The organism is Streptomyces sp. NPDC047061 (assembly GCF_040643955.1).
In the GTDB taxonomy this organism is placed as follows: domain Bacteria; phylum Actinomycetota; class Actinomycetes; order Streptomycetales; family Streptomycetaceae; genus Streptomyces.
Genome location: NZ_JBEYVI010000015.1, coordinates 168531 through 213216, shown reverse-complemented (window position 1 = coordinate 213216; position 44686 = coordinate 168531). Strand labels below are relative to the sequence as shown.

The following is a 44686-nucleotide window of genomic DNA, read 5'->3' as shown; positions in this document are numbered from 1 at the left end:
CGCCCTTCCAGCCCGCCCGGCACCACGATCCAGCCCGTCCGGCGTTTGAGGACGAGGCCGTCCAGGCCGAAGCGGGGGTCCGGGGGCGCAGCCCCCGGGAACGGGGGTCGAAGGGGGCCCGGCCCCCTGGAGGACGGGACGGGTAGGGGCGGCGGGGGCGAGAAACCCCCCTCAGATCCGCCGCCGCGCCTTCCGAGCCCGCCGCACCACGGCCGCCGCACCCAGCAACGCCACCGTCGCCCCCGCAGCCCCCGCAGCCGTCGCGTCCTTGCGCCCCAGCCGCCGCCCCACAACCGTGTGCCGCCCAGCCACCTCCTCCAGCAACTCGGCCAGCACCTCCTCGTTCGTCCACCCCGGCCGCCACCCGGCGTCATGCAGCCGGCTCCCGCTCACCACCCACGGATACATCGTGTACGCGAGATCCCCGGCCGGCGACGGCGTCAGCCCGATCCGGTGCAGCCGGGCCGCCGCCCCCAGCGCGACCGCGGACGGCAGCTCCATCCGCCGGACCCCGCTGAGCTCCTCGACCTCCTCCTGCTCCAGCCACCCGTCGCACCCGACGGCGAGTTCCCCGTCGACCTTCTCCAGAACGGCGTACTCCAGCGCACTGCACAGATCCTCGACATGACAGAACTGCCAGGCAGGCCGCGACCCCGCGACGACAAGCAGCCGAGGCGACTCGAAGTACCTGGTCAGCGCGGTGTCCGTGCCGCCGACCAGCACCGCGGGGCGCACGACGGTGACATTGAGCCCGGGATGCGCGCGGGGCGCCCGGCGTGCGAGCCGCTCGATCTCCAGCAGGTCGCCGACGCCGGTGGCCTCCGCGGTGGCGCGCAACTCCGCGTCCTCGGCCAGCGGCAGCTCGTTGTCCGGCAACGCGCCGTAGACCATCGAGGAGGTGCACAGCACCACCCGGTGCACCCCGGCCGCGGCCGCCGCGGTCAGCACGGTCTGCGTCCCGCGCACGTTGTAGGCGGTGCGCGCCGCCGGATCGGTCTCCAGGTCCAGGTCGAGCGCGAGGTGCACCACCACATCGGCCCCGCGCAGCTTGTCGGCGATGGCCGGATCCCGTACGTCGAGGATGTGCCACTGGGCGCCCGCGCACTCGCCGCGCCGCTCGTCGATGGCGATGACCTGCTTGATCTCCTCGGAGGCGGCCAGCCGCTCGGTGAGCAGCGCGCCGACCCCGGTCGCGGCGCCGGTCACGGCGACGACGGGCCCGCGCACCGCGGGAGGGGTTGAGTGGTTTCGCGCTGCGCGAACCTGCGGATCTGGGGAACTCACCGGGCGTCTCCAGCGGTTGTCTTCAGTACGAGCGTGCGTGACGCGTACGTACCAGGTGGCATCCATCCTGCCGCAGGCCGACTGTCGGCGAAGCACCGAGGCCCGATCGGGTCGGGGTGTCTACGCTGGGTGGTGTTGTCGGGCAGCCGCGCCGCCGGAGAGAACCGGTGGCCTTACCAGCCGAGGATTCCCGTGAGTGACACCCCATTCGGTTTCGGCCTTCCGCCGGAGGAGCCGGAAGACGGCGACGAGGGCAAGAAGAAGGACCAGCAGAGCGGTGGTGGGCAGGGACCGGCCAACCCGTTCGGTTTCGGCGCGCCCGGAGCCGGCGGCTTCGGCGGCCCCGGCGCCGACAATCCGTTCGCTGCCATGTTCGGTTCGCTGAACCCCACCGACCTGGGCGCGGCCTTCCAGCAGCTCGGCCAGATGCTCTCGTACGAGGGCGGCCCGGTGAACTGGGACATGGCCAAGCAGATCGCCCGCCAGACGGTCTCCCAGGGCACCTCGGACGGCGTAAAGGACGCGAGCGTCGGTCCCGCCGAGCACACCGCGGTCCAGGAGGCCGTCCGGCTGGCCGACCTGTGGCTGGACGACGCGACGTCGCTGCCGTCCGGTTCCGGTTCGGCCGTCGCGTGGTCGCGCGCGGAGTGGGTCGAGGCGACGCTGCCCGCCTGGCAGGAGCTGGTCGACCCGGTCGCCGAGCGGGTCGGCGCCGCGATGGGCGACGTCCTGCCGGAGGAGATGCAGGCCATGGCGGGCCCGCTGATCGGCATGATGCGCTCGATGGGCGGCGCCATGTTCGGCACCCAGATCGGGCAGGCCGTGGGCGTGCTCGCGGGCGAGGTCGTCGGTTCGACCGACATCGGCCTGCCGCTGACCCCGGCCGGCAAGGCCGCGCTGCTGCCGGTGAACATCGAGGCGTTCGGCAAGGACCTCGGCGTGCCGAAGGAGGAGGTGCGGCTGTACCTCGCGCTGCGCGAGGCGGCCCACCAGCGCCTGTTCGCGCACGTGCCGTGGCTGCGCTCGCACCTGTTCGGCGCGGTCGACGGGTACGCGCGCGGCATCAAGGTCGACACGGCCAAGCTGGAGGACGTGGTCGGCCAGTTCGACCCGCAGAACCCCGAGCAGCTCCAGGACGCCCTCCAGCAGGGCATGTTCCAGCCGGAGGACACGCCCGAGCAGAAGGCCGCGCTGGCCCGTCTGGAGACGGCTCTGGCGCTCGTCGAGGGCTGGGTGGACGCGGTGGTCCACGCGGCCGCGAAGCCGCGCCTGTCGTCCGCAGACGCGCTCCGCGAGACCCTGCGCCGCCGCCGTGCCACGGGCGGCCCCGCGGAGCAGACCTTCGCCACGCTGATCGGCCTGGAGCTGCGCCCGCGTCGGCTGCGCGACGCCTCCCGCCTGTGGGCCTCGCTCACGGACGCGCGCGGTGTCGACGGCCGGGACGCGCTGTGGGCGCACCCGGACATGCTGCCGACGGCGAGCGACCTGGACGACCCGGACGGCTTCGTCCACCGCGAGCAGCTGGACTTCTCCGAGCTGGACAAGATGCTCGGCGAGGCCGCCCAGAAGCCCGACCTGCACAAGAAGGACAGCCAGGGAGACAAGGCAGAGGGCGACGACACCGAGTGAGCCTGTACGACGACGCGGTCCTCGTCCTCAAGGGGTACGAGGGCCAGGCCGAGCTGCGCCAGGACTACCTCGACCACCTCTCGGCGCACCCGGACGGCATGTGGAAGGCCTGTCACGCCGGGCATGTCACCGCGAGCGCGCTGGTCGTCGATCCCGAGCACGGCCGGGTGCTGCTGACCCTGCACAAGAAGCTGCGGATGTGGCTGCAGATGGGCGGTCACTGCGAGCCGGGTGACGCCACGCTGGCGGCGGCGGCCCTGCGGGAGGCGGCCGAGGAGTCCGGGATCCCCGGGCTGACGCTGCTGCCCGGGGGCCCGGTCCGGCTGGACCGGCACCCGATCCCGGCGCCGTGCCACTGGCACTTCGACGTCCAGTACGCGGCCCTCGCCCCGCGGGGCGCCGCCCACGCCATCAGCGACGAGTCCCTCGACCTGCGCTGGTTCTCCTACGAAGAGGTGCCGGAGGTCGCCGACGACTCGGTCGTACGGCTGCTGGAAGGGACCCGTGCGCGGCTCTGAGTCGGACACCTGTGCGACTCGGAACCGGCTCAGCGTCGGACACATGTAAGGGGCGCCCATCCTGGCGGGCGCCCCTTACCTTTTGCAGCTCTCGGACGGTCAGCTCCAGGCGTTGCCCTGGTTCATCCCGCGCGCGCCCTGCTGGCCCATGCCGAACTGGGCGGCGACGCCCTGGCCGATCTGGGCGTGCTGCGGCGGCAGCAGTTCACTCGGCTGGACCAACGCGAAGCCACTTCCCATGAAGCTCAGCTCCCAGCCCTCCCCGGTGCTGCCCCGGCGCCGCCACACGCCCGAGGAGTGCGTCTGGGCCTGCATCTGGACGCGCAGCCCGGTGGACCAGGCGACGATCGCGTCGGCGTCGCAGTTCACGTACTTGTCGGGCGTGACCTGCATCAGCAGCGGCGCGCCCGAGGTCATCAGGGCGACCTGGCCGCGTCCGGTGATGTTGAGCTGGTACTTCCCGGACCCGGAGATGCCGTCGAGGCTGTCGACGGCGACAACCTCGTAGTGCAGCGAGGAGTCCATGGCGAGGACGTAGCCGCTGTCCACGGTCAGACCGTCCTGCTCGACGTCCAGGACGTGGATGTGCTGGGCGAGGTTGGCGAAGTAGACCGTGCCCTGCCCGTGGCAGCGCATCAGGTCCAGGCCCTCCCCGGTGTACGCACGCGCGCGTGCCTGGTTGTGGCCCTGGTACTCGGCGTCGAACTCGACGAGCCCCTGGTAGGCGACCATGGTGCCCTTGCGGGCGAGGATGTCGTCGTGGCCCTCCAGGACGACCCGCAGCATCTGCTTGTTCTGCAGGCTGTAGCGGTCCCGGGCCTGGGAGTCGTTGAAGGCGAAAAGCGGGCTCTGCATGGTTTCCTGACTCCCCCTCAGCCCCGGAACCGGAGGCGGTCGGTGCTGTCCTCGCTGGGCTGGACGACGACGATGCCCTGACCGGAGAACGCCATCTGGTAGGCCTCGCCACTGCCCCGGCCGATCAGCGACTGCGCCTTGAAGCTGCGCTTGCCCTTGACCTTGAGGTTCGGGGACCAGGCGACCAGCGCGTCCGGGTCGACGTACGTCTCGTCCTCGCCGCCGCCGCAGTCGACGACGATCGGCTTGCCCCGGGAGGTCAGCGCGACCCAGCCCTGCCCGGAGATCTTGGTGTTCCACAGGCCCTGGCCGGCGAACTTCGCCAGCCCCTTGACCCGCTCCACGCCCCACGTCAGGTGCGCGTCGAAGGCGAGCAGGTTGGTGGCGTTGACCGAGATGCCGTCGCCGTTGAGGTTGATGACGACGACGTTCGCGCCGTAGTCGGCGAGATAGAGCAGACCGTCGCCGGAGCACTTCATCAGCGGCGCGCCCTCGCCGGTCATCCAGTCCCGGGCGATCTGGCGCACGGCCGGCGGGTTGGGCTCGTACTGCACGAAGCCCTCGTAGGCGACCATCGAGCCCACGCGTGCGAGGAGGTCGTTCCCGGTCTGCATGGCGACCTTCAGCATGTGGTCGCCATGGTTCTCCATACGGGCGGTGACGGGTGCGGGGGCGTAGCCCGCGAGCGGCTGGTTCATGACGGGCTCCCTCAGACCTCGTACGGCTGGACGACGATGAAGTTGCCGGGCGCGCCCCGGAACTGCAGGTTGACGCTCTCGCCGGTGTCACCCGGGTAGGCGTTGCGGCGCATCCGCACCTGGCTGGAGACGATCACCTGGGAGGCGGCCGACCAGGCGACGATCGCGTTGCAGTCGGCGAAGGTCGTCGGCGTCACCGGCAGCACGACCGGCGTGCCGTGTGTCTTGACGACGATGGTGCCGGTGCCCTGGAACTGCATCGTGAACAGCGCGCCGCCGGGGATGCCGTGCCCCTCCACCCGGCGGACCTCGTACTGCAGGCTCTCGTCGAAGGCGAGGACGCTCTCGGCGGAGACGCAGATCGCGTCGCCCTGCAGCTCGATGGGGTGCAGATGGGCGGAGTTCTCGGCGAGGAACACCTGGCCGTGGCCGGTGCAGCGCATCAGCTGCATCTCCTGGCCGGTGGCGCTGCCGACGATCCGGCCGGCGAATCCGGCGCCCTTGTAGCTGAAGTCGACCTTGCCCTGGTAGAGCACCATGCTGCCCTGCCGGGCCAGCACCGGCTGACCGCCCATCCCGAGGTCGACGCGGATGAGCTTGCTGTTCTGCGGGGTCCAGCGCTGCCCGGTCGGCGTCTCCTTGAACTTCTGGAGCGCGGCACCCACCCCGGCACCGCCCTGGGGAGCGCCCTGCGGGACGGCGTAGCTCTGCTGCCCCTGCCCGGGGACCTGTCCGAACGGCGGCTGCTGGCCGTAGCCCGGCGGCGGGGCCGGGGCCTGGGGTGCCTGCGGGTAGCCGGGCGGCGGGCCCGGAGCCTGTGGAGGCGCCGGGGGCTGGCCGTAGCCGGGCGGCGGCATCGGTGCGCCCGGGGCGGGCGGCTGACCGTAGAGCGCGGGCGCCGGGGCCGGGGGCGGCACGGTGCCGGGCGCGAGCGGGGCGATGACGGTGGGCGCCGCGTGCACGTTCGGGGCCGACCCGGGAGACGGGGGCGGGGTGAACCCCTGAAGTACGGGGGCCGGCACGGGGACGGGAGCCGGGGCGGGCGCGGGGGCCGGCGCGGGCGGGGCGGCGAATCCGGGCGGCGCGAAGCCGGGCGCGGATCCGGTCTGCGGCTGCTGCGGCTCCGGCGCGGCGGGCGCCTCCTCCTCCGCCACCTCGCCGCCGAAGTTCTTCAGCAGCGCCTCCAGACCACCGTCGAAGCCCTGGCCGACGGCGGCGAAGCGCCACACGTCCTTCAGGTAGAAGTCGCCGAGCATCACGGCGCGCTCGGTGGAGAACTCCGAGCCGTTGAAGGAGTACCGGGCCACCTCCTCGCCGCCCGCGACGATCCGGATGTACCCGGGCGCGACCTGCGACATCTGCCCGGGGCCGTCGATGGTCGCCGTGAACGCCAGCTTATGGATCTGCGACGGGATCCGGTCGAGCGTCACCCGGAAGGACTCCGTGTCGCCCGCCTGCGTACCCAGCAGCTGGATGGACTCCTCGGGCGACTTCGGCTGGTTGAAGAAGACGAAGTACCGGTCGTCCGACAGCCGTTCGTCGGCGTCGAGGCCGAAGCAGCTGATGTCGAAGGTCAGTCCGGGGCCGGTGATCTGCACGCCTACGTACAGATCCGTGCCCGCCGTGAGGTCACTGATCCTGGCCTTGTGGCCGCGTTGGAATTCCCTGGCCATGCGTTACGACCGTCCCCCATCCCGAATGTGAGTGCGTCGCGCCAGGCTAACGGCTAACTCGGACATCGGAAGAAGTCGGTACAGAGCCGGTACACAACCGCGCTCAGCGACCCCGGAGGGAGCGCTCCCGAGGTGTGTCACTCATCGCGCGCACCGGGCACGTGGGGCAGCCGGTCGGCCGCGACCACCCCTTCGAGGTAGCCCCGGGCCCGCTCGGTCCGCGGATACGCCTCCAGCAGCCGCCAGAACCCGGGGCCGTGCCCCGGCACCAGCAGGTGCGCCAGTTCATGGCAGAGCACGTAGTCGACGACGTACTCGGGCATGCCCTGGAGCCGGTGCGAGAGGCGGATGCTGCCCTCGGACGGGGTGCACGAGCCCCAGCGGGTGTTCTGGTTGGTGACCCAGCGCACCGAGACGGGGCGGGCCCGGCCGCCGAAGTACTGGGCCGACAGCCGCTCGGCACGCTCGGCCAGTTCGGCGTCGCCCAGCACTCGCTTGCTCTCCTGGGCAGCGAGTTTGTTGAGCATGACGGTCACCCAGCGTTTCTCCTCCGCCTCGGACATCCGGGCGGGGATCAGCACGACGGTGCGATCGCCCTCGCGGTACGCAGAAACGGTCCGGCGGCGGCGGGCGCTTCGGCGAACCTCGATCGCGCTCGCCACCGAGCCGCTGGGCGGCTGGCTCGTCGTGCTGCGCTGTGGCTTTCCGGCGCGGTGCAGTGGGTCGGCGGGCACGCCCCGACGTTACCCGCTGCACATGCGGGAAGTCCCGGGTCCGGGACGGTTCGGTGCCGATCCCCCACCATGCGTTTGATTTGTACGACGAATACCCATCGCCTGTGGACAACTTTCGGCGCCCACAGGGCGGCCCGGGCATGCTGGCACTCGTCGGCGGAGCGTGACCGGCTCCATCGGCACACGGGGATGTTCTGTGACCTTTCGACAGATACGGGGGCCTGTCATGCATCCGTTGGTGAAGCCCGCGCTGCGGCGCGGCTGGCGCGATCTCAACACCGTGCAGTTCGGGATGACTCCCGCGCACGCGATGACCCTGGGGCCGATGGACACGGCGACCGGAAGCTTCCTGGACCTGCTCGACGGCGCCCGGGGGCTCGCGCTGCTGCGCGAGGAGGGGCGCCGCATGGACCTGCCGGACGGGCATGTCGACGCCCTGGTGGAACGGCTGTCCGGCGCCGGGCTCGTAGACGACGCGCACGGCGGCGGGCCGGCGGCGCAGGCGCTGCGCGAAAAGAAAGAGGTGCTGGAGCGGCTGCGCCCGGATCTGGCCTCGCTCGCCCTGATCACCGCGGAGCCCGGCGGCGCGATCGACCGGCTGGCGGCCCGGCGGGCGCTGCGGGTGCGGGTGCAGGGCACGGGCCGGGTCGGTGTCACGCTGGCCGCGCTGCTGTCGGGCGCGGGCGTCGGCGAGGTCGACGTACGGGACGTGGGCCGCGTCCAGCCGTGGGACGTGGCGCCGGGCGGGCTGCCCGCGGAGGCGATCGGCGAGCGTCGCGACGAGGCCGCGCGCAGGGTCGTCCGCCGGGCGGCCCCGGACCGCCCGCCCCGCCGCCCGGACTCTTCGGCGGAGGAGCCGGGCCTCGCACTGGTGATCGTCGCCCCGCGCGACGACGTGCTGGTGCACGCCCCGGACGCACGCGCCGCCGAACCGCTGATGGCCTCGGGGACCCCTCATCTCTACACGGGTGTCGTGGAGGGCACGGGTGTGGTCGGCCCCCTGGTCCTGCCCGGTGGGACCGGGTGCGCCCGCTGCCTGCACGAGCACCGCACGGACCGGGATCCGGCCTGGCCGCGCCTGATCGCCCAGTGGCGGTCCGGACAGGCCCGCCGCGTGGCCGCCTGCGATCTGACGCTGGCGGCGGCCGTGGCCGGGCTGGCCGCCGCGCACGCCCTGGCCTTCCTCGACGGGGAATCGCCGAGCGGCGCGGGGGCGCGCTGGGAGGCGTCCGTGCCGGCTCTGCACTGGCACGCGCGGCCGGTCTGGCCGCACCCCGCATGCCCGTGCGGTGCGGCGGAGAAAGCTATGAGGGAACACTCCTCAACCAACGGGGATCCACACGCGACAATGGTGGTGCAACGGCCGTCGGCGGAGCGAGGACAGCACGCGGACGCTCCACGGCCGACTGGGACTTGGAGGGCGCATGTCTGATCTTCCCCGGAAGGCGGTCACCCGGACCGCCAAGCTCGCCGCGCTCCCGCTCGGCTTCGCCGGCCGGGCGACCTGGGGTCTGGGCAAGCGCATCGTGGGCGAGTCCGCGGAGATCGTCGGCCGGGAGCTGCAACAGCGCACCGCGGAGCAACTGTTCAAGGTCCTGGGCGAGTTGAAGGGAGGGGCGATGAAGTTCGGGCAGGCCCTGTCCGTCTTCGAGTCGGCCCTCCCGGAAGAGATCGCCGGCCCCTACCGGGCGGCTCTCACCAAACTCCAGGACGCCGCGCCGCCGATGCCCACCCGCACCGTGCACGCGGTGCTCACCGAGCGTCTCGGGGAGGACTGGCGGGAGCTGTTCCTGGAGTTCGAGGACAAGCCGTCGGCGGCTGCCTCGATCGGCCAGGTGCACCGCGCGGTGTGGCAGGACGGCCGGACGGTGGCGGTCAAGGTGCAGTACCCGGGAGCCGGCGAGGCCCTGCTCTCCGACCTGGGGCAACTGAGCCGCTTCGCCCGCCTGTTGGGGCCGCTGATCCCCGGTATGGACATCAAACCGCTGATCGCGGAGCTGCGCGACCGGGTCTCCGAGGAGCTGGACTACTCCCTGGAGGCGCAGTCCCAGGCGGCGCACGCGGAGGAGTTCGAGGGCGACCCCGATGTGGTGGTCCCCGCGGTGGTGCACCAGGTCGACCAGGTCCTGGTCACGGAGTGGATCGACGGGATACCGCTCTCCGAGATCATCTCGGGGGGTACGCAGGAGCAGCGCGACCGGGCCGGTCAGCTCCTGGCCCGGTTCCTGTTCTCGGGCCCGGCCCGCACCGGCCTGCTGCACGCCGACCCGCACCCCGGCAATTTCCGTCTGCTGCCCGGTGCACCGGAGGACGAGGAGGAGTGGCGCCTGGGTGTGCTGGACTTCGGCACCGTCGACCGTCTCTCCGGCGGCCTGCCCAGCCCGATCGGCGACTCCCTGCGGATGACACTGGACGGGGACGCCGAGGCGGTCTACGAGCTGCTGTGCGCGGAGGGGTTCGTCAAGGAGTCCATAGAGCTGGACCCCGACGCCGTCCTGGACTACCTGCTGCCGATCATCGAACCGGCCCAGGTCGACGAGTTCACCTTCACCCGCAACTGGATGCGCAGCCAGGCGGCCCGCATCGCCGACCCCCGCAACCCCGCCCACCAGCTGGGCAAGCAGCTCAACCTGCCGCCGGCCTACCTCCTCATACACCGGGTGACCCTGAGCACCATCGGCGTGCTGTGCCAGCTGGGGGCGACGGTACGGCTGCGGGAGGAGCTGGAGGCGTGGCTGCCCGGGTTCGTGCTCGAAGAGTTCGAGGAACTCGACGAACCCGAAGGAGCCGGCGAGGCCCTGGAAGCCGGAGAAGCCGGGGAAACGGAAGAGACCGAGGCGGCCGTGGAGGCGAAGTAGGGGCGGTGTTCACCACCAGGACGAATCGAGCCGGCCCTCGATCGCTCTGAGGTTCTCCCTGGAGCAGGTGTCGCAGAAGAACTGGCGGACGCCGTTCTCCACGGAGCAGGTCCAGGTGGTGGGCGGGGGGCCGTCGGCCGGGGTGCCGCAGCGGGCGCACACGAGCGGGTGGGGCTCCATGGCGGAGCCGCCGTGATCACTGCCTCCGGAAAGACTCGTCACCCGGTGACGATAACTCCGCGGCGCGGATCCCCCGGGACAACGCACCGCGGGGACCGGTCCGTTCGGCCGGACCGGCCCCCGCGGGGAGCTTTCGCCTCCCGGGATCGGGAGGCCACCGCTTCAGGTGTGCTGGGTTACTGCATCACGGCCATGGCGAGCGCACGGCGGGCGCGCATCGAAGCGCGCTCGGCCCGGCGCTGCATCCGGCGAGCGGACGCCAGGCGCACGGCCCGGCGTTCCCGCTCGGCCTCGTGCAGTCGCTCGTGCATATGCGCACGAGCCAAGGCTTCTGGGATGAGTTGCATCTCTCGGGTCCTGTTCTGACGCGAGCCGGTGGCGGTACCGGCGGTGGTGAAGTCTGGGATCGCGGAGCCGGCGGGCTCGCTGGTTGACGGCTTCATCGGGGCCTGCTTCTTGGGATCGTGCGTGAGGGGGCGGTCGATCGTTCCGTGGATGTTCATGCCGTGACCGGGTTCTTGCGCGGACGGCCACGCGGCCGCTTCCGGGCGACGACGACACCCTGGACGAAGAGCTCGCCACCCCAGACGCCCCAGGGCTCGCGCCGCTCCTTGGCCCCCGCGAGGCAGGCCTCCATCAGCGGGCAGGTGCGGCAGAGGGACTTGGCGTACTCGACGTCCGCCGGCGACTCGGCGAAGAAGACCTCCGGGTCGTAGGAACGGCAGGGGACGGGTACGCCGAGGTTCTCGATGGCGTCGTCGAGCGCGGTGAGCGCGGTGAGCGGGATCAAGGTGGAGTCCTCCGTGAGGCCGGGCGGGGGGATCGTTTCGGAAGGCGGTACGGACGGGGCGTGCGCTTCGAGTTGCACGGTTGTTCTTCCTCGTCTGGTCGTGCCGGTCGGGTTGGACCGGTTGGCGGCTGGTACCGGGTTCTGCTCTTGTCCCGAGGCCCCTTCGCTCCGCTCTCCCCGTTCGGGGAAAACAGAAGGGCCGCGGATCCCGGATGGGGTTCCGCGGCCCTGAAGGCGCCGGCCTGATCGATCAGGCTGGATCACTCCAGGGTTCTGGCCCACGGAAGGCCCACATCAGGTGGTGCTGCGTCGTCTGCTGCCGGCTTCCGGCACCGGGCGCCGTAAAGGCATAGGCCTTCGCCTGTGCCGCTACTGCTTCCAGTGCCTCGGTCGGTCGCTCATTGCGCTCACGGACAGGAAGACCCGCGAGAGAAACGGAGGACGCCGGACGCACGGCAGAAATGCCGGACAGACCGGTGCCCAGGTTCGAGACGCCGAGCATGCACACGGAGACGGCCGAGAGATCGGTCATTTTGGCCGCGCTGATGTTGCTGCTGGTCTTGATGCTGATCACTGGACTCGCCTCCTCTCGGCGTCTGGGGGACCGGTGTTGAGCCGATCCGCTCGGATATGCAAGTACAACACGGAATCGGGCCTTCGAGAAGGCCGCCGCTTCCGTGCCTAGAACCTATGGGGATTGCTGGGGCATGCGCAAACTATTTTTTCGACGAGTTCGCATCAGCCCCCGACTTCTTCTCCGTCGGGGTCCTGGCCTGCGCAGATGGCCAGAACATCGGCACCGTAACGGTTGAGCTTGCGCGCGCCGACACCGGGGATGCGAGCCAGCTCGCGGTCGTCGTCCGGGGCGCTCTCGGCGATGGCCATCAGCGTCCTGTCGGTGAAGACGCAGAAGGCCGGCTGACCGCTGAGCCGGGCCTGGTCCGCACGCCACTCGCGCAGCCGCTCGTAGAGTCCCTCGTCCATGTCGGACGGGCAGCCGTCGCAGCGCATCAGCTTCATCTCGCCGGCGTCGGTCAGCGTGCGTCCGCAGACCCGGCAGCGGGCGGGGGTGCGCTGGGTGCGCCGGGGTGCGGCCACGGGGCCGCCGGTGAAGCCGCGTTCGACACCTCCGCCGCCGGCGCCGCCGCTCCTGCCGACGGTGCCGGTGGAGCCGGGGCGCAGACCGTCCAGGAAGTGGCTGGGCCTGCGGCCGGGTCTGCCGCCGGGGGTACGGGAGAGGGACCAGGAGACATGGAGCCGTTCCCTGGCGCGGGTCACGCCGACGTAGAGGAGCCGGCGCTCCTCCTCGATCTGCTCGTCGGTCTTCGCATAGGTGATCGGCATCATGCCCTCGGCGACACCGACCAGGAAGACGACGTCCCACTCCAGGCCCTTCGCCGAGTGCAGGGAGGCGAGGGTGACGCCCTGGACAGTCGGGGCGTGCTGGGCACCCGCGCGCTCGTCGAGTTCGGCGACGAAGTCGGCGAGGGTCGCGGCGGGCCGGGCGGCGGCGACGTCCTGGGCGAGGTTGACCAGAGCGGCAAGCGACTCCCAGCGCTCCCGGACCGCGCCGGAGCCGGCCGGGGGCGAGGTGGTCCAGCCCTCCCCGGAGAGGACCGCGCGCACCTGCGAGGGCAGGTCCACGGTGTCGTCGAGCAGCGCGTCATTGCCCCCGAAGCGGGCCGCGGCGCGCAGGGCGACGCCCGCCTTGCGCACCTCGGGCCGGTCGAAGAACCGCTCGGCGCCGCGCAGCTGGTAGGGCACCCCGGCGTCCGCGAGGGCCTGTTCGTACGTCTCGGACTGCGCGTTGGTGCGAAACAGCACGGCGATCTCGGCGGCCGGCACCCCTGCACCGATCAGCTCCCGGATCCGGCGGGCGGCGCCCTCGGCTTCCGCGGGCTCGTCGGTGTACTCGGTGTAGACGGGCTCGGGGCCGGCGGGGCGCTGGGAGACCAGCTCCAGGCGGTGGTCGGCGGCCCGGCCGCGGGCCTGGGCCAGGAGACCGTTGGCGAGGTGGACTACCTGGGGTGTGGAGCGGTAGTCGCGGACCAGCTTGACGACGGTGGCCCCGGGGTGGCGGGTGCGGAAGTCGAGCAGATGGTCGGGGGTTGCTCCTGTGAACGAGTAGATGGTCTGGCTCGCGTCGCCGACGACGCAGAGGCTGTCGCGCTCGCCGAGCCAGAGTTCCAGCAGCCGCTGCTGGAGCGGGCTGACGTCCTGGTACTCGTCGACGACGAAGTGCTGGTACTGGGCGCGGACCTGTTCGGCGATGTCGTGCCGGTCCTGCAGGATGCCGACGGTCAGCAGCAGGACGTCCTCGAAGTCGATGACCGCGCGGTCGCGCTTGAGGTCCTCGTAGACGGAGTAGATCTGGGCGATCTCGGCGGGGTCGCGGGGGGCCTCCCGGCCGGCCTTCACGGTCGCAAGGGGGTAGTCGGCGGGGACGGTCCGGGTGACCTTGGACCATTCGATCTCGGCGGTGACGTCGCGCAGCTCGCCCCGGTCGAGGCGGATGCGGCAGGCGGCGGCCGCGTCGGCGACGAGCTGGATCTTGCGGTCGACGAGCCGGGGCAGGGAACCACCGATCGCTTTCGGCCAGAAGAACTGGAGCTGGCGCAGCGCGGCCGAGTGGAAGGTGCGGGCCTGCACCCCCTGGGCGCCGAGCTGGCGCAGCCGGCCGCGCATCTCCCCGGCGGCGCGGTTGGTGAAGGTGACGGCGAGCACGCTGGACGGCTGGAGGATGCCGGCCCGCACCCCGTAGGCGATCCGGTGGGTGATCGCCCGGGTCTTGCCGGTACCGGCTCCGGCCAGCACGCACACGGGACCGTGCAGGGCGGTCGCCACCGCGCGCTGCTCGGGGTCGAGCCCTTCGAGCACCGCGTCGGCAGAGTCCGGTACCGGCGGGAAGAGGGAGGAGTGCGTTGCTGCTGTCACATGGCCATGCTGCCAGGTCGCCGGAGACGGCCGTGCCGGTTGTCCACAGGCAACCCCGCGCAGTCGTACTAATGCGGCAGGCGTCACTCGGGGCCCGTGCTGCGGGAATGGCGGAAGGGCCGCGTACGTTGCTCTCCTGGACGAGCTTCCCCGACCCGCCGAAGGAGTGCGAGCGAGATGCAGGGCACTGTGACGATGTACAGCACCACGTGGTGCGGCTACTGCCGCCGGCTGAAGAGCCAGATGGACCGCGAGGGCATCGCTTACACCGAGATCAACATCGAGCAGGACCCGGATTCGGCCGCATTCGTGGAGAAGGCGAACGGCGGAAACCAGACGGTCCCCACGGTGCTCTTCGCCGACGGCTCGACGCTGACGAACCCGTCGCTGGCCCAGGTGAAGCAGAAGATCAGCGCGTAGGTCTCCCGGCGCGCGGCGGCTCCTGACTCATGTCAGGGGCCGCTTTCGCATGTTCACTCCGGCTTGTCCCACACCAGCGTGTAGCGCCGCAGCAGGCGGCGCCGGTAGCGGCGGCCGGGGAGCCGGTGCGCGGTCGACTGCCGGACCTCTCCCCAGGTCATGATCGGGTCCTCGACCGGCATGTCGGCAGGCCCCCGCTCGCCACCTCGCCGGAGCGCGGTCAGCAGCCTCGCGGGAACCCCGCAGCCACTGATCACCCGGTCCAGCAGGGTGTGGTCGTGGGCCAGGCCGACGACGACCAGCCGGCCGCCGGGCGCGAGCAGCCCCACCAGGCGGTCGATCGCGTCGTCGAAGGGGGCGTGGTGGATGACGGCGACCGCGCTGACGAAGTCGTAGCCCTCCTTGTCGAGGCCGGCGCCGTCGAGGTAGTCGCCCTCCAGGAAGGTGACGTTCCCGGCCTCCCGCTTGCGCGCCTGCCTGATCATCTCCGCCGACCGGTCGACGCCGGTGACCGACTCCGCCCTGGCCGCGAGCTTGGCGGCGAGCAGGCCGTCGCCGCAGCCGACGTCCAGGGCGGTGCGGCAGCCTTCGGGTACCGCGTCCAGCACCACGGGGTGGTGGTGGACGTTGTGGTTCCAGTACTCCTCTGCGGTCATGACGGCCGTCTCAGACGAAGCTCCTCGTCGGCAGCGGCTTGCCGTACCACATCTCGATCAGGCGGGCCGCGATCGAGATGCCGTAGGGCGGCAGGACGTCGCCGGAGTCGAAGGCGGCGCCGAGTTCGTCGCGGGAGAACCAGCGGGCCTCGTGGATCTCGTCGCCGTCGACGTCGATCTCGGTGGTGGTGGCGCGGGCCATGAAGCCGAGCATGAGGCTGGACGGGAACGGCCAGGGCTGGCTGGCGACGTACTCGACCGGGCCTACGGTGATCCCGGCCTCCTCGAAGACCTCGCGGCGCACCGCCTGCTCGATGGACTCGCCGGGCTCGACGAAACCGGCGAGGGTGGAGAAGCGGCCCTCGGGCCAGTGGACCTGGCGGCCGAGCAGGATGCGGTCGTCCTCGTCGGTGACGGCCATGATCACGGCGGGGTCGGTGCGGGGGTAGTGCTCGGCGCCGCAGGCGGGGCAGCGGCGGATGTGGCCGGCGGCGGCGATGACCGTGCGCTCGCCGCAGCGGGAGCAGAAACGGTGGGTGCGCTGCCAGTTCTCCAGGCCGACCGCGTGCACCATCAGGCCGGTGTCCCGAGGTGACAGCAGCAGTCCGGCCTCCCGCAGGCCCGCGGGGCGCGCGGACTGGTCGATGCGGCCGGGCAGGGCGTCCTTCTGGAGGGCGAAGTAGCTGACGCCGTCCTCGTCGGTGCCCAGGAAGTAGCGGTGCGCCTCGGTGAGGGGTGCCTCGAAGGAGGGCGTCATGACGAGTTCGGTGCGGCCGTCGGGCGTCTCGTCGATGAGGACCTGGCCGCCGGAGACCACGAAACAGCGGGTGTCAGGGTGGCTCCACGCCGCCGCGAGCCAGGCCTCGTCGAGCCGGTGGTGGGCAGCGCGGTCGATGCCGCTCGGGGCGGTGAGCGAGATGGGTCGATCGGCTGTGTGGTCGGTCCAGGTGGTCACGGGTGCTTCCAACTCCCCCAGTGCAACGGATGTTTCAACGGGCGGTTCAGCGGGACGAAGGGCGGGAGGAGACCGGGTCGGGCGGGGGCGGGCGGTGCGGCCCTTCCAGTGTGCCCCGCCCGCGGTGCCGCTCCGGACGGCATCGGCGGGTCAGGGGGCATGGCGCCAGTTCTCGGCGAGGTCGCCCCACAGGTGGGCGCTGGTCTCGACGCCTTTGAGGAGGAGGTCCAGCTCGACCTTCTCGTTCGGGGCGTGCCAGCCGTCGGAGGGGACGGAGATGCCCAGGAAGAGAACGGGTGCGCCGAGGACGTCCTGAAGGTCGGCGGCGGGCCCCGAGCCACCCGAACGGGTGAACCGGACCGGTCCGTCGAAGGCCCGGCCCATGGCGCGGGCCAGCGACTGGAGGCCGGGGTGGTCGAGCGGGGTCAGGCACGGGCGCGTGGCCGGCAGGAAGGTGATCTCGGCGCGGATCCCGGCGGGGATCCGCTCGTCGGCCCAGGCGCGGACGATTTTCTCGATGTGGTCGGGGTCCTGCCCGGCGACCAGGCGGAACGACAGCTTCAGCAGGGCCGAGGACGGGATGATCGTCTTGCTGCCGGGGCCCTGGTAGCCGCCGCCGATGCCGTTGACCTCGGCGGTGGGGCGGGCCCAGACGCGCTCCAGGGTGGTGTGCCCGGCCTCGCCCTCGGTGGCGTGCGAATGCGCTTCGCGCAGCCAGCTCTCCTCGTCGAAGGGCAGCTCGGCCCACAGCTGCCGCTCGCGGTCGCTCAGCTCCACGATGCCGTCGTAGAAGCCGGGGATCGCCACGCGCGCGTGCTCGTCGTGCAGGGCGGCGACCAGGCGGGCCGCGACGGTGGCCGGGTTGGGGACGGCGCCACCGAAGGCACCGGAGTGGATGTCCTGGTCGGGGCCGTGCAAGACGATCTGGCACTCGGCGAGCCCGCGCATGCCCGTGCACACCGTGGGTGTGTCCTCGGACCACATGCCGGTGTCGGAGATGATCACGGCGTCGGCGGCGAGCCGCTCGGCGTACTCCTCGACGAGGGCACGGAAGTGCGGGGAGCCGGACTCCTCCTCGCCCTCGATCAGCAGTTTCAGGCTGACCGCGGGGGCGGTGCGGCCGGTGGCGGCGAGGTGGGCGCGGACGCCGAGTGTGTGGAAGAACACCTGGCCCTTGTCGTCGGCCGCCCCGCGCGCGTAGAGGCGGTTGTCGCGGACGACGGGCTCGAAGGGGTCGCTGTCCCAGCCGTCCTCGCGGGCGGCGGGCTGCACGTCGTGGTGGCCGTAGACGAGGACCGTGGGCGCCTCGGGGTCGCCCGCGGGCCACTCGGCGAAGACGGCCGGGGCGCCCGCCGTCTCCCAGACCTCGGCGGTCGGGAAGCCGGTCTCCGTCAGTCTGGCGGCGAGCCAGTCGGCGCTGCGGCGTACATCGGGAGCGTGGTCGGGCTGGGCCGACACGGAGGGGATGCGCAGCCATTCGGCGAGGTCGGCGAGGAAGGCGGCGCGGTGCTGCTCGATGTACGTACGGACGGCGCTGTCCAGGGTCTGGCTCATGGTCACGAGCCTATCGGCCCGGACCGACATCCTCGGCGGGCGGTTCGTCACACTCGGCCTGTCCGACGATCAGTCTTTCCAGGGCGGCCCGGTCCGGCAGGCCGTCCGGTCGTTCGACCTCGCCGGTGCGCACGTGCACGAACGCGGCCGTGACCGACTCGGGCGGCACGCCCTGCTGCTCGGCCCAGCCGATCCGGTAGATCGCCAGCTGGAGCGGGTCGGCGAGGCGGGTGCGGCTGGTCTTCCAGTCGACGATCTCGTACGTCGTCGCGTACGTCGCCCCGTCGCCGTGGTCGGTCCGGTAGACGGCGTCGATACGGCCCCTGACGACCCGGCCCGCGAGGGAGAGCTGGAAAGCGGCCTCGACGCGGTAGGGCGTGCGGTGGGCGTACTCGGTGCGTTCGAAGGCCTCCTTGAGGGCTTCGAGATCGCGTTCGTCGGCGATCTCGGCGTCGCTGCCGGGCAGCTCGTCGGGCTCCAGCATGGGCAGCGTGAGTTCCTCGAAGCGTGCCTCGACCCAGGCGTGGAAGCGGGTGCCCCGGCGCGCGGCGGGCTGCGGAGGGCGTGGCATGGGGCGCGCGAGTTCCTGCGCGAGCCCGTCCGGGTCCTCGGCCAGCCGCATCAGCTGGGTCGCGGACAGCGTGGCGGGGAGGGGGACGTCGGTGGTGTTCCGGCGGGCGCGCAGCAGCTCTCCGGTGAGCGCGTCGAGGTCGCGGTCCCAGGAGGCGATGGTGCGGGCTTCCTCGGGGGTGAGGAAGGCCTCCTCGGGAGTGCGGAGAGCTTCCTCGGGAGCGGGGAGGATGCGCTCGGGTTCCGGGGCGCGCTCGTGCACCGGCGTGCGCTCGGCGGGCGTGGCCTGGTGCGGGACCGCGGGGCGGTCGGTGCTCCAGGAGTCCCAGTCGGAGGGGTCGGCGGCGTCCGTGTCCGGGAAGGCGTCCTCGTAGGGGTCGGGTTCGTCGTCCTCGGGCGGCGGGGGCCAGTCCGGGTCCTCGACGGCGGCCGGGTCGTGGCCGGCGGGAGTGACTCCGGCACCTCCGGCACCTCCGGCGGCTTCGGCGGTGAGGGCGTCCAGGTGAGCCAGGACGGTCTCGGCGGCCTGTCGGCGGCGGGCCAGGGCTGCCTCGTCCAGGGGCAGCGGCCACACCTGGTCGGCGCTCGCCGCGTGCAGGGCCGGGTTCTCCTCGTCCTCCTCCGGTTCGTCGGCCCAGGCCTCGATCTCGCCGTGGCCGTCGGCGCAGTGGTCGTACAGGGACCGGAGGAAGTCGGAGGGGCCGCGCGGCTTCTTCTGGCTGGGGCCCCACCAGTGGCCGGAGCCGAGGAGCAGGGAGCGGGGGCGGGTGAAGGTGACATAGCCGAGGCGGAGCTCCTCGGTGTGCTGGTGGTCCTTCATGGCCTCGTGGAAGGCCTTCAGGCCACGCGAGTCCCAGGCCTCGACGTCGGGCAGGGTGGCGGAGTCGCCGCGCAGGGCGTGCGGGAGCACCTTGGCCTGGGCGGTCCACTTCTCGCGCCCCTGGCTGCTCGGGAAGGTGCCCTTGACCAGTCCGGGGACGGCGACGACGTCCCACTCCAGGCCCTTGGACTTGTGCGCGGTGAGCACCTTGACGGTGTTCTCGCCGCCGGGCAGGGCGTTGTCGAGGCCCTTCTCGTACTGGGCGGCGGTGCGCAGGAACCCGAGGAAGGCGAGCAGGGTCGCCTCCTGGTCGCCGGCCGCGAAGGAGGCGGCGACGTCCAGGAAGTTGGACAGGGTCTCGCGGCGACGGGCGGCCAGCGCGTGCGGGGACGCGGACAGCTCCACCTCCAGGCCGGTGACCGCGAGGACGCGGTGCAGGACGTCCATCAGCGGGTCGGACAGGGAGCGGCGCAGCTCGCGCAGCTCGGTGGCGAGGCGGGCGAAGCGCACGCGCGCGTCCGACGAGAACGGCAGCCCGTCGTCGCCCTGTCCGGGCCGGTCTCCGTCGAACGGCAGCTCCAGGAACGTGTCCAGGGCGTCCGCGAGGGATATCACCTCGGCGGGGTCGACCCCTTCGACGGCCTCGGCGAGCCTGCGGTCCGGGTCGTCGGCGTCGCCCACGCGCGCGTGGGACACCAGCCGCCGGGCGCGGCGGCCGAGGAGGGCGAGGTCGCGTGGGCCGATGCGCCAGCGCGGGCCGGTCAGCAGCCGGACCAGGGAGGCGTTGGCGCCCGGGTCCTGGAGCACCTCGCAGACGGCGACGAGGTCGGCGACCTCGGGCAGGTGCAGCAGTCCGGAGAGGCCGACCACCTCGACGGGGACGTCACGGGCGACGAGGGCGCCCTGGATCTCCGCGAAGTCGGTCGCCGTGCGGCACAGGACCGCGATCTCGCCGGGTGCGGTGCCGGTGCGGACGAGGTGGGCGACCGAGTCGGCGATCCAGTCCATCTCCTCGGCGTGGGTGCGCAGCAGGGCGCAGCGGACCGTGCCGTCCCGCTCGGCGCCGGGGGCGGGGCGGAGGGCTTCCACGCCCGCGTGCATGGCGCGCAGCGGCTCGGCGAGGCCGTTGGCGAGGTCGAGGAGGCGGCCGCCGCTGCGGCGGTTCTCGCTGAGCGCCTGGCGGGTGGCGGGGCGCCCGTCCGCGTGCGCGAAGTGCTCGGGGAAGTCGTCCAGGTTGGCGACGGAGGCGCCGCGCCAGCCGTAGATGGCCTGGCAGGGGTCGCCGACCGCGGTCACGGGGTGGCCGGTCCCGTCGCCGAACAGGCCCGCCAGGAGCACGCGCTGCGCGACCGAGGTGTCCTGGTACTCGTCGAGGAGGACGACCCGGAACTCCTCGCGCAGCAGCCGGCCCACCTCGGCGATGCCGGCCAGCGCCGCGGACAGCGCGATCTGGTCGCCGAAGTCGAGCAGGTCCCGCTCGCGCTTGGCGGCCCGGTAACGCAGCACCAGCTCGGCCAGTTCGCGGCGTGCGGCGGCGGTCTCGGGGACCTTGCGCAGGTCGGCGTTGCCGAGCCTGACGCCCGCGAGGGTGTTCAGCAGACCGGCGTCCCAGGCCCGCAGGTCCTCGGGGCGGACCAGGTGTTCGGCGAGCTCGGAGTCGAGGGTGAGCAGGTCGCTGACCAGGTCGGCGAAGGACCGGGTGAGGGCCGGGTAGGGGCCGGGGGCCTCGCGCAGCACGCGCGCGGCGAGCTGGTAACGGGTGGCGTCGGCGAGCAGCCGGGAGGCCGGCTCCAGGCCGATGCGCAGGCCGTGGTCGGTGAGCAGCCGGCCCGCGAAGGCGTGGTACGTGGAGATGACCGGCTCGCCGGGCGGATTGTCCGGGTCGATGACGTCGGGGTCGGTGACGCCGGCTCTGAGGAGCGCCTTGCGGACGCGTTCGGCGAGCTCGCCGGCCGCCTTGTTGGTGAACGTCAGGCCGAGGACCTGCTCCGGGGCCACCTGTCCGGTGCCGACCAGCCACACCACGCGGGCCGCCATCACCGTCGTCTTGCCCGACCCGGCCCCGGCCACGATCACCTGCGGGGCGGGCGGCGCGGTGATGCAGGCCGTCTGCTCCGGGGTGAACGGGATGCCGAGGAGCTCCTTGAGCTGCTCGGGGTCGGTGATACGGGCGGGCATGAGGAAAGAGGCTAGCGGCGGGCACTGACAATCGATAAAACGGCACAATCGGCGGACCGGCGCCCCCGTGTGCTCGCTCACTCCACCACGTGCCGCCCCTCCGGCCGCGCGCTGCACGAGGCGCGGAACGCGCAGTGGGTGCAGTGCTGGCCGGTGGTCGGCGCGAACCGCTCGTCGAGGACCTTGCCGGCGGCGGTGGCCAGCAGTTCGCCGACCCACTCCCCCTCCAGCGGCTCCTGCGCCTGCACCTTGGGCAGGGTCTCGCCGCCGTCGCGCTGGGCCGCGCCCTGCCGGAGGTGCACCAGTTCGGCGCCGCCGGGCTCGGGCCGGGCGCCGTCGAAGGCCTCGTCGACGGCGCCCTCGCGGACCGCGAGCTGGTAGACGGCGAGCTGCGGATGCCGGGCCACCTCGGCCGAGCTGGGCGCCTGTTTGCCGGTCTTGAAGTCGACGACGTACGCGCGGCCCTCGCCGTCCGTCTCGACGCGGTCCATCTGGCCGCGGATGCGCACCTCGTAGTCGCCCGCTCCGAGGGTGACGTCGAAGTCCTGCTCGCTGGCGACCGGGGTGCGTGCGGTGCGGTCCAGGACGTGCCACTTCAGGAAGCGTTCGAGCGCCACGCGCGCGTTGTCCTTCTCCTGCGCCGACTTCCAGGGCGCGTCGAAGGCGAGCGCGTTCCACACCGAGTCCAGCCGCTCCATGAGGACGGCGAGGTCGGCGGGGGTGCGTCCGGAGGCGACCTCGTCGGCGAGGACGTGCACGACGTTGCCGAAGCCCTGGGCGGTGGTGGCGGGGGCGTCGGCCTTCACCTCGCGGCCCAGGAACCACTGCAGGCTGCAGGTGTTGGCGAGTTGGTCGAGGGCGCTGCCGGAGAGCACCACGGGCTGGTCGCGGTCGCGCAGCGGCACCTTGCTCTCGGTCGGCTCGAACATGCCCCACCAGCGGTAGGGGTGGGCGGACGGCACCAGAGGGCGGCCGTCCTCGTCGGCGAGTGCGGCCAGCCGGGCCAGGCGGCGGGCGGCCGCCTCCCGCAGGACGTCGGACACGCGCGGGTCGACGGTGGTCGCGCGCAGTTCGGCGACCAGAGCGGCCACCGCGAGCGGACGGCGGGGCCGTCCGGTGACGTCCTGGGGTTCGACGCCCAGTTCGGTGAGGAACCGGGAGGGCTGGTCGCCGTCGTCCGCGGGGGCCTTCACGGCGGTGACGACGAGGCGTTCACGCGCGCGCGTGGCGGCGACGTAGAACAGACGGCGCTCCTCGGCGAGCAGCGCGCCCGGGGTGAGCGGCTCGGCGAGCCCGTCACGGCCGATGCGGTCGGCCTCCAGGAGCGAGCCGCGGCGGCGCAGGTCCGGCCACAGGCCCTCCTGGACGCCGGCCACCACGACCAGGCGCCACTCCAGGCCCTTGGCGCGGTGCGCGGTCATCAGGCGTACGGCGTCGGGCCGTACCGCGCGGCCGGCGAGGGTGTCGGCGGCGATGTCCTCGGCCTCGATCTCCGCCAGGAAGTTCAGCGTGCCCCGGCCGCCGCTGCGCTCCTCCGCGCGGGCGGCGGTGGCGAACAGGGCGCACACGGCGTCCAGGTCCCGGTCGGCGTTGCGGCCGGCGGCGCCGCCGCGGCGGGCGGCACGCTCCAGGCGCGAGGGCCAGGGTGTGCCGTTCCACAGGACCCACAGCGCCTCCTCGGCCGTACCGCCGCCCGTGAGGCGTTCCCGGGCCCGGGCGAGCAGCGCCCCCAGCCGCTGCGCCCCGCGCGCGTACCCGGGGTCGTGGACGGCCAGGCGCTCGGGCTCGGCGAGCGCCCGCGCGAGCAGCTCGTCGGACGGGGGCGGGAACGCGTTGCCGGCCGCCCGCTCCTCGTCGCGCAGGGCACGGCCGAGGCGGCGCAGGTCGGCCGCGTCCATGCCGGCGAGGGGGGAAGTGAGCAGGGTGAGCGCGGTCTCGGTGTCGAGCCAGCAGGCGGCCTCTTCGGTCTCCTCGGCGCCCTCGTCCGCACCGGAGTGCGCGGCTTCCGCCTCCGCCACCGCCCGCAGCGCCGTCAGCAGGGGCGCCACCGCCGGTTCGTGGCGCAGCGGCAGGTCGTCGCCGTCGATGTCCAGGGGCACGCCGGCCGCGGTGAGGGCGCGACGGACCGTCGGGATGGTGTGGGAGCCGGCGCGCACCAGGACGGCCATGTCGCTCCAGCGGACGCCGTCCTCCAGATGCGCGCGGCGCAGGATGTCGGCGACGTTGTCCAGTTCGGTGCCGGACGTCGGGTACGTGTAGACCTCGACGCGGCCGTCGTCCCGCGCGGCGGTCAGTTCGCGGTGCGCGCGCACCTTCTCGGCGGGCAGCCGGGTCAGCGGCATCCGCCGGGTCAGCAGGCGGGTCGCGGCCAGCAGACCGGTACCGGCCCGGCGGGACGTGCGCAGCACCTCCACCGGCGCCGGGCGGCCGTCCACGCGCGCGAAGGCCGACGGGAAGTCCAGGATGCCGTTCACGTCGGCGCCCCGGAACGTGTAGATCGACTGGTCCGGGTCGCCGAACGCGACCAGGGTGCGGCCGCCGCCGGCCAGGGCGTGCAGCAGGCGCACCTGGGCCGGGTCGGTGTCCTGGTACTCGTCGACGTACACGGCGTCGTAGCGGCCGGCGAGATCCAGGGCGACCTCGGGACGGTGGGCGAGCAGCACCGCGCGGTGGACGAGTTCGGCGTAGTCGAGGACGCCCTGGAGGTCGAGGACGTCGAGGTACTCGGCGAGGAAGGCGGCGGCGGCCCGCCAGTCGGGGCGGCCGATACGGCGGGCGAAGGCGTCCAGGGCGGCCGGGTCCAGGCCCAGCTCGCGGCTGCGGGCGAGGACCGCGCGGACCTCGTCGGCGAAGCCCCGGGTGGTGAGGCAGGCGCGCAGGTCGTCGGGCCAGCGCACGTGGTGCAGCCCGAGCCGCTCCAGGTCGGGCTGACCGGCGAGCAGGTCACGGACGGCGACGTCCTGCTCGGGGCCGGACAGCAGCCGCAGCGGGTCCACGAACAGACCGCTGTCCTGGTGGGCGCGGACCAGGGCGTAGCAGTACGAGTGGAAGGTGGTCGCCCGCGGCGCGCGGGCCGCGCCCACGCGCAGGGCCATGCGGTCGCGGAGTTCGACGGCGGCCTGGCGGCTGAACGTCAGCACCAGGATCCGCTCCGGGTCCGCGCCACGGGCGATCCGCGCGGCCACCGACTCCACCAGGGTGGTGGTCTTGCCGGTGCCGGGACCCGCGAGAACGAGCAGCGGGCCGGCCCCGTGGTCAACCACGGCGCGCTGTGGCGCGTCCAGACGAGGGGGATCCACGTCGGCCGGCGGGGTACGGACCAGTCGGTAAGCGCCACGGTTCCCCTGCCGCACCGGGGGGTGCGGCAGGCGCCTGGTGGAGGAAGAGGAGCTCACGTGGTTCGCCGGTCCTGGTGGGTGTGCTGGTCGGTTCGCGGTCGCGCGTGCGCAGGGGTGGCCGCGGGGTGAGCGGGACACGCGCAGCCGACGCTACGCCGACGAACCGGACGGAAGCAGAGCTTCCGCTTCTTCCCGTCCGACCCGACCGACCCGGGCGCCACTCGCGGCACGCGCGCCGCACATCTCACGAACGTACGTCATGCCACGGACGTCCCCGGTGTCCCTCGTACGGGCCACCGGTTCCCACCGAGGGCCTCCGATGGCGGAAGCTGTCAGGTGTGAGCCCCCGCGTCCGCGCCGCCGTCCCACCGCGCCCGCCTCATGTCGAGCCGCGGCAGATGGCCCTCCGCGGCCCTGCTCGCCTCCCTGAGCGGGGTGCCTTCGGCGCGGTAGTGGTCCAGCGCGCCCAGCTCGTGCCCCGGGAGCAGCACCCCGTCTGCGCGCACCACCCGCCACCACGGGACGGCACCGCCGTAGAGGGCCATCACCCGCCCCACCTGACGCGGACCTCCCTCCTCCAGCCACTCCGCGACGTCGCCGTACGTCATCACGCGCCCGGGCGGGATCCGCTCGGCGACCTCCAGGACCCGCTCGGCGTACTCGGGCAGCTCGTCCGCGTACCCCTCTCGGGTGTCCTCGGGAAGGCTCTGCTCGCTCATTCGCCCCATCCTGCCGCACCCCACCGACAACCCGCGCGGTCCGCGGCAGGCCTGCGCCTCGCCCTCTCGCGGCGCTTGGGGCAGACTGTGCGACCCCGCATCTGCACCCTGATGCCCTCCGGTGTCGGTGGAGCATGCCACCATCGTGCGGGCGGTGACTGGTGATACGAGATCAAGAAGAGACGACCGAGCAGCAGGGCGTGCGCTCCGAGGGCGGAGCCGGCACCTCTGACGCCGCCGCGCGCCCTGACGCGGCGGAATCAGGCACTCCAGAGCACCCGGACGCGCCCGAGTCGGACACCGCACAGTCGGCCGCCGCAGAGCCCGGCGCCACACAGCCCGCCGCCGTGCAGTCGGGTGCCGCCGAACCGGACCCCGCCGAGTGCGACGAGACGCACGCCGACGAGGTGGAGGGCGACGAACCGCTGCTCCCCGCGCGCGTGCACCGCCCCTCCGACCTCATGCGGCTCCTGGTCGGCGTGCTCGCCGTCGCCGTGCTGCTCGGCATCGCCGCGTTCGCGCACGGCACCACCTCCGGGCTCGAGCAGGACATCAACAAGGGCACCGGACAGGCCCCCGACCTGCTGATCAGGTTCGCGGGGCTGGCCTCCAGCATCGCGATCCTGCTGGTGCCGGTCGCGTTCGCGATCGAGCGGCTGATCAAGCGGGACGGGCTGCGCATCGCCGACGGCGTGCTCGCGGCCGTCCTCGCGCACGGCGTGACCCTCGCCACCGACCTGTGGGTGGCGAGAGCCGCCCCGGACTCGATCCAGGAGGCGCTGACCCAGCCCTCCCCCGGTGACATCCACGCCCTCACCGACCCGGTGCACGGCTATCTCGCGCCCGTCATCGCCTACATGACGGCCGTCGGCATGTCCCGGCGGCCGAGATGGCGCGCGGTGCTGTGGATCGTGCTGCTGCTCGACGCGTTCTCCATGCTCGTCACCGGCTACACGACACCGTTCTCGATCATCCTCACGGTGCTGATCGGCTGGACCGTCGCCTACGGCACGCTGTACGCCGTCGGCTCCCCCAACGTCCGCCCCACCGGCCGGACCCTGCTGGCAGGCCTCAGACACGTCGGCTTCCACCCGGTCGGCGCGGCCCGCGAGGAGGCGCTGGACACCGAGAACGGCGACCGGGGCCGGCGCTACTTCGTCACCCTGGAGGACGGCCCGCCGCTGGACGTCACGGTCGTCGACCGGGAGCAGCAGGCCCAGGGCTTCTTCTACCGCGCGTGGCGCAACCTGACCCTGCGCGGCTTCGCCACCCGCTCCAGCCTCCAGTCCCTGCGCCAGGCCCTGGAGCAGGAGGCGCTGCTGGCCTACGCGGCGATCGCGGCCGGCGCCAACGCGCCCAAGCTGATCGCCACCTCCGAGCTGGGCCCCGACGCCGTGATGCTCGTCTACGAGCACACCGGCGGCCGCTCCCTCGACTCGCTGGCCGACGAGGAGATCACCGACGAACTGCTGCGCAACGCCTGGCACCAGGTGCGGGCGCTGCAGTCGCGCCGGATCGCGCACCGCAGGCTCGCGGGTGACGCCATCCTGGTGGATCGTTCCGGCACGGTGATCCTCACCGACCTGCGCGGCGGTGAGATCGCCGCCGGTGAGCTGCTGCTGCGCATGGACGTCGCCCAGCTGGTCACCACGCTCGGTCTGCGGGTGGGCGCCGAGCGGGCGGTGGCCTCGGCGGTCGGCGTCCTCGGACCCGACGCCGTGGCCGACTGCCTGCCGATGCTCCAGCCGATCGCGCTGACCCGGTCCACGCGCGCGACGCTGCGCAGACTGGCCAGGGAGCGCGCCCAGCGCGAGCGGGACGCGGTCCTGGAGGCGTCCCGCCAGGTCAGACAGGCCCGCGCCGAGGAGGCCGAGAAGCCCGACAAGAAGACGGTGCGCGCCGAGCAGCGGGCGGAGAAGCGGGCCCTGGACGACGCGCTGGAAGAGGCCCGCGAGGAGGACCTGCTCACCCAGATCCGGCACCAGGTGCTGCGGATCAGGCCGCAGGCGCCCGTCGAGCCGGCCCGCCTGGAGCGGGTGCGGCCGCGGACCCTGATCAGCGTCATCGCCGGCGCGATCGGCGGGTACTACCTGCTGACCCAGCTCACCCACATCGAGTTCGGCCCCCTGGTCGCGAACGCCCAGTGGGGCTGGGTGATCGCAGCGGTGCTGTTCTCGGCGCTCAGCTATGTCGCCGCCGCGATGTCGCTGCTCGGGTTCGTGCCCGAGCGGGTGCCCTTCGTGCGGACCGTGGCGGCGCAGGTCGCCGGTTCGTTCGTGAAGATCGTGGCGCCCGCCGCGGTCGGCGGTGTGGCCCTCAACACGCGCTTCCTGCAGCGCGCGGGCGTACGCCCCGGGGGCGCGGTGGCGAGCGTCGGCGCCTCGCAGCTGTTCTCGCTCGGCTGTCACATCCTCATGCTGCTGTCCTTCGGCTATCTGACCGGCACCGAGAAGACCCCGTCGCTGTCGCCCTCCCGTACGGTCATCGCGGGCCTGCTGACCGTCGCGGTACTGGTCCTGGTGGTGACCTCGGTGCCGTTCCTGCGGAAATTCGTCAGCACGCGCGTGCGGTCGCTCTTCGCGGGTGTCGTGCCGCGCATGCTGGACGTGCTCCAGCGGCCGCAGAAGCTCGTCACCGGCATCGGCGGCATGCTGCTGCTGACCGCCTGCTTCGTGATGTGCCTGGACGCCTCCATCCGCGCGTTCGGCGACCAGTCGACCTCGCTGAGCATCGCCAGCGTCGCCGTGGTCTTCCTCGCCGGCAACGCGCTCGGCTCCGCGGCGCCGACCCCGGGCGGTGTCGGTGCGGTCGAGGCGACCCTGACCGTCGGCCTGATCGCCGTCGGCCTCCCCAAGGAGGTCGCGGCGCCGGCCGTCCTCCTGTACCGGCTGCTGACCCTGTGGCTGCCGGTCCTGCCGGGCTGGCTGGCCTTCAACCACCTCTCGCGCAAGGGCGCGCTCTAGCAACCACCTCTCGCGCAAGGGCGCGCTCCAGGGTCGTACCTCGGACGGCTCGCGCCCCGCGCGCGTGGCCGGGTGCGACCCCAGGATGGGATCATGCCGAACGCCTTCCGGATCCGTGTCGCCGCCCTGACCGCCGCGCTGGCGCTGTCCTCCCTGCTGACCGGGTGCAGCGGCGACGGTGCCAAGGACAGGGATCTGGCGACGCAGAAGCTGGACTGGAAGAGCTGCCCGGCCCCCGACGAGGCCGAGGGCGGCGGCGACGCGCCGTCACCGCTGCCCGGCGGCGGCACCTGGCAGTGCGCCACCATGAAGGCGCCCCTGGACTGGTCGAAGCCGAAGGGCGCCACCATCGGGCTCGCGCTGATCCGGGCCAGGGCCGACGGCGACCCGGACAAGCGGATCGGCTCCCTGATCTTCAACTTCGGCGGCCCGGGCGGCAGCGGCGTCACCACCCTCCCCGCGTTCGGCGACGACTACGCGGCCCTGCGCACGCGCTACGACCTCGTCAGCTTCGACCCGCGCGGAGTCGGCCGCAGCGACCCCGTCGAGTGCGAGAACGACGAGCAGCTCGACGACTACTTCCAGCAGGACGCGACGCCCGAGACCAGCGCCGAACGCACCCAGCTGATCAACCGCACCAAGCAGTTCAACGCCGCCTGCGAGAAGAACTCCAGGACGATCCTGCCGCAGGTCCGCACCACCGACGCCGCCCGCGACATGGATCTGATGCGCCAGGTCCTCGGCGACCGGCAGCTGCACTACTTCGGCATCTCCTACGGCACCGAACTCGGCGGCGTCTACGCCCACCTGTTCCCGAAGAACGTGGGCCGGGCCGTCTTCGACGGCGTCGTCGACCCCACCCAGGACCCGGAGCAGAGCTCGCTCGGGCAGGCCAAGGGCTTCCAGCTCGCGCTCGACAACTTCGCCGAGGACTGCACGTCGAAGAAGACGGAGTGCCCGATCGGCGACACCCCGCAGGACGTGAAGGACCGTATCGCGGGGCTCCTCGTGGACCTCGACGAGAAGCCGATCCCGGGTGTCCTGCCCCGCGAGCTCACCCAGTCCGCCGCGACCAACGGGATCGCCCAGTCCCTGTACTCCAAGGACTTCTGGGAGTACCTCACCGAGGGGCTCGAGGAGGCGTACGACGGCGACGGGAAGATCCTGATGCTGCTCTCCGACTCGATGAACGGCCGCAGCCTGAACGGCGAGTACAGCAACATCACGGCGGCGAACATCGCCATCAACTGCGCCGACGAGAAGCCGCGGTACACCGCCGACTACGTCCAGCAGAAGCTGCCCGAGTTCCGCGCCGCCTCGCCGCTGTTCGGCGACTACCTCGCCTGGGGGATGGTCAGCTGCACGGACTGGGCGGTGCCGGGCGCCGCCGACCATCCCGACGTCAGCGCGCCCGGGTCGGCGCCGATCCTGGTCGTGGGCAACACGGGGGACCCGGCGACGCCGTACGAGGGCGCGAAGAAGATGGTGGACGCGCTCGGGAAGGGAGTCGGGGTCGAGCTGACGTACAAGGGGCAGGGACACGGGGCGTACGACAGCAAGGACAAGTGCGTGCAGGGTGCCGTGAACGGCTATCTGCTGGAGGGGACGGTGCCGAAGGCGGGAACGGTCTGTACGTAACAGAACCGCAGGTCAAAAGGTTATCCACAGGCTGAAACAGCCCCCGCTCGATCCGCCTACTATGGCCTGACCGCTCTCCCGCGACGAATGCGCGGAGGGCCTGTGTGGGGGGTGTGCACGCATGGTGCGATATGTACGGTGGGCGGCTGCCGTGGCCGCTGGGCTGCTCGTGGCCGGGTGCAGCAGCGGGTCGTCGGGGGGCGGCGGGGACGAGGGGAAGGCCTCGGCCGGGCAGCCGTCCGCCGCCACGTCCACCGCGACCGGCTCGGCGGCCCTGCCCGCGTCCCTCACCGCCCAGAAGCTCGACTGGAGCCGCTGCAAGGCCACTTCGGACTCCGCCGCGCCCGGGGACGAGTGGCGGTGCGCGACGCTCAAGGTGCCGCTGGACTGGTCGAAGCCGGACGGGGAGACGATCGGGCTGGCACTCATCCGGGAGCAGGCGAGCGGGGGTTCGGGGAAGCGGATCGGCTCGCTGCTGTTCAACTTCGGCGGGCCGGGCGGCTCCGGCGTCTCGACGATGCCGTACTACGCCTCCACCGTCTCCGCGCTGCGCGAGCGGTACGACCTGGTGAGCTGGGACCCGCGCGGGGTGGGGGCCAGTGAGGGGATCCGGTGCCGTAGCGACAAGGACATCCAGAGCGCCGAGTCGATCGACGCGACACCGGACACCGCGGCGGAGGAGACGGCGTACTTCCAGGACGCCGCCGCCTTCGGCAAGGGCTGCGAGAAGGCCGCCGGCACGCTGATCGCGCATGTCTCGACGACCGACACGGCCCGCGACATGGACCTGATGCGCCAGGTGCTCGGTGACGCGAAGATGCACTACTTCGGCATCTCGTACGGCACCGAACTGGGCGGTGTGTACGCCCACCTGTTCCCGGAGAACGTGGGGCGGCTGATCCTGGACGCCGTGGTGGACCCGACGGCCGACTCGGTCGGCCAGGAGAAGAACCAGGCCGCCGGCTTCCAGCGGGCCCTGGACGACTACCTCAAGTCCACCGGCCAGGACCCGGAACAGGGCTCGCAGAAGATCGCCGACCTGCTGAAGAGCCTCGACGCCACGCCGCTGCCCGCGTCGTCCGGGCGGAAGCTGACCCAGTCCCTCGCGGTCACCGGCATCGTGCTGCCGCTGTACAGCCAGGACAGCTGGCCGACGCTGACCAGCGCGCTGAAGGCGGCCGAGGAGGGCGACGGCTCGGAACTGCTGTCGCTCGCGGACCAGTACAACGAGCGGGACTCCTCGGGGCACTACGGCACGACCACCCACTCCCAGCGGGTCATATCGTGCCTGGACGACAAGGAGCGGCCGACGCTCGCCGAGACGAAGAAGCGGCTGGCGGAGTTCGAGAAGATCTCGCCCGTCTTCGGGGACTTCCTCGGCTGGGACTCGGCCGGCTGGTGCCACGACTGGCCGGTGGCCGGGCAGTGGGACACTCCGGACGTGAGCGCACCGGGCGCGGCACCGGTGCTGCTGGTCGGCAACACCGGCGACCCGGCGACCCCGTACGAGGGTGCCCGGAAGATGGCCGACGAGCTGGGCAAGGGTGTCGGCGTCGAGCTGACCTGGAAGGGCGAGGGCCACGGTGCGTACGGCAGCGGCAGCGACTGCGTGGACTCGACGGTGAACGCCTATCTGCTGAACGGCACGGTCCCGGAGGACGGCAAGGTCTGCTCATGACGAAGGCGGGGGCTCCGGGCGCCTGTGGTGCCGCCCGGAGCCCCCGCCCTTCGCGGAGCCTGTGCTCAGTAGACCGGCTTGGACGGCTCGATCTGGTTGACCCAGCCGATCACGCCGCCGCCGACGTGGACCGCGTCGGCGAAGCCCGCGGACTTCAGGACCGCGAGGACCTCCGCGCTGCGGACACCCGTCTTGCAGTGCAGGACGATCCTCTTGTCCTGGGGCAGGCCCTCCAGGGCGGTGCCGAGCAGGAACTCGTTCTTCGGGATCAGCTTGGCGCCCGGGATGGAGACGATCTCGTACTCGTTCGGCTCGCGGACGTCGATGATCTCGATGTTCTCGCCGTCGTCGATCCACTCCTTGAGCTGCTTGGGAGTGATCGTCGAGCCGGCGGCCGCCTGCTGGGCCTCCTCGGAGACGACGCCGCAGAAGGCCTCGTAGTCGATGAGCTCGGTGACGGTCGGGTTCTCGCCGCAGACCGCGCAGTTCGGGTCCTTGCGGACCTTGACCTGGCGGTACTGCATCTCCAGGGCGTCGTAGATCATCAGGCGGCCGACGAGGGACTCGCCGGTGCCCGTGAGGACCTTGATGGCCTCGGTGACCTGGATGGAGCCGATGGACGCGCACAGCACGCCCAGGACGCCGCCCTCGGCGCAGGAGGGGACCATGCCCGGCGGCGGGGGCTCCGGGTAGAGGCAGCGGTAGCAGGGGCCGTACTCGGACCAGAAGACCGAGGCCTGGCCGTCGAAGCGGTAGATGGAGCCCCAGACGTACGGCTTGTTGAGCAGCACGCAGGCGTCGTTCACCAGGTAGCGGGTGGCGAAGTTGTCGGTGCCGTCGACGATCAGGTCGTACTGGCTGAAGATGTCCATCACGTTCTCGGCCTCGAGCCGCTCTTCGTGAAGGACCACGTTCACGTAGGGGTTGATGCCGAGGACGGAGTCACGGGCGGACTCGGCCTTGGAGCGGCCGATGTCGGCCTGGCTGTGGATGATCTGGCGCTGCAGGTTCGACTCGTCGACCTCGTCGAACTCCACGATGCCAAGGGTGCCGACGCCCGCGGCGGCCAGGTACATCAGCGCCGGCGAGCCCAGGCCGCCGGCGCCCACACACAGCACCTTGGCGTTCTTCAGCCGCTTCTGCCCGTCCATCCCGACGTCGGGGATGATCAGGTGGCGGGAGTACCTGCGGACCTCGTCTACGGTGAGCTCAGCAGCTGGCTCGACCAGGGGTGGCAGCGACACGGGGACTCCGTTGATCGGTCAATCACTACAATTGTTCTCCCTGTAACACTGCCACGGGCTTCTTCATTCCGAGACACCTGTTCCGATCCGCGAGACGAATTCGTCCCAGTAGCCGGGCATGGTCTCCCAGGGATCCGCCCGGCCCCAGCGATCGGTCCGGTCGGTGAAGTAGATCGTGGCGGCGCCCTGCCAGCGGGCGATGCGCAGCGCCTCGTCGAGGTGGCCGAGGGGCACGCCGTGCACGAAGTGGCAGAACCGGTCGGGCGGGTAGTCGGCGGTCCACTCGGCGACCTGGGACCAGCGGTAGTCGCTCCAGGGCCCGGCGAAGGTCACCAGCTGGTCGGCGTTCTCGGCGTAGCCCGGGTGGGGGTGGGTGCCGTGGCCGAGGACGATGTGGGGGTCGTCACCTATGGTGCGGAGCGCGGCGACCGCGCGGCGGATCTCGGGGAGCGCGGTGCGCTCGGTGGGGCAGCGGTCCAGCAGGACGCCGTCGACGCGGTACCAGTCGTGGAAGTGGCGGGCGTCGGTGAGCAGGTCGCCGTGGGTGCGGGCGCCGTAGGCGGTGTCCAGGTGCCCGAGGACGCGGACGCCCGCGTTGCGGAGCCGGCCGGCCGCCTCCAGGCAGTGCGGGTCGGGGCGGCTGCCGGGGCCGTTCGCCACGTCGAGGACGACCCAGTGCAAGGGGGTGCCGGGGCGGGTGAGTTCGGCCCACTGGGCGGGGGCGAGGAGCGGGTGGGCGTAGCCGGGGATGCCGACGGCGGTGCGGACGCCGGTGGTCGCGGCGCCCGCCCGGGTGCTGGTCAGATGCGGCATGCCGCCTCCATCCAGATGTCCGCGAGGGACTCTTCGAGGTTGATGCGGGGCCGCCAGCCGAGCCGGTCGCGGGCGCAGCGCACGTCGGCCTGCTGCCAGCTGCCGCAACCGTCCGGGTACGGGTACGCGACCGGGGCCGCGTGGTCGGGGTCCAGGCGGGGATGGCCGATGGGGCTGCGCAGCGGGGGGCCGGGCGGCCCGTCGAGTTCGTGCAGGGCGCCGCCGTATCCGGCGACCCGGGCGAGGACGGCGGCGGCGTCGCGGAGCCGGACGGCGCGGCCGGAGCCGATGTTGATGACGCCCTGGGCGGCGGAGAGCGAGGCCGCGTGGACGGCGCGGGCCACGTCGCGTACGTCGATGAAGTCGCGCTGGGCGCCGAGGCCGCCGAGTTTGAGTTCGCCGTCTCCCGACTGCATGGCCCGGCGCATGGCTTCGGCGAGGCGGCCGAGCGGTGAGCCGGCCGGGGTGCCCGGCCCGGCGGGCGAGAAGACACGCAGGACGACGGCGTCCAGGCCGGAGCCGAGGACGAGTTCGGTGGCGGCGAGCTTGCTGACGCCGTACGGGCCGCCGGGGCGCGGCACGGCGTCCTCGGCGGTGGAGGAGCCGGGCTGGCTCGGGCCGTACTCGGAGCTGCACCCGACCTGGACCAGACGGGCGCCGCAGCCGCTGCGCCGCAGGGCCTCGCAGACGGTGGCGACGGCGACGGTGTTGTGCCGGGTGAGCTCCCGGGCGCCGCCGCGGGTGGCACCCGCGCAGTTCACGATGACGCCGGGGTGGACCGCGTCGAGGAACCGGGTGAGCGCGCCGGGGCTGCCGGTGGCGAGGTCGAAGCGGACGTCGGCGTCGTCGCCGCGGCCGAGCGCGGTGAGCTGGACGGCCGGGTCGGCGAGCAGCCGGTCGGCGACGAAGCGGCCGAGGTATCCGTTGGCTCCGATCAGCAGAACCCTCATCGCGCGGCTCCCGGGGTGTGTGCTCCGGCGACTCCGGTGGTTCCGGTGCTTCCGGTGGTTCCGGACGCTCCGGGTCCGGGTCGGGAGGTGGTCATCTGGTGGTCTCCTTCAAGGGGTGGTGCGGTTGCCTCCGGCGGGGTGCCGGGCGCCTGCCGCCGGGACGGCTCGGCGAGGCGTGCGAGGACATCGGCGGCTCTGCTCACTGCGGGTCTCCCGTCGGCGCGTGGGCCGAGGCCCGGGTCAGGGTGCGGGTCGCCCGCGACAGCAGCGCCAGGGCGGCGGCGCCGCAGACGAGGGCCGGGACGCTGCTCGCGCCCCAGGCGTCGACCAGGGCGTCGACGGGGGCGGCCAGGAAGGCACAGCCGGGCAGCCGGCCGACCAGGACGAGGGCCGCGGCCGCCGCTTCCGTGGCGGCCGCGGCGGCGAGGGCGGGTCCCTGCGGGACGTGGTGGACGGTGAGGAGGCGGGCGAGCAGGAGGAGGGCCCCGAGGGTGAGGGCCGCCGGGTAGCCGGCGGGTTCGCCGAGGGCGGCACCGCACAGCGCGAGCAGGGCGGTGAGGGCACCGAGGAAGAGGGCGAACGTGCCGAGCAGCAAGGGCTGTACGGCGCCGGTGAACTCCTCCAGGCCCCGGCTGCCCGCGAGTCTGCGGCGGGCGCCCGCCGTGAGGAGGTGGGCGCTCCAGGCCGCCGGGGCGCAGGCCAGGGTGAGGGCGAGGACGGGGGCCGTGGTCACCGGCCAGGGGCCGTGGGCGGCGCCGGTCGGGAGCCCGTCGGGGCCGCCGTCCACGACGGCCCGCAGCAGGCCGTCGCCGAGGAGGGCGTAGGCGAGGAGCCAGCAGGTCCACACCCACGTGCCGGTGACGGTGCGCCAGGCGGGGACACGGGCCGGGACGGCCAGCGGGCCGCGCCGCAGGGCCGGGCGCACGGCGAGGGCGACGGCGAGCACGCCGACGGCTGCCGCGATGAGGCGCGGGCGGCCGTCGGTGAGCCGTACGCCGGTCACGGCCGCCGCGCACACGGCGCCCGGGAGGAGCGTGAGCAGCGCCCGGTCGGCGCGCACGCGGGGCGCGGGCAGCGGTTCGGGAGGCGGGCGCCGGTCGCCGTCGTGGGGCACGCGCGCGTAGAGCTCTTCGGCGAGCGAGAAGACGTCACGGTGCCGGAAGCGGGCGGCGGTGCGGTCGGTGACGCCGTGCGCCTCGAGGCCGGCCGCGATCTCCAGGGGGTCCACGGCCCGCTCGCAGAGCGTGCGGTGACGGTGCATCAGCGTCTTCACCGGGTCGGCGGCGGTGCCTCGGCGGGGGCTGGATCCGCGGCTGCCGGCGGCGGCCCGGCTCCCCGGGGAGTCCCCGTCGGGCACCGGCGACCCGCCTTCGGGGAAGGCGCCTCCCGTGCCCGGCTCGTCCGCTCCCAGGAGCCATTCCTCCGAGCGTGCGTCCCAGGCGTCGGCCGCACCGGGCCGACCAGGCCGGTCCAGCTCTCCCGGACCGCCGTTCACCGCGCCGCCTTCGTCGCCGTTCACAGCACCCCCTCGGAGGCCTCGACCGGGGTGTCGCGCACCGGGGTGGGCCGCGGCGCGGCGCCCAGGTCCCAGCCGGGCCCGGCGCGATGCGCGACGCGGGCCGTGGGCCCGGTCCAGTGGCCGGGCACGTGGGCCTCGGCCGGGACGGCGAACGGCAGGGGCGCGCCCGCCGGGCCGAGGACGACCCGGCGCACCGGGCAGTGCGAGACGATATCCAGGTAAATGCCGTGAAATGCTGTGATGTTCTGCTCGACGGTGAACAGTTCGAGCGCCCGGGCGCGGGCGGCGGCTCCGAGGCGCTCACGGCGCTCGGGGTCGCGCAACAGCGCCACGCACGCCTCCGCGAGCGCCCGCGGATTGCGCGGGGGTACGACGAGCCCGGTGCCGCCGATGACCTCCACCACGGCGCCGACGTCGGTGGAGACGGTCGCCCGGCCGCAGAACATCGCCTCGACGAGTCCCACCGGGAACCCCTCGACGACGCTGGAGAGAACGACGACCGCGCCGGACGCGTAGGCGTCGGCGAGGGTCGGCGTCTCCGGGCCGCCTATCTCCTCGAAGGAGACCGGGTTGTCGCCGACGGCGTGCACCCCTTCGGCCTCGTCGGGGAAGAGCTGTGCGGCGAGCGCCCTGCAGTGCCCCAGATAGGCCTCGCCCTCGGGTCCCGCCGGGGCGCCCACGACCCGCAGGCGCGTCTTGGGCTCCTCCTTGCGGACCTCGGCGAAGGCGTGCAGCAACGACACCAGGTCCTTGGCCGGCTCGATACGTCCGACCCACACGAGCGTGTCCGGGTCGGCGCGGTCCGGGGCCTCGCCCACCTCGGTGAAGCGGGCGGCCTCCATGCCGGGATGCACGGTCCGGATACGGGCACGGTCGGCACCGCAGCGCTCCTGCCAGCGGCGGGTGTGCGCGTTGCCCGGGGTGATGACGGCGGCGCGGCGGTAGACCTCCGCGGCGAGCCGGCCGTGGAAGGCGGCGAGCAGCGCGCGTACGGCGGGGGTGGCCGCGTCGGGGCCGGCGGCGAGGTAGTGCGAGCGCAGCCGCACGCCGTACTCGGTGACCAGCAGCGGAACCCCGGAGAAGTGTCCGGCGAGCAGACCGGCCAGGGCCGCCGGGCCGCCGGCGGTGGCATGGCAGAGATCGGCCGCGCCGAGGCCGTCGTCGCCGTACCAGTCCAGGGAGAGGGGGCGCAGGGCGCGTTCGAGGTGTGCGGCGACGGCGAGCAGATCGGGCACCCGTGCCTCGCGTGCCGCAGCGAGTGCGCCGGGCGCGCGGCAGGCCCGCTCCAGTGCGCGTACGGCGGTGTCGGAGCGGAGCGCGCCGACCAGTCCGCCCTCGTCGCGGGCGAGTTCGGCGAGTCCGTGGAGCGCGCTGACGAAACGGTCCGCCAGAGAACCGGGCACGGCACCGGAGCCGCCTGCGGTACCTGCGCCCCCCGATCCCTCTGCGCCTCCTGAGCCCCCAGCGCCGTACCAGCCCCCCGCGCCGGCCGAGCCGTACGAGTCCTCCGTGCCGTTCGGTCCCGGGCCGGCACACAGCGCCCCCGCGAGTTCGCCGTAGCTCTCGGCGAAGCGCCGGCGTGCGCGCCGTCCGTACGGGACCCCGTCCGCCTCGGCGGTCCACAGGGGAGCCGTCCGTACCCGGCTGACGTGCGGCGGCAGCGGCAGCCAGCCCTCGTCCTCCTGCTGCCGGGTGCGGCTGAGCGCGTAGAGGTCGAACTCGTGCTGCCCGAGCCCGCGCACGAGCCGGTCGCACCAGAGCCTGGCATCACCGCTCACATACGGATAGCCACCCTCCGTAACCAGTCCGATGCGCACGTGTGCACCCCCGATCGATCTCCCGTATGGGGAGCCACCGTGGCTCGGCGGCTCGCAGCGGGACGAACGTATGCGGACAAGGCGGTGGCGCGATGGACGGTTGTCCATCGCGCCACCAAAAGGGGTGAACGGTCGTAACTTTCCCGTGCGGTTCGCGTTCGGTCGCGCTAAGCAGTCGAACGGCGGCGGAACGTCACGCCCGGATCCGCGCCCAGAGCTGCATCCAGAGCTGCGCCCACGTCTGCGCCCAGATCTGCGGAAACGTCACGCCGACGCCAGTTCCCGGCGCGCCGCCCGCCGCCGGGCCGCGGCCTCCGGGTCCAGGGCGGGTACGGCGGCCAGGAGTTGCCTGGTGTACGGGTCCTGGGGGTTGTCGTAGACCTCGTCGGCGGGCCCGCTCTCGACGATCCGGCCGCGGCGCATGACCGCGACCCGGTCGCTGACCTGCCGTACGACGGCGAGGTCGTGGGCGACGAAGACGAGCGCGAGCCCGAGTTCCCGCTGGAGTTCGCCGAGCAGGGCGACGACCTGGGCCTGGGTGGTGACGTCCAGCGCGGAGACCGGCTCGTCGCAGACGATGACGCGCGGGTCGGCCGCGAGCGCCCGCGCGATGCCCACGCGCTGGCGCTGGCCGCCGCTGAACTCGTGCGGATAGCGCTGGTAGTGCGCCCCTTCGAGCCCCACGCGCTCCAGCAGTTCCGTCACGCGCTCCCGGATGCGCCCCTCGTCGCGTTCCCCCCGCGCGCGCAGCGGGTCGGCGATCGACTCGCCGATGCTGCGCCGCGGGTTGAGGGAGGACACCGGGTCCTGGAAGACCATCTGGACGGCCGGGTGCACGCCCACGCGCGCGTGTCCGTCGTAACGGACCTCACCCGCCGTCGGCTCCAGCAGCCCGACCAGCATCCGGCCGAGGGTGGTCTTGCCGCTGCCGCTCTCGCCGACGACGCCGAGGGTCTCCCCCCGGTGCACGGTCAGCGTCACGTCGTCCACGGCCGCGAACGCCCGTTTCCCGCGCCCGAACTCGCGCCGCAGGCCGGACGCCTCCAGGACGACCTCCTCGGACGCCTGCGAGGGCACGCGGACCGCGTCCACGCGCGGGACGGCGGAGAGCAGTTCGCGGGTGTACGGCTGCTCGGGCGCCCCGAGCACGGCGGCGACCGGGCCCTGTTCGACCACGCGCCCGTGCCGCATGACGAGCACCCGGTCGACGCTCTCGGCGGCGACGCCCACGTCGTGCGTGACGAGCAGCAGGCCCATGCCGGTCTCCTCGCGCAGGGTGTGCAGCAGGTCGAGGATCTGGGCCTGGACGGTCACGTCGAGGGCGGTGGTGGGCTCGTCGGCGATGAGCAGTTCGGGCTCACAGGCGAGCGCCATGGCGATCAGCGCGCGCTGCCGCATGCCGCCGCTGAACTCGTGCGGGCGGGCCCGGGAGCGGCGCGCGGCATCCGGGATGCCGACCCGGTCGAGCACCTCCACGGCACGCGCGCGTGCGGCTCGCCGTGACGCGCGCGTGTGCACGCGGTACACCTCGGCGATCTGGTCGCCGATCGCGTAGTACGGGTCGAGGGACGACAGCGGGTCCTGGAAGACCATCGCCGCCTTCGCGCCGCGCAGCCGCCGCAGCTCGCCGTCGGAGGCGGCCTGGACGTCGGTGCCGGCGACCTCGATCGCGCCGCCTAGGCGAGCCCCGGTGCCGTGGTGCAGACCCAGCAGCGCCGAGGCGACCGTGGACTTGCCGGAGCCGGACTCGCCGACCAGGGCGAGGGCGGCGCCGCGCTCCAGGGTGAACGACAGCCCGTCCACGGCCCGCAGGTCGCCGAAGTCGACGGTCAGATCAGTGACTTGGACGAGACTCACGTCAGTACCACCCGTCGGTCGGCCACCGCGTACAGCACGTCGGCGACGGCGTTGGCGAGGACCACGAAGAAGCCGATGACCAGGACCATGCCGACGACGACCGGCAGGTCGACCACGCTGACGGCGTGGACGAGTTCCTGGCCGAGGCCGGGCAGTCCGAACAGCGTCTCGGTGAGCACGGCGCCGCCGACGGCCGAGCCGAAGTTGTTGGCGTTCAGCGCGATGACCGGCGCGAGCGCCCCGCGCAGGGCGTGCCGCCCGACGATCGAACGCTCGCTCACGCCGTACGCGCGGAAGGTGCGGATGTGGTCCTCGGCCAGGGTCTCCAGCATCGACGCCCGGGTCATCCGGGCGAACGCGGCGGACTCGATGAGGGCGAGGGAGAACCAGGGCAGCAGCAGGTTCCACGCCCACTGTTCGGGGTCGTCGGTGAACTTCACGTACTGCGGGAAGGGCAGCAGTTGCAGTTCGCCGCAGACGACGATCATCAGGACCAGGCCGATGACGAAAACCGGCGTGGCCCAGCCCGCCAGCGTGAGGCCGGTCAGCACCCGCTCGGTGAGCCGGCCGCGCCGCCAGACGGAGAGCACGCCCGTGCCGACGCCCAGGAGCAGCCACAGCACCATCGCGCCGAACACCAGCGAGAGGCTGACCGGGAGCCTGGTCAGGATGATGCTGAGGACCTGCTGGTCGGTCTGGTAGGAGAGGCCGAGGCAGGGCGCCGAACAGTGCTCCACGGAGGTTCCGGTGGAGTAGTCCTGGCCGGCGACCAGGCCCTGCAGGAAGTGCCAGTAGCGCACGTACAGGGGGTCGTCGAGGTGCAGTTGCTGGGCCACCTGGTGCACCTGCTCCGGGGAGCAGCGCGGGCCGCAGGTGATCTGGGCGACGTTGCCCGAGGTGACGTAGAAGACGACGTAGACGATCACCGAGATGGCCAGCAGGGTCGCCAGGGTGCCGATGGTGCGGCGGAGCAGGAAGCCGCCGAAGCCGTTCACGCGGATTCCTCCTTCGCTGACGCCTTCGCCGGCGCCTCCGCCGACGTCCCGGCCTCGCGCCTGCGCCCGGTGCCGACGCCGAGCCGGGAGGCGGCCCGCGGGTCCAGGGCGGTGCGGACGCCGTCGCCGAGGACGGTCAGCGCGAGGACGGTCACGAACAGCGCGCCGGCCGGCAGGAGCAGGTACTGCGGGGCCGCCTGGTACCAGACGTCGGCGGCGGTGAGCATCTGGCCCCAGGAGGGCGTCGGCGGCTTCACCCCGACGCCGAGGAAGGACAGGGCCGCCTCGACGCTGATGTTGACCGGGATGAGGATCGAGGCGTACGTGATGACCGGCGCGGCCAGGCCGGGCAGCAGCTCGCGGCGGGCGATGGGCCAGGCACCCCAGCCGCTGAGCCGCGCGGCGGCGACGTAGTCGAGCCCCTTCAGGGTGAGTGTCTGGGCGCGCACGATCTTCGCGATGTTGCCCCAGGCGATGAACCCGATGACGAGGGTGACCAGGACGGGCCGGGGGAAGCTCTGCGGCACGATCGCGAGCAGCGCCAGCGACATGATCATCAGGGGCAGCGCGACGATGATGTCCGTGATCCGGCTCAACAGTTGATCAATCCATCCACCGCCGAGCGCGGCCGACACGCCGACGACCAGCCCGAGGAGGACCTGGATCACGGTCGCCGAGAACGCGACGCCCAGCGAGACCCGGGCCCCGTACACCAGCCGCGCGAACAGGTCGCGCCCGGTCTGCGGCTCCACGCCCAGCCAGTGGCGGCCGGAGATGCCCCCGAGGGAGCCGGTCGGCACGCCGCCGCGCGCGGAGTCGATGAGGGAGGGGTGGTACGTGAACGGGTCCTGGCCCTCCAGTGCGGTGAGCAGGGGTGCGGCGAGCGCGACCAGGACGAGCAGCGCGACGAGCCCCGCCGCGACCGTGGCGGCCCGCTGCGCACGCAGCCGCCGCCAGAACAGACGAGCCCCCGAAGCCCCCGAGGCGGACGCCTCGGGGGCCTGGGTGGCGACAAGTGCCTCGCTCACGGCGCTACTTCACCGCGACCTGGGAGATGTCCAGGACACCGGTCCAGTCGCTGATCACGACGTTCTTGATGTCCTTGCCGACGAGACGCTTGTAGACCGGGTGGAACAGCGGCACGGTCAGGGCCTGCGCGCCGATCTTCTTGTCCAGTGCACCCCACCGCTTGGCGGCTGCGTCAAGGTCGGTCAACTTGTTGATCGCGTCAATCTCGGCGTTGACCGAAGCATCGTTGAGCTGGGAGGCGTTGAAGTTCGCGCCGTCCTTGACGATCTGCCGGCCGTCGAAGATCGGGGCGAGGAAGGGACCGCCGGAGGGCCAGTCGGCACCCCACGCGGCGAGGAAGAAGCCCGGCTCGGTCTTCACGCTGTGGACCGTGTCGGAGTAGTTGTTGTCCTCCAGACCCTGGAGCTTGACCGTGATGCCGGCCTTCTTGAGGGCGTCCTGGATCGCGGTCGCGATCTCGGGGCTCGTCTTGAAGTTCTGCGCGTTGTCGTGGGTCAGCGTGACCGTGAGCCCGTTCGGGTAACCGGCCTCCTTCAGCAGCTCCTTGGCCTTGGCCGCGTTGCCGGTGTCACCCGCCGGGAAGAGGTCGTACGGCGTGTAGCCGAAGGACTTCTGGTTCGGCAGGAAGGTGGTCGCGGCCTCGGCGAGGGCGCTGCCGCCCGCCGCGTTGACCACGGACGACCGGTCGACGGCGTACGAGATCGCCTCACGCACCTTGGGGTTGTCGAACGGCTTGACCTTCGGGTTGAACGCTATGTAGTTCGTGTAGCCGAAGTGCCCGGTGCCGACGCGGGAGGCGAGTTCCTTGTCGCCGGTGACCTTGGCGAGCTCGGCGGGCCCGAGGTTGGTGTCCGTGGTGACCGCGGCCGCGTCCGTCCCCTGGGACGCCGACAGCCGCTGGTTGATCACGGACGAGTCGAGCCCGGACTGCACGTCGATCTTGTCCGGGTACGCCTTGCGCTGGTCGTCGACGGCGGCGGACCAGTACGTGTTGCGCTCCAGGACCAGGTGCTCACCGTCGTTCTCGTTCTTCACGACCTTGTAGGGGCCGGACGAGACCGGGTGCTCCTCGTACTTCGTACCCGTGTCCTTGGCCTGCGGGACCGGCGTGAACTGCGTCTGCGTGGCCAGAAACGGGAACTCGCCCTCGGGCTTGTTCAGGTGGAAGACGATGGTGCGGTCGTCCGGCGTCTCGATCGCCGACAGCCCCTTCTTGTCCTTGTACGGCCCCTGGTAGTCGGCGGCGCCGACCAGCCAGTCCCGCAGGTAGGGCGCGCCGCCGGAGAGCTCGGGGGCGAAGGAGCGCTCGATGCCGTACTTGATGTCGGCGGACGTGATCGCGGTGCCGTCCTCGTACTTGAGGCCCTTCTTCAGGGTGTACGTCCACACGGTCGCGTTCTCGCTGGGGCGCCCGGTGCCGGTGGCCAGGTCGGGGACGACCTTGGTGCCGGCGGCGCCGTCCGCGCGGTTGCGGGTGGTGAGCGTACGGAAGACCAGGGAGGGCACGTTGCCGCCGCCGGAGGTGTACAGGCGGGCCGGGTCGAAGTCCGACTGGGGGTCGGAGTTCAGGACGGTGAGCGTGCCGCCCTTGTGCGGCGTGGAGTCGCCACTGGAGCCGTTGGCATCGTTGTCCTTCGGCCCGCAGGCGGCGGCGCCCGCTGCCACGACCAGGGCCAGCGAAACGTACGCCGCGCGGGCGCTGTTTACGGACGGGTGACGCATCGGAATGACGACCTCTCGGAAGGCATGTCTCGAATGGCGAGACAGGTTGACGAAGAGTGAGACGAAAGTGAACAGACGTCTGCCCGGGCGCCAGGTCGTCGAAAGAGCCGTGACCCAGGTCACGGCGACGGAGGAAAATCGCGACGCGAACGCCTGAAGGCGGGCGTCAGCAACAGTGAACGTCGGCCACGCAGAGCGCGGTCACGCCGATGAGCGCCAGCTCGATGGCGGCGCGCGCGGAGGCGTGAAGGGACGACATGCCCAGAAATATGTACGAACTTTCTGCGCATGTCAATGTGATGTATGAGCCACCTGTCAACTCTTGGGGTAGGGCCAGGGATTGGCCAGACAGTGGATTCCGTCGTGGTCGAGGAACTTGGTCTGCTGCTGCATGACCGGCGCCAGCTCGCCGTCCTTGTCGCAGGTCACGTGGCCGTAGCCGAGCCGGTGGCCGACCTCGTGGTTGATCAGCATCTGCCGGTAGGCGTGGATCTTGTCGCCGTACGTCTTGCTGCCCTGGGCCCACCGGTACGCGTTGATCATGACGCGTTCCGTGGACGCCGAGTCGCAGGACACGTTGTCCTCGGTCGTGTCGAGGCCGGACTTGGCGCACCACTTGGCGGTGGTCCCGGGGCTGGCGAGCGTGATCACGAAGTCGGGCTTGCCGGAGGAGACGCGCGCGAAGGTACGGGCACCGTCGTGGGCCCAGCTGCGGTCGTCGTTGAGCGTCTTCTGCACGGCCTCCGCGAACAGTTTCCCGTCCAGCCCGAGCCCCTGCTCCACGTCGACGCGGTAGGTGTACTTCCGCCCCTTGCCCGGCGCCTTCGCGCTCCCGGGCACGGTGGTGAACTTCCCGGACCCGGCCAGCTTGGCGCTGAGCGGGTACTTCTCGCCCATCGCCTGCTCGTACGACAGTGTCACCACGCCCGGCGAGGCGGAGACGGACGCGGAGGCGGACGGCGTCGTACGGCTGTTCCCGCGCGAGGCGGCGCCGTCGGTGGCCCGTGTCCCGCCCGCGGCCGACTCCGACCGTACGGCGCCGCCGTCGCGGCCGTCGACGACCTGCCCGGCGACGATCACCGCGAGCACGGTGGTGAC

General features: G+C 72.5%; 35 protein-coding genes (1 of these 35 running past the window's edge). 8 read left to right on the top strand and 27 right to left on the bottom strand.

The window, feature by feature from the left end; translation table 11 throughout:
• Nucleotides 1–171 precede the first annotated feature (171 nt).
• Nucleotides 172–1284, bottom strand: a complete 1113-nt coding sequence (locus ABZ887_RS23035; protein WP_361292299.1) for an SDR family oxidoreductase — start codon at nucleotides 1282–1284, stop codon at nucleotides 172–174.
• Nucleotides 1285–1476: 192 nt separating this feature from the next.
• On the opposite strand from ABZ887_RS23035, the gene ABZ887_RS23030 reads away from it, so the two are divergent.
• On the top strand, nucleotides 1477–2913 hold the full coding sequence (locus ABZ887_RS23030) for a zinc-dependent metalloprotease (RefSeq protein WP_361292297.1): 1437 nt from the start codon (nucleotides 1477–1479) through the stop codon (nucleotides 2911–2913).
• Nucleotides 2910–3431: an NUDIX domain-containing protein gene (locus ABZ887_RS23025; RefSeq protein ID WP_361292295.1), complete on the top strand. Its 522-nt coding sequence runs from the start codon at nucleotides 2910–2912 to the stop codon at nucleotides 3429–3431. The genes ABZ887_RS23030 and ABZ887_RS23025 overlap by 4 nt, the downstream gene beginning before the upstream one ends.
• 99 nt (nucleotides 3432–3530) lie before the next feature.
• On the opposite strand, the gene ABZ887_RS23020 is transcribed toward ABZ887_RS23025, so the two are convergent.
• From ABZ887_RS23020 to ABZ887_RS23005, 4 genes are all read right to left on the bottom strand, one after another.
• A complete protein-coding gene (locus ABZ887_RS23020; RefSeq protein WP_361292293.1) occupies nucleotides 3531–4286 on the bottom strand; it encodes an AIM24 family protein in 756 nt (251 codons plus the stop codon).
• Between the two features lie 17 nt (nucleotides 4287–4303).
• Nucleotides 4304–4984: an AIM24 family protein gene (locus tag ABZ887_RS23015; RefSeq protein WP_351489639.1), complete on the bottom strand. Its 681-nt coding sequence runs from the start codon at nucleotides 4982–4984 to the stop codon at nucleotides 4304–4306.
• Between the two features lie 11 nt (nucleotides 4985–4995).
• Nucleotides 4996–6657, bottom strand: coding sequence for a TerD family protein (locus tag ABZ887_RS23010; protein WP_361292291.1), 1662 nt, complete (start codon nucleotides 6655–6657; stop codon nucleotides 4996–4998).
• Between the two features lie 137 nt (nucleotides 6658–6794).
• Nucleotides 6795–7391, bottom strand: a complete 597-nt coding sequence (locus ABZ887_RS23005) for a M48 family metallopeptidase (protein WP_361292289.1) — start codon at nucleotides 7389–7391, stop codon at nucleotides 6795–6797.
• 226 nt (nucleotides 7392–7617) lie between these two features.
• On the opposite strand from ABZ887_RS23005, the gene ABZ887_RS23000 reads away from it, so the two are divergent.
• Nucleotides 7618–8823, top strand: coding sequence for a TOMM precursor leader peptide-binding protein (locus ABZ887_RS23000; protein ID WP_361292287.1), 1206 nt, complete (start codon nucleotides 7618–7620; stop codon nucleotides 8821–8823).
• The gene (locus ABZ887_RS22995) at nucleotides 8816–10249 is read left to right on the top strand and encodes an AarF/ABC1/UbiB kinase family protein (protein ID WP_361292285.1); all 1434 of its coding nucleotides are present in this window, start codon (nucleotides 8816–8818) and stop codon (nucleotides 10247–10249) included. The genes ABZ887_RS23000 and ABZ887_RS22995 overlap by 8 nt, the downstream gene beginning before the upstream one ends.
• Nucleotides 10250–10258: 9 nt before the next feature.
• On the opposite strand, the gene ABZ887_RS22990 is transcribed toward ABZ887_RS22995, so the two are convergent.
• The 5 genes from ABZ887_RS22990 to ABZ887_RS22970 all read right to left on the bottom strand — a co-directional run bounded on the left by ABZ887_RS22990 (nucleotide 10259) and on the right by ABZ887_RS22970 (nucleotide 14153).
• Nucleotides 10259–10471: a hypothetical protein gene (locus ABZ887_RS22990; protein ID WP_361292283.1), complete on the bottom strand. Its 213-nt coding sequence runs from the start codon at nucleotides 10469–10471 to the stop codon at nucleotides 10259–10261.
• Nucleotides 10472–10605: 134 nt separating this feature from the next.
• Nucleotides 10606–10932: a hypothetical protein gene (locus ABZ887_RS22985; RefSeq protein ID WP_361292281.1), complete on the bottom strand. Its 327-nt coding sequence runs from the start codon at nucleotides 10930–10932 to the stop codon at nucleotides 10606–10608.
• The gene (locus ABZ887_RS22980) at nucleotides 10929–11297 is read right to left on the bottom strand and encodes a WhiB family transcriptional regulator (protein WP_020119791.1); all 369 of its coding nucleotides are present in this window, start codon (nucleotides 11295–11297) and stop codon (nucleotides 10929–10931) included. Before ABZ887_RS22980 ends, ABZ887_RS22985 begins: the two co-directional genes overlap by 4 nt.
• 172 nt (nucleotides 11298–11469) lie before the next feature.
• Nucleotides 11470–11793 (bottom strand): hypothetical protein, encoded by a 324-nt coding sequence (locus ABZ887_RS22975; protein WP_361292279.1) that lies wholly within the window; start codon nucleotides 11791–11793, stop codon nucleotides 11470–11472.
• A 164-nt stretch (nucleotides 11794–11957) separates the two neighbouring features.
• Nucleotides 11958–14153: an ATP-dependent DNA helicase UvrD2 gene (locus ABZ887_RS22970; RefSeq protein WP_361292277.1), complete on the bottom strand. Its 2196-nt coding sequence runs from the start codon at nucleotides 14151–14153 to the stop codon at nucleotides 11958–11960.
• A gap of 177 nt (nucleotides 14154–14330) precedes the next feature.
• Between ABZ887_RS22970 and ABZ887_RS22965 the strand changes: the two genes are divergently transcribed.
• Nucleotides 14331–14573 carry a mycoredoxin gene (locus ABZ887_RS22965; RefSeq protein WP_351939913.1) on the top strand — a complete coding sequence of 81 codons (243 nt, stop codon included), beginning with the start codon at nucleotides 14331–14333 and terminating at the stop codon, nucleotides 14571–14573.
• A 53-nt stretch (nucleotides 14574–14626) separates the two neighbouring features.
• Here the strand turns inward: ABZ887_RS22965 and ABZ887_RS22960 are convergent, their stop codons facing one another.
• The 6 genes from ABZ887_RS22960 to ABZ887_RS22935 form a co-directional block, all read right to left on the bottom strand.
• Nucleotides 14627–15229, bottom strand: coding sequence for a class I SAM-dependent methyltransferase (locus ABZ887_RS22960; protein WP_361292275.1), 603 nt, complete (start codon nucleotides 15227–15229; stop codon nucleotides 14627–14629).
• 10 nt (nucleotides 15230–15239) lie between these two features.
• Nucleotides 15240–16184, bottom strand: coding sequence for an NAD(+) diphosphatase (gene nudC, locus ABZ887_RS22955; protein WP_361292273.1), 945 nt, complete (start codon nucleotides 16182–16184; stop codon nucleotides 15240–15242).
• Between the two features lie 150 nt (nucleotides 16185–16334).
• Nucleotides 16335–17738 carry a dipeptidase gene (locus ABZ887_RS22950; RefSeq protein ID WP_361292271.1) on the bottom strand — a complete coding sequence of 468 codons (1404 nt, stop codon included), beginning with the start codon at nucleotides 17736–17738 and terminating at the stop codon, nucleotides 16335–16337.
• Nucleotides 17739–17748: 10 nt separating this feature from the next.
• Nucleotides 17749–21306, bottom strand: a complete 3558-nt coding sequence (locus tag ABZ887_RS22945; protein ID WP_361292269.1) for an ATP-dependent DNA helicase — start codon at nucleotides 21304–21306, stop codon at nucleotides 17749–17751.
• A gap of 77 nt (nucleotides 21307–21383) precedes the next feature.
• Nucleotides 21384–24701, bottom strand: coding sequence for an ATP-dependent DNA helicase (locus tag ABZ887_RS22940; RefSeq protein WP_361292267.1), 3318 nt, complete (start codon nucleotides 24699–24701; stop codon nucleotides 21384–21386).
• A gap of 275 nt (nucleotides 24702–24976) precedes the next feature.
• The gene (locus ABZ887_RS22935; RefSeq protein ID WP_361292265.1) at nucleotides 24977–25363 is read right to left on the bottom strand and encodes an MGMT family protein; all 387 of its coding nucleotides are present in this window, start codon (nucleotides 25361–25363) and stop codon (nucleotides 24977–24979) included.
• Between the two features lie 161 nt (nucleotides 25364–25524).
• Here ABZ887_RS22935 and ABZ887_RS22930 point away from each other — a divergent pair, with 161 nt between their 5' ends.
• The 3 genes from ABZ887_RS22930 to ABZ887_RS22920 all read left to right on the top strand — a co-directional run bounded on the left by ABZ887_RS22930 (nucleotide 25525) and on the right by ABZ887_RS22920 (nucleotide 31642).
• Nucleotides 25525–28326, top strand: coding sequence for a lysylphosphatidylglycerol synthase domain-containing protein (locus tag ABZ887_RS22930; protein WP_361292263.1), 2802 nt, complete (start codon nucleotides 25525–25527; stop codon nucleotides 28324–28326).
• 93 nt (nucleotides 28327–28419) lie between these two features.
• On the top strand, nucleotides 28420–29964 hold the full coding sequence (locus tag ABZ887_RS22925) for an alpha/beta hydrolase (protein WP_361292261.1): 1545 nt from the start codon (nucleotides 28420–28422) through the stop codon (nucleotides 29962–29964).
• 121 nt (nucleotides 29965–30085) lie between these two features.
• Nucleotides 30086–31642: an alpha/beta hydrolase gene (locus ABZ887_RS22920; RefSeq protein WP_361292259.1), complete on the top strand. Its 1557-nt coding sequence runs from the start codon at nucleotides 30086–30088 to the stop codon at nucleotides 31640–31642.
• 65 nt (nucleotides 31643–31707) lie between these two features.
• On the opposite strand, the gene moeZ is transcribed toward ABZ887_RS22920, so the two are convergent.
• From moeZ to ABZ887_RS22865, 11 genes are all read right to left on the bottom strand, one after another.
• Entirely contained in the window at nucleotides 31708–32886 is a 1179-nt protein-coding gene (moeZ, locus tag ABZ887_RS22915) for an adenylyltransferase/sulfurtransferase MoeZ (protein ID WP_361292257.1), read from the bottom strand.
• A gap of 63 nt (nucleotides 32887–32949) precedes the next feature.
• Nucleotides 32950–33699, bottom strand: a complete 750-nt coding sequence (locus ABZ887_RS22910) for a spherulation-specific family 4 protein (RefSeq protein WP_361292255.1) — start codon at nucleotides 33697–33699, stop codon at nucleotides 32950–32952.
• On the bottom strand, nucleotides 33687–34649 hold the full coding sequence (locus ABZ887_RS22905) for an NAD-dependent epimerase/dehydratase family protein (protein ID WP_361292253.1): 963 nt from the start codon (nucleotides 34647–34649) through the stop codon (nucleotides 33687–33689). The genes ABZ887_RS22910 and ABZ887_RS22905 overlap by 13 nt, the downstream gene beginning before the upstream one ends.
• A 199-nt stretch (nucleotides 34650–34848) precedes the next feature.
• Entirely contained in the window at nucleotides 34849–36168 is a 1320-nt protein-coding gene (locus ABZ887_RS22900; RefSeq protein ID WP_361292251.1) for a hypothetical protein, read from the bottom strand.
• A complete protein-coding gene (locus ABZ887_RS22895) occupies nucleotides 36165–37985 on the bottom strand; it encodes a DUF3492 domain-containing protein (protein WP_361292249.1) in 1821 nt (606 codons plus the stop codon). The genes ABZ887_RS22900 and ABZ887_RS22895 overlap by 4 nt, the downstream gene beginning before the upstream one ends.
• A gap of 264 nt (nucleotides 37986–38249) precedes the next feature.
• The gene (locus ABZ887_RS22890) at nucleotides 38250–39842 is read right to left on the bottom strand and encodes an ABC transporter ATP-binding protein (protein ID WP_361292247.1); all 1593 of its coding nucleotides are present in this window, start codon (nucleotides 39840–39842) and stop codon (nucleotides 38250–38252) included.
• Nucleotides 39839–40837 (bottom strand): ABC transporter permease, encoded by a 999-nt coding sequence (locus tag ABZ887_RS22885; protein ID WP_361292245.1) that lies wholly within the window; start codon nucleotides 40835–40837, stop codon nucleotides 39839–39841. Before ABZ887_RS22885 ends, ABZ887_RS22890 begins: the two co-directional genes overlap by 4 nt.
• Nucleotides 40834–41865: an ABC transporter permease gene (locus ABZ887_RS22880; protein WP_361292243.1), complete on the bottom strand. Its 1032-nt coding sequence runs from the start codon at nucleotides 41863–41865 to the stop codon at nucleotides 40834–40836. Before ABZ887_RS22880 ends, ABZ887_RS22885 begins: the two co-directional genes overlap by 4 nt.
• A gap of 4 nt (nucleotides 41866–41869) precedes the next feature.
• Entirely contained in the window at nucleotides 41870–43588 is a 1719-nt protein-coding gene (locus ABZ887_RS22875; RefSeq protein ID WP_361292241.1) for an ABC transporter substrate-binding protein, read from the bottom strand.
• Nucleotides 43589–43754: 166 nt separating this feature from the next.
• Nucleotides 43755–43847, bottom strand: a complete 93-nt coding sequence (locus ABZ887_RS22870) for an Ms4533A family Cys-rich leader peptide (RefSeq protein WP_361292239.1) — start codon at nucleotides 43845–43847, stop codon at nucleotides 43755–43757.
• 56 nt (nucleotides 43848–43903) lie between these two features.
• Nucleotides 43904–44686, bottom strand: the 3' portion of a protein-coding gene (locus ABZ887_RS22865; protein ID WP_361292237.1) for a DUF3152 domain-containing protein. The gene runs 750 nt beyond the window's last position; 783 of the gene's 1533 nt are visible here — the last part of the coding sequence; its start codon lies beyond the right edge, outside the window — the gene reads right to left on this strand; the stop codon is at nucleotides 43904–43906.

What these genes read in the sequence shown, in the direction of transcription:
- ABZ887_RS23010 (WP_361292291.1), bottom strand. Translation starts at nt 6,657, where the DNA reads ATGGCCAGGGAATTCCAACGCGGCCACAAGGCCAGGATCAGTGACCTC.
- ABZ887_RS22925 (WP_361292261.1), top strand. Translation starts at nt 28,420, where the DNA reads ATGCCGAACGCCTTCCGGATCCGTGTCGCCGCCCTGACCGCCGCGCTG.
- ABZ887_RS22950 (WP_361292271.1), bottom strand. Translation starts at nt 17,738, where the DNA reads ATGAGCCAGACCCTGGACAGCGCCGTCCGTACGTACATCGAGCAGCAC.
- ABZ887_RS23000 (WP_361292287.1), top strand. Translation starts at nt 7,618, where the DNA reads ATGCATCCGTTGGTGAAGCCCGCGCTGCGGCGCGGCTGGCGCGATCTC.
- ABZ887_RS23020 (WP_361292293.1), bottom strand. Translation starts at nt 4,286, where the DNA reads ATGCAGAGCCCGCTTTTCGCCTTCAACGACTCCCAGGCCCGGGACCGC.
- ABZ887_RS22960 (WP_361292275.1), bottom strand. Translation starts at nt 15,229, where the DNA reads ATGACCGCAGAGGAGTACTGGAACCACAACGTCCACCACCACCCCGTG.
- ABZ887_RS22920 (WP_361292259.1), top strand. Translation starts at nt 30,086, where the DNA reads ATGGTGCGATATGTACGGTGGGCGGCTGCCGTGGCCGCTGGGCTGCTC.
- ABZ887_RS22965 (WP_351939913.1), top strand. Translation starts at nt 14,331, where the DNA reads ATGCAGGGCACTGTGACGATGTACAGCACCACGTGGTGCGGCTACTGC.
- ABZ887_RS22985 (WP_361292281.1), bottom strand. Translation starts at nt 10,932, where the DNA reads ATGAACATCCACGGAACGATCGACCGCCCCCTCACGCACGATCCCAAG.
- ABZ887_RS22875 (WP_361292241.1), bottom strand. Translation starts at nt 43,588, where the DNA reads ATGCGTCACCCGTCCGTAAACAGCGCCCGCGCGGCGTACGTTTCGCTG.
- ABZ887_RS22945 (WP_361292269.1), bottom strand. Translation starts at nt 21,306, where the DNA reads ATGCCCGCCCGTATCACCGACCCCGAGCAGCTCAAGGAGCTCCTCGGC.
- ABZ887_RS22910 (WP_361292255.1), bottom strand. Translation starts at nt 33,699, where the DNA reads ATGCCGCATCTGACCAGCACCCGGGCGGGCGCCGCGACCACCGGCGTC.
- ABZ887_RS22935 (WP_361292265.1), bottom strand. Translation starts at nt 25,363, where the DNA reads ATGAGCGAGCAGAGCCTTCCCGAGGACACCCGAGAGGGGTACGCGGAC.
- ABZ887_RS23015 (WP_351489639.1), bottom strand. Translation starts at nt 4,984, where the DNA reads ATGAACCAGCCGCTCGCGGGCTACGCCCCCGCACCCGTCACCGCCCGT.
- ABZ887_RS22905 (WP_361292253.1), bottom strand. Translation starts at nt 34,649, where the DNA reads ATGAGGGTTCTGCTGATCGGAGCCAACGGATACCTCGGCCGCTTCGTC.
- ABZ887_RS22995 (WP_361292285.1), top strand. Translation starts at nt 8,816, where the DNA reads ATGTCTGATCTTCCCCGGAAGGCGGTCACCCGGACCGCCAAGCTCGCC.
- ABZ887_RS22870 (WP_361292239.1), bottom strand. Translation starts at nt 43,847, where the DNA reads ATGTCGTCCCTTCACGCCTCCGCGCGCGCCGCCATCGAGCTGGCGCTC.